Origin of the sequence: Labrenzia sp. R5_0 (assembly GCF_017743835.1) — a bacterium.
Lineage (GTDB): Bacteria > Pseudomonadota > Alphaproteobacteria > Rhizobiales > Stappiaceae > Roseibium > Roseibium algicola.
The window spans coordinates 453,710-511,380 of record NZ_JAGHRK010000001.1; the positions used below are offsets into that span (position 1 = coordinate 453,710).

48 protein-coding genes and 2 pseudogenes (1 of these 50 cut by a window edge) are annotated in these 57,671 nt (G+C 56.0%); 16 read left to right on the top strand and 34 right to left on the bottom strand.

The features are described from left to right. The first annotated feature begins 17 nt into the window (after nucleotides 1–17). Nucleotides 18–1,631 (top strand): alpha/beta hydrolase, encoded by a 1,614-nt coding sequence (locus J7447_RS02090; protein WP_209168588.1) that lies wholly within the window; start codon nucleotides 18–20, stop codon nucleotides 1,629–1,631. 17 nt (nucleotides 1,632–1,648) lie between these two features. Here the strand turns inward: J7447_RS02090 and J7447_RS02095 are convergent, their stop codons facing one another. The 4 genes from J7447_RS02095 to J7447_RS02110 form a co-directional block, all read right to left on the bottom strand. After that, entirely contained in the window at nucleotides 1,649–3,997 is a 2,349-nt protein-coding gene (locus J7447_RS02095) for a GumC family protein (RefSeq protein WP_209168589.1), read from the bottom strand. Between the two features lie 144 nt (nucleotides 3,998–4,141). Next, entirely contained in the window at nucleotides 4,142–5,455 is a 1,314-nt protein-coding gene (locus J7447_RS02100; protein ID WP_209168590.1) for an O-antigen ligase family protein, read from the bottom strand. Between the two features lie 164 nt (nucleotides 5,456–5,619). Beyond that, nucleotides 5,620–6,942 carry a cellulase family glycosylhydrolase gene (locus tag J7447_RS02105; protein WP_209168591.1) on the bottom strand — a complete coding sequence of 441 codons (1,323 nt, stop codon included), beginning with the start codon at nucleotides 6,940–6,942 and terminating at the stop codon, nucleotides 5,620–5,622. After that, nucleotides 6,939–8,159, bottom strand: a complete 1,221-nt coding sequence (locus tag J7447_RS02110; RefSeq protein ID WP_209168592.1) for a glycosyltransferase — start codon at nucleotides 8,157–8,159, stop codon at nucleotides 6,939–6,941. The genes J7447_RS02105 and J7447_RS02110 overlap by 4 nt, the downstream gene beginning before the upstream one ends. Before the next feature lie 353 nt (nucleotides 8,160–8,512). Between J7447_RS02110 and J7447_RS02115 the strand changes: the two genes are divergently transcribed. Both J7447_RS02115 and J7447_RS02120 read left to right on the top strand, forming a co-directional pair. Then, nucleotides 8,513–9,127: a putative colanic acid biosynthesis acetyltransferase gene (locus tag J7447_RS02115; protein ID WP_075281323.1), complete on the top strand. Its 615-nt coding sequence runs from the start codon at nucleotides 8,513–8,515 to the stop codon at nucleotides 9,125–9,127. 163 nt (nucleotides 9,128–9,290) lie between these two features. Further along, nucleotides 9,291–10,079 (top strand): WecB/TagA/CpsF family glycosyltransferase, encoded by a 789-nt coding sequence (locus J7447_RS02120; protein WP_209168593.1) that lies wholly within the window; start codon nucleotides 9,291–9,293, stop codon nucleotides 10,077–10,079. Here the strand turns inward: J7447_RS02120 and J7447_RS02125 are convergent. Together J7447_RS02125 and J7447_RS02130 are read right to left on the bottom strand one after the other, a co-directional pair. After that, nucleotides 10,076–10,837 (bottom strand): cobalt-precorrin-6A reductase, encoded by a 762-nt coding sequence (locus J7447_RS02125; RefSeq protein WP_209168594.1) that lies wholly within the window; start codon nucleotides 10,835–10,837, stop codon nucleotides 10,076–10,078. The genes J7447_RS02120 and J7447_RS02125 overlap by 4 nt on opposite strands. After that, a complete protein-coding gene (locus J7447_RS02130; RefSeq protein WP_209168595.1) occupies nucleotides 10,827–11,921 on the bottom strand; it encodes a cobalt-precorrin-5B (C(1))-methyltransferase in 1,095 nt (364 codons plus the stop codon). Before J7447_RS02130 ends, J7447_RS02125 begins: the two co-directional genes overlap by 11 nt. Before the next feature lie 130 nt (nucleotides 11,922–12,051). On the opposite strand from J7447_RS02130, the gene cobA reads away from it, so the two are divergent. Then, the gene (gene cobA, locus J7447_RS02135; RefSeq protein WP_209168596.1) at nucleotides 12,052–12,942 is read left to right on the top strand and encodes a uroporphyrinogen-III C-methyltransferase; all 891 of its coding nucleotides are present in this window, start codon (nucleotides 12,052–12,054) and stop codon (nucleotides 12,940–12,942) included. Beyond that, nucleotides 12,932–14,251, top strand: a complete 1,320-nt coding sequence (locus J7447_RS02140) for a cobyrinate a,c-diamide synthase (protein WP_209168597.1) — start codon at nucleotides 12,932–12,934, stop codon at nucleotides 14,249–14,251. The genes cobA and J7447_RS02140 overlap by 11 nt, the downstream gene beginning before the upstream one ends. Here J7447_RS02140 and J7447_RS02145 read toward each other — a convergent pair. From J7447_RS02145 to J7447_RS02185, 9 genes are all read right to left on the bottom strand, one after another. Further along, nucleotides 14,248–14,877: a class I SAM-dependent methyltransferase gene (locus tag J7447_RS02145; RefSeq protein WP_209168598.1), complete on the bottom strand. Its 630-nt coding sequence runs from the start codon at nucleotides 14,875–14,877 to the stop codon at nucleotides 14,248–14,250. The two genes, J7447_RS02140 and J7447_RS02145, sit on opposite strands and share 4 nt — an antisense overlap. Before the next feature lie 182 nt (nucleotides 14,878–15,059). Next, nucleotides 15,060–15,833 carry a precorrin-4 C(11)-methyltransferase gene (gene cobM / locus J7447_RS02150; protein ID WP_209168599.1) on the bottom strand — a complete coding sequence of 258 codons (774 nt, stop codon included), beginning with the start codon at nucleotides 15,831–15,833 and terminating at the stop codon, nucleotides 15,060–15,062. After that, entirely contained in the window at nucleotides 15,830–17,752 is a 1,923-nt protein-coding gene (cobJ, locus tag J7447_RS02155) for a precorrin-3B C(17)-methyltransferase (protein WP_209168600.1), read from the bottom strand. The genes cobM and cobJ overlap by 4 nt, the downstream gene beginning before the upstream one ends. Further along, nucleotides 17,722–18,447 carry a precorrin-2 C(20)-methyltransferase gene (cobI, locus tag J7447_RS02160; RefSeq protein ID WP_173013955.1) on the bottom strand — a complete coding sequence of 242 codons (726 nt, stop codon included), beginning with the start codon at nucleotides 18,445–18,447 and terminating at the stop codon, nucleotides 17,722–17,724. The genes cobJ and cobI overlap by 31 nt, the downstream gene beginning before the upstream one ends. Then, complete coding sequence (gene cbiE, locus J7447_RS02165; protein ID WP_209168601.1) at nucleotides 18,444–19,658, bottom strand: precorrin-6y C5,15-methyltransferase (decarboxylating) subunit CbiE; 1,215 nt, start codon at nucleotides 19,656–19,658, stop codon at nucleotides 18,444–18,446. Before cbiE ends, cobI begins: the two co-directional genes overlap by 4 nt. Next, nucleotides 19,655–19,909 carry a hypothetical protein gene (locus tag J7447_RS02170; protein WP_209168602.1) on the bottom strand — a complete coding sequence of 85 codons (255 nt, stop codon included), beginning with the start codon at nucleotides 19,907–19,909 and terminating at the stop codon, nucleotides 19,655–19,657. Before J7447_RS02170 ends, cbiE begins: the two co-directional genes overlap by 4 nt. A 1-nt stretch (nucleotide 19,910) precedes the next feature. Continuing rightward, nucleotides 19,911–20,552, bottom strand: coding sequence for a precorrin-8X methylmutase (locus tag J7447_RS02175; RefSeq protein WP_075281446.1), 642 nt, complete (start codon nucleotides 20,550–20,552; stop codon nucleotides 19,911–19,913). 22 nt (nucleotides 20,553–20,574) lie between these two features. Beyond that, nucleotides 20,575–21,726: a sirohydrochlorin chelatase gene (locus J7447_RS02180; RefSeq protein WP_075281314.1), complete on the bottom strand. Its 1,152-nt coding sequence runs from the start codon at nucleotides 21,724–21,726 to the stop codon at nucleotides 20,575–20,577. Continuing rightward, nucleotides 21,723–21,962 (bottom strand): DUF6732 family protein, encoded by a 240-nt coding sequence (locus J7447_RS02185; RefSeq protein ID WP_031269597.1) that lies wholly within the window; start codon nucleotides 21,960–21,962, stop codon nucleotides 21,723–21,725. The genes J7447_RS02180 and J7447_RS02185 overlap by 4 nt, the downstream gene beginning before the upstream one ends. A 406-nt stretch (nucleotides 21,963–22,368) precedes the next feature. Between J7447_RS02185 and J7447_RS02190 the strand changes: the two genes are divergently transcribed. Together J7447_RS02190 and J7447_RS02195 are read left to right on the top strand one after the other, a co-directional pair. Then, complete coding sequence (locus tag J7447_RS02190) at nucleotides 22,369–22,743, top strand: DUF2946 family protein (protein ID WP_209168603.1); 375 nt, start codon at nucleotides 22,369–22,371, stop codon at nucleotides 22,741–22,743. An 85-nt stretch (nucleotides 22,744–22,828) separates the two neighbouring features. Then, the gene (locus J7447_RS02195) at nucleotides 22,829–24,229 is read left to right on the top strand and encodes a PepSY domain-containing protein (RefSeq protein WP_168685821.1); all 1,401 of its coding nucleotides are present in this window, start codon (nucleotides 22,829–22,831) and stop codon (nucleotides 24,227–24,229) included. A 145-nt stretch (nucleotides 24,230–24,374) separates the two neighbouring features. Here J7447_RS02195 and J7447_RS02200 read toward each other — a convergent pair. Both J7447_RS02200 and J7447_RS31205 read right to left on the bottom strand, forming a co-directional pair. Continuing rightward, a pseudogene (locus tag J7447_RS02200) lies at nucleotides 24,375–25,178 on the bottom strand (PP2C family protein-serine/threonine phosphatase); the annotation flags it as partial. Nucleotides 25,179–25,322: 144 nt separating this feature from the next. Continuing rightward, nucleotides 25,323–25,937: pseudogene (locus J7447_RS31205) on the bottom strand (DUF3365 domain-containing protein); the annotation flags it as partial. Between the two features lie 200 nt (nucleotides 25,938–26,137). Here J7447_RS31205 and J7447_RS02205 point away from each other — a divergent pair. Next, nucleotides 26,138–26,656 (top strand): ACT domain-containing protein, encoded by a 519-nt coding sequence (locus J7447_RS02205; protein WP_173013954.1) that lies wholly within the window; start codon nucleotides 26,138–26,140, stop codon nucleotides 26,654–26,656. Nucleotides 26,657–26,722: 66 nt separating this feature from the next. Further along, a complete protein-coding gene (locus J7447_RS02210; protein ID WP_168685819.1) occupies nucleotides 26,723–27,037 on the top strand; it encodes a DUF1905 domain-containing protein in 315 nt (104 codons plus the stop codon). 69 nt (nucleotides 27,038–27,106) lie between these two features. On the opposite strand, the gene J7447_RS02215 is transcribed toward J7447_RS02210, so the two are convergent. Further along, nucleotides 27,107–28,396 carry an Hsp70 family protein gene (locus tag J7447_RS02215; protein ID WP_209168604.1) on the bottom strand — a complete coding sequence of 430 codons (1,290 nt, stop codon included), beginning with the start codon at nucleotides 28,394–28,396 and terminating at the stop codon, nucleotides 27,107–27,109. 434 nt (nucleotides 28,397–28,830) lie between these two features. Between J7447_RS02215 and J7447_RS02220 the strand changes: the two genes are divergently transcribed. From J7447_RS02220 to J7447_RS02235, 4 genes are read left to right on the top strand one after another with little or no spacing between them, the layout of a single operon-like run. Further along, nucleotides 28,831–29,619 carry an ABC transporter permease gene (locus J7447_RS02220; protein WP_006939261.1) on the top strand — a complete coding sequence of 263 codons (789 nt, stop codon included), beginning with the start codon at nucleotides 28,831–28,833 and terminating at the stop codon, nucleotides 29,617–29,619. After that, nucleotides 29,616–30,275: an ABC transporter ATP-binding protein gene (locus tag J7447_RS02225; protein WP_209168605.1), complete on the top strand. Its 660-nt coding sequence runs from the start codon at nucleotides 29,616–29,618 to the stop codon at nucleotides 30,273–30,275. The genes J7447_RS02220 and J7447_RS02225 overlap by 4 nt, the downstream gene beginning before the upstream one ends. A gap of 30 nt (nucleotides 30,276–30,305) precedes the next feature. Beyond that, complete coding sequence (locus tag J7447_RS02230) at nucleotides 30,306–31,634, top strand: RkpR, polysaccharide export protein (protein ID WP_209168606.1); 1,329 nt, start codon at nucleotides 30,306–30,308, stop codon at nucleotides 31,632–31,634. Nucleotides 31,635–31,687: 53 nt separating this feature from the next. After that, nucleotides 31,688–32,704, top strand: a complete 1,017-nt coding sequence (locus J7447_RS02235; RefSeq protein ID WP_209168607.1) for a hypothetical protein — start codon at nucleotides 31,688–31,690, stop codon at nucleotides 32,702–32,704. Between the two features lie 456 nt (nucleotides 32,705–33,160). On the opposite strand, the gene J7447_RS02240 is transcribed toward J7447_RS02235, so the two are convergent. The 8 genes from J7447_RS02240 to J7447_RS02275 all read right to left on the bottom strand — a co-directional run bounded on the left by J7447_RS02240 (nucleotide 33,161) and on the right by J7447_RS02275 (nucleotide 43,612). Continuing rightward, nucleotides 33,161–34,260, bottom strand: a protein-coding gene (locus J7447_RS02240) for an IS3 family transposase (protein ID WP_209168608.1) whose coding sequence is annotated in 2 segments (ribosomal slippage) — nucleotides 33,161–34,008 and nucleotides 34,008–34,260 — 1,101 coding nt in all. Because the reading frame shifts where the segments join, the coding sequence is not laid out codon by codon here. A 160-nt stretch (nucleotides 34,261–34,420) separates the two neighbouring features. Continuing rightward, nucleotides 34,421–37,216 (bottom strand): 6-hydroxymethylpterin diphosphokinase MptE-like protein, encoded by a 2,796-nt coding sequence (locus J7447_RS02245; protein ID WP_209168609.1) that lies wholly within the window; start codon nucleotides 37,214–37,216, stop codon nucleotides 34,421–34,423. 92 nt (nucleotides 37,217–37,308) lie between these two features. Next, entirely contained in the window at nucleotides 37,309–37,725 is a 417-nt protein-coding gene (locus J7447_RS02250) for a hypothetical protein (protein WP_209168610.1), read from the bottom strand. Nucleotides 37,726–38,050: 325 nt separating this feature from the next. After that, complete coding sequence (locus tag J7447_RS02255) at nucleotides 38,051–40,075, bottom strand: glycosyltransferase family 61 protein (RefSeq protein WP_209168611.1); 2,025 nt, start codon at nucleotides 40,073–40,075, stop codon at nucleotides 38,051–38,053. A 13-nt stretch (nucleotides 40,076–40,088) separates the two neighbouring features. After that, the gene (locus J7447_RS02260) at nucleotides 40,089–40,502 is read right to left on the bottom strand and encodes a hypothetical protein (RefSeq protein WP_209168612.1); all 414 of its coding nucleotides are present in this window, start codon (nucleotides 40,500–40,502) and stop codon (nucleotides 40,089–40,091) included. A gap of 84 nt (nucleotides 40,503–40,586) precedes the next feature. After that, on the bottom strand, nucleotides 40,587–41,549 hold the full coding sequence (locus J7447_RS02265; RefSeq protein WP_353653753.1) for an NAD-dependent epimerase/dehydratase family protein: 963 nt from the start codon (nucleotides 41,547–41,549) through the stop codon (nucleotides 40,587–40,589). Nucleotides 41,550–41,829: 280 nt separating this feature from the next. Further along, nucleotides 41,830–42,783 carry a class I SAM-dependent methyltransferase gene (locus J7447_RS02270; protein ID WP_209168614.1) on the bottom strand — a complete coding sequence of 318 codons (954 nt, stop codon included), beginning with the start codon at nucleotides 42,781–42,783 and terminating at the stop codon, nucleotides 41,830–41,832. A gap of 19 nt (nucleotides 42,784–42,802) precedes the next feature. After that, on the bottom strand, nucleotides 42,803–43,612 hold the full coding sequence (locus J7447_RS02275; RefSeq protein WP_209168615.1) for an NAD(P)-dependent oxidoreductase: 810 nt from the start codon (nucleotides 43,610–43,612) through the stop codon (nucleotides 42,803–42,805). Nucleotides 43,613–43,909: 297 nt separating this feature from the next. On the opposite strand from J7447_RS02275, the gene J7447_RS02280 reads away from it, so the two are divergent. The 3 genes from J7447_RS02280 (at nucleotide 43,910) to J7447_RS02290 (ending at nucleotide 48,814) form a co-directional block, all read left to right on the top strand. Next, on the top strand, nucleotides 43,910–45,118 hold the full coding sequence (locus J7447_RS02280) for a class I SAM-dependent methyltransferase (RefSeq protein WP_209168616.1): 1,209 nt from the start codon (nucleotides 43,910–43,912) through the stop codon (nucleotides 45,116–45,118). 116 nt (nucleotides 45,119–45,234) lie between these two features. Continuing rightward, nucleotides 45,235–46,425, top strand: coding sequence for a nucleotide sugar dehydrogenase (locus J7447_RS02285; protein ID WP_209168617.1), 1,191 nt, complete (start codon nucleotides 45,235–45,237; stop codon nucleotides 46,423–46,425). Between the two features lie 148 nt (nucleotides 46,426–46,573). Then, nucleotides 46,574–48,814: a hypothetical protein gene (locus J7447_RS02290; RefSeq protein ID WP_209168618.1), complete on the top strand. Its 2,241-nt coding sequence runs from the start codon at nucleotides 46,574–46,576 to the stop codon at nucleotides 48,812–48,814. A gap of 22 nt (nucleotides 48,815–48,836) precedes the next feature. Here the strand turns inward: J7447_RS02290 and J7447_RS02295 are convergent, their stop codons facing one another. The 8 genes from J7447_RS02295 to J7447_RS02330 all read right to left on the bottom strand — a co-directional run. Further along, a complete protein-coding gene (locus J7447_RS02295) occupies nucleotides 48,837–49,634 on the bottom strand; it encodes an FkbM family methyltransferase (RefSeq protein ID WP_209168619.1) in 798 nt (265 codons plus the stop codon). A gap of 153 nt (nucleotides 49,635–49,787) precedes the next feature. Continuing rightward, entirely contained in the window at nucleotides 49,788–50,675 is an 888-nt protein-coding gene (locus tag J7447_RS02300) for an SPASM domain-containing protein (RefSeq protein WP_209168620.1), read from the bottom strand. 12 nt (nucleotides 50,676–50,687) lie between these two features. Next, complete coding sequence (locus tag J7447_RS02305) at nucleotides 50,688–51,467, bottom strand: radical SAM protein (protein ID WP_209168621.1); 780 nt, start codon at nucleotides 51,465–51,467, stop codon at nucleotides 50,688–50,690. A 323-nt stretch (nucleotides 51,468–51,790) separates the two neighbouring features. Continuing rightward, nucleotides 51,791–51,955, bottom strand: a complete 165-nt coding sequence (locus J7447_RS31210) for a hypothetical protein (RefSeq protein WP_286188882.1) — start codon at nucleotides 51,953–51,955, stop codon at nucleotides 51,791–51,793. A 771-nt stretch (nucleotides 51,956–52,726) separates the two neighbouring features. Further along, nucleotides 52,727–53,674 (bottom strand): phosphoglycerate dehydrogenase, encoded by a 948-nt coding sequence (locus tag J7447_RS02315; protein WP_209168623.1) that lies wholly within the window; start codon nucleotides 53,672–53,674, stop codon nucleotides 52,727–52,729. Next, nucleotides 53,671–54,333 carry an acylneuraminate cytidylyltransferase family protein gene (locus J7447_RS02320; RefSeq protein WP_062489763.1) on the bottom strand — a complete coding sequence of 221 codons (663 nt, stop codon included), beginning with the start codon at nucleotides 54,331–54,333 and terminating at the stop codon, nucleotides 53,671–53,673. The genes J7447_RS02315 and J7447_RS02320 overlap by 4 nt, the downstream gene beginning before the upstream one ends. Beyond that, nucleotides 54,320–55,270, bottom strand: coding sequence for a glycosyltransferase (locus tag J7447_RS02325; RefSeq protein ID WP_209168624.1), 951 nt, complete (start codon nucleotides 55,268–55,270; stop codon nucleotides 54,320–54,322). Before J7447_RS02325 ends, J7447_RS02320 begins: the two co-directional genes overlap by 14 nt. 601 nt (nucleotides 55,271–55,871) lie before the next feature. After that, on the bottom strand, nucleotides 55,872–57,671 hold the 3' portion of the coding sequence (locus J7447_RS02330) for a glycosyltransferase family A protein (protein ID WP_209168625.1). It continues 732 nt past the right edge of the window; the window shows 1,800 of its 2,532 coding nt (coding positions 733–2,532); its start codon lies beyond the right edge, outside the window; it ends in the stop codon at nucleotides 55,872–55,874.

The window sequence follows — 57,671 nt, forward strand, 5'->3', positions numbered from 1 at the left end:
CCCGGAAAAGCTACAGGATGCTCGGCGAAAAATTCGCTGCATCCGGGTACCCATGTCTGCGGTTCGACTATCCGGCAACCGCGAATTCACACGGGGACAGCGCGGATATTCAGGACAAGTCGGCATGGCAGGCTTCCGTTCGAACAGCCCTTTCCGAACTCAAGAGATTGGCAAACCCGGATCGGGTTGTCGTGGTCGGACAGGGGATAGGTGCAAGTCTCGCAAGCAACCTGGCAGCAGACGGAGAGATTGCAGGACAAGTGCTACTGGCGCCAGTTGCCCAGGGACGAGCTTATCTGCGGGAACTCGCAGCCTGGACTGCGTTGACGCAGCCGACGTTCCTGGTCAGTGCGTCGGATGGTCCCGAGGGCGGGTTGATGGCTGGCGGTTTCGTGCTCTCGGCCGCAACAGCCGACGAAATCAAATCACTCAATCTCTACAAGACGGAATTGCCCTCCGGATTGAAGACATTGCTTGTTCAAAGGGCCGACCATCCGGGCGATCAGAAACTTGCAGATCACTACGCCGAAAACGGTTTGCAGTTCGAGAGCCTGTCGTTTGAGGGGTACGTCGACTATGTGTCCGACCCGACCCTGTCCGTCCCCCCGGTTCAAACGCTGGATCGGATTGTAGCCTGGGTGAAGGCCAATTTCCCGGCAGAGCAATTGGAGACTGCAGTTCTTGCCGAAATCTCTGCCGTGTCGGAGCCATTGCCAGATGTCGAGGAGGAGGCGCTGCGTTTCGGGCCCGACAAAATGTTCTTCGGCGTGCTCGCGAGCCCCCGTGGCAAATGTGCGGAAACGGCGGTGATCATGCTCAATTCCGGATATGACCATTCCATTGGCTGGGCACGCATGTCGGTCGGCTTTGCTAGGTCTCTTGCGGAAAGCGGCTGCGCGGTTCTGCGCACGGATCTGGCTGGTATCGGTGAGAGCTGTTATTGGCCGGATCAGCCGTCCCAGGTTCTTTATTCTGACAGGCAACTGGAGGATGTCAGAGCCGCCGTCGGGTTTATCAAGGAACGGACCGGGGTGAAAAACGTTATCCTGTTCGGCCGTTGCAGCGGTGCCTATCTCGCCCTTCTGGCGGCTGCAGACGATGACCGCGTCAATGCGGCCTTTCTGGTGAACTCACGCAAACTGGTCTGGGATCCGGACGAAAACGTGGATAAGGCTATCCGTGAGCCGATACAGACGCTGTCCAGTTATGGACGCAAGGCGGTCGATGCAGAGACCCTGAAACGGGTTCTGTCAGGGGAAATCAATCTGGTTTCCGCTCTGAAAAAGGTAACCCGGCCCGTGAAGTTGAAGGTGGACCGAACCCTGGCACCTGTTCTAGGCAATCTGTCACGCCATTACCGGCTCTTCAAGGTCCTGACCGGTCGCCTTCAGAAACTCGAGCAGCGTGATGTCCCAGTGTCTCTCGTCTATAGCGACAACGACCGGGGGCTTCTTGAGTTACACAACTGGTTCGGCGTCGACCGGCATGGATTGAAAGCCTATCCGAACATCGAGATGCACGGCCTGCAGGATGCGGATCATAACCTGACACCTATCGCCGCCCGTCAACAGATGTTCGCCCTGTTGACCGAATTTGTTGCGAAAGTCTCCGCTTCAAGATCTTGTAAGTGATGCCTCAGCTGATCCGTTCACGCGTATTTACGGCGTGATGGCGGGGGAGTGCCGGTCATCGTTCGCACGAGACCGGAAGGCCGACCTTCTGCGATCGTAAGCAGGTCACGCGACAGGATCGGCATCGAGATCTGATCTTCTTCACGCTCGGCAACCGTGACCAGGAATTGCGTCGAAAGGCCTGCGAGCGGATCATCTTCGACAAGTTGCGGCAGGGCAACGCCATCGATGATTACAAGATCGTAGTCACGCGCAATGTCTGCGAAATCGAAAGCTTCGCGGATGTTCATCCGGTGGTGCTTGTACTTCGGCAATCCGGAGACCAGCGACAGAAAGGAAATATCCAGCTCGTCGTAGTCGACAACCCTTTCGCGAAGCGTTCCGCCAATGTCTTCCATATCGTCGATGCTCAGGTCATGGCTGAGCATTCGCTGTTTCGGTTCACCATCGGCGAGGAGCACGTGCAATCCGCGCTGGGCCGCCCCGAGAGCGAGGGCAAGGGCAGCAATTGTCTGGCCATGGCCAAGGGCGGGAGAGGTCAGAAAGACGATCCGCGTGCCGTTTTGGGCAGGCGCGCTCTGGATCGATGCAATGATCTGGTCAACGCCTTGTCCAAAAGTCCATCCAGGTCCGGCTTCGTCCGAATAAAACTGCTCGATCGCATCTTGTACGGCAGAGATGGCGTCGGAGCTGAGCGGACGGACACTGCCGTTTTCGTCGGTTTCCGTCAGCCAGGGCAGCTGGCTGATAACTTTCAGCCCGGGTTCTGATTGGGGCACCTGCCTGGAGGGAGTGCGTTTGCTTCTCGTCCGCGTTCCCGGCAGCCCCACTGATGAGCGTGCATTGTGGGAGGTGTCGACAACCGTGGTTACGGGAGCAAGCGACTGTGCAGGGCCGGCGACGGCCATTGCAGGTTCGGGGTTCTGCAGGAACTCCGGCAACAGGTGTTTTTTGGCAATGCGAATGGCTTCGCCGCCAACGGCGATTATGGTGCCGAACAGCAGACCCAGGATTCCGGCCAGCACCACCATGATCTTCCGTTTCGGGTAGACCGGGCTTTCCGGCGGAATGGCAGGCGAAATGATGCGGGCATTAGGGAGAACAACCTGGTCGAGCTGCGAAATTTCCTTGGCCCGGCTCAGTGCTATCTCATAAAGCTGCCGTGTTGCCTGTGCTTCCGTTTCCAATTCACGCAACCTGATGGAAGCCGCCTGGTCGACGTCGGAAAGATTTCGCGTGGAATCGAGCTGCTGCTCGAGCCTGGAAACCCGTTCCTGATTGACCTGGACATCGATGCGTGTGGATTCCGCAATCCGCCTGATTTCGTCCCGGATGAGATTGCGCAACCGTTCCAGCTGGGATCTTGCCTGCACGACAGACGGATGTGAGGGCAGAAGATCGGCCATCAGTTGAGCTTCCGTGCGTGCAGCCGTGGCATATTGCTGGCGAAGTGAGGAGATCGTGGGGGAATTGACCACATCTCCAATGGATTCCGCGTCGACACCGCTTTGCAGAACCCGCTGGATCTCATCGTATTTGGCGGTTGCTTCCGCCAGTGCCGCACGGGCATCGATGAGCCTGGAATTCAGTCCGGTCAGTTCCTGTCCCGTCAGCAGCGACCCCTCGTCGGAGTTCTGCAGCTTGTTGGCCGCGCGGAATTTCTGGATTTCTTCTTCGGCTTGCCTCAGGCGTTCCCGCAAATCCACCAGCCGATCATCGATCTGGGCGGCGGCTTCGTCCGAGGCCAGGTCAACTTGCCGTTTCTGGTCGGACAGATAGCTTTCGGCGATCGAATTCGCCAGAACGGCAGCCTGGACCGGTGAAGGGGATTCCGCGGCAATATTGATGACGAAGGTCTGACCAACGCGCTTGACGCTGGTTGCATCTGCAAGAGCTTCGACCGCGGCGGTCTCCTGCGCTTCAAGCGTTGCCGCGTCCTTCTTGGTTGCCCCGAAGATCAGGCTCTTGAACTGGCTCATCAACCCCGGCTTGCCTTCGCCGAAATGAGGGTCTTCAGCCAGATTGTTTTCCCGGGCGACGGGTCGCAGCACTGTGTCGGAATGGATGACCGACATCTGACTGTCGATCACTTCCGAGCCTTGTCCCGTGCGGCTCGGGCGGTTCGGGTCATCGAAAGGCTGGCGGACAGTTGGGTCGAACAGGACTTGCGAGGACGCTCTGAATATCGGTGTGATGGTCAGGGAGTAGGCGGCAGTCAACGCTGCAAAAACAAATGCAATTGCCGCGATCAGGAAGATGCGGCGGCGCAAGACCTGAAAAATGGACAGGATGTCCAGAGCAATGGCGTCGCTGCCTTGAAGGGCCGCCTTATCGTAAGCCGGGTTTTCTACCTGTCTGGGGTCCACAAAAAGTCACCTTATGTCCTCGCGGGCATGCGTCTTATTGCTTGTAAGCACTTATGGTTAGTGAACTGCTAATTTGCGGCAAGACTACGGTGCTCCGACACGACGAAGCCCGCTGTCATTTGCCTGCGGTCTGAGAGGACGGCACTAGTTCTGCGAACGATTGTCCCAGGTGCGAACCACTGCATGCGGCAGCAGCGCGGCAAGCAGGAAAATCAGCCAGTTCAGGGAGAAGGAACGAAACCAGGCGCTCTCCAGCATGTTGTGACAGGTGACGAAGAGGATCAACGAATAGCAGAGAAAGGCAATCCGGTAGTCGAGCGAAACGACCCGGGCTGCGGAAAACAGAGCGGTCAGGATAACCAGGAACAATAGCGAAATTCCGACAATGCCGAGTTCGAGCATGACATCGAGATAGCCGTTATGAGCCTGGATCAGCAAAATGACGAAACCCGGCGCCTCACGGAAGGCAATTGAATCGGACCCCGTGGCCCAGAAAGACGCATAGCCCTGGCCAAGTACCGGGGCTCTGCAAATCACATCCACGACAAACGCCCAGATGAACGTCCGGCCGGTGTAGGTCTCGTCATTGAACAGGAACAGAGACAGGTCCGAGAACCCGAACCGCGTAAGGAGCGAGAGGAAGGACAGAAGAACGGCGCCGGTAACCGCTCCGAAAATCAGCAGCAATGCCGCATTGATACGGAAGAGGAACGCCATGCCGACTGCAATATAGGCGATGACCGGCATGAGGACGGCAAGCCCGAGGGAAGTTTTCGACTGGCTGAGAACAAGCAGGCCAAAAGCCAGTGCCGAAATGATCAGCATGCCGAAACGTTTCAGAAAACCGCGCGAAACCAGAAACCCGTAGATATTGAACATCATGGCCAAAGCCATGACCGCGCCCAGATTGTTTTTCTGGGTGTAGATGCCTGCGTGACCGATAGGTGTCGGCGGTAGCAGGACGACTGCAACCGCATTCATCAGAACAACGGTATTCATCAGCAGCATCAGTCGGCTTAGCAGTGAGCGGGCGTCGTCCGTAAAAGAAACCGAAATCACAAGGCTCATCACAATGATGATCTGCAAGACCACGCGGCGAAACGCAATTCCGGGTGCATGAGACCAGAGCACGCTCGTGACAGCGAGCAGCAGATAAAGCATCAGGATCCAGATAAGCGGACTTTTCAGAACCGTAAACGCGTTGAGCAAGCGCCGCCCCGCCGATACCAGCAGAACCATGAACAGGCAGATCCAGAACAACTGGTTCAATGCGTTGGACTTTGACGCGCTGATGTTGGCCGCGGTGTCTTCACCTCCGGACGACACCAGAAAGAATGGGCTGATCAACATCGGATAGGCAAGCAGCAGCACCGGAATCCAGTTGAAGATCCTGTCCAGCAACGTTTGCCCGTGCATGGCGGCCTGTGGCCCGGACTGTTCAACGGGGTGAACTGTCAAATCCCAGTCTCCAGATCAATTGCAGCTGCAGAAGCTTTCTGCCGGCCCGCACCGCTAGGTCAGTTACTAGGCATGATTCGCAGCTGTCAGCTCAATCTATCAGTCACGATTTCGCACAGTCGACTGCAAATTCCGCATCAACTGTCGTGCCTGGATGGCGCGGTTCATAGCGCGTCTGCGTTGAGCCCCAAGGTATCGACCATAGCCGGCTCGACGGTTCTTTTGACGTTGTCGGTCATCAGACCGAAGCCTTCGTAGTAGTCCCACAAGGCCCAGCCAAAGCCGCGTTCCTCCACCACTGTGCGGACGTCCCTGATCCAGGCAAGCCTGCTTCCATCGTCCGGAAGTCCTTTCGGGGGACGGATAGCACTGAATTCGCCAAGCACGATCTGGTCCGGGGAAATGTCATGTTTTTCCGCCCACTGCGAGATCGTGTCAAAGCGGCTTTCAATGAAATTCCGGTCGGGCCTTTCACGTTTATAGTAGTCCCTGACACCGTCCATCGCCTTGTCGAAGGCATAGTCGGGAACGTCGACATCGGCTGCCTTGAGGGCGGCGATATGCTGACGTGTCCTCTCTTCGGCAGTCTCCACGTCACCCGCCGTCCAGGGATAGCTGAGGCCCGCGATATAGCGGAGAGGGTCCAGTACCCAGGGGAGGGATTGATGGGTGAAATAGAAGGGCTCGTAGAAATGGAAGTCGACGATGATCTTGTCGTCATAGCCGTCGAGACTCATGTACTCGAGGCCTTCCATGGACCGCCAGCAGCCCGGGGTAAGGACAATCGGCAGGTCTGGCGCAACACTGCGCGCCCTGTCATACAGCTGCTTTTGAGAGACAGACCAGTCTTGGCTGTCTTCTTCGAAACAGACGCCTTGCGGCTCGTTCATCAGTTCCAGCGCGACCTTGTCCGTCGGCAGATCGCGGATCCGCTTGGCGACTTCTTCCACAAGATCGGAGTAGGCCTGAAAGCGCGGGCCATCGGGTGCATCGCGCAAAATGTCGACAGGTGCCCATTCCGTGAGATATGCAGCCGGATGCAGATCGACCATCACGGTAAAGCCGCTGTCCAGTAAGCGCACCGTTATGGATTTCGTATCATCCAGCAAGATACGGCGTTCGCTGTCCGTCGCGGCCAGAAAGACGCCGGCGTCGATCGGAAAGCGAATGAAGTCGAACCCGAGCGCGCGCAGGCGTTCAAGTTCGGCGTCGGAGACCTTGGACAATTCGCCCCGGAACGGTGGCCAGAGATATTTTCCCGGCCGCTCGGGATCCCGATAGGCAAAATTTTGCAGTCTGGAAACATTGATACCCCGTTTGAATATGGGGATCGAAATTGTCTCCTCCTTCGCTGCCTGAGTTCCGGCAGCGATAGCGTTCTGACGTTCGTCCAGATACAGGAAACCACCAACGAAAACGAGGAAAGCCAGACCAAAAGCAAGCGCGGTCAGCCAGGACCATAGGCGCTTCGACTTTTTTGCGGTCACGTGCGGCTCCGTTGTTGATCTGGGGTCAAGACAGCTTCCAGGTCCTGACGGTAACTTTCAAGGATCATTGCAGGGTTGAACCGGTCGTGCAAGATTTGCTCGCTTGCCACAATCTGGCTGCGATAGTGAGTTGATTTTTCCGCCAATTCCTTGAAAGCGGCCGCAATTCCAGCGACATCACCGGGTTTCACGCCGATACCGACATCGATGTCATCAAGATAACCGTCGATACCCGTATCCTTGCCGTAGATAATCGGCAAACCGGCAAACAGCGCTTCCAGGTAGACCATCCCGAAGGTCTCGTTGTAGCTGACCAATGCCATCGCAAGATAGTGCGGCAGAACCTCGAACAGGTCCTTGCTGTTCATCGGTCCAAGAATCCGTACGCTGTCGCCGAGCCCCAGTTCGGCAATTTCCTTTTTCGCCGCTTCCATGGCCTCCGCACTGCCTGGGCCGATCAGGTCCAGTCCGATGTCCGGGTGTGTTTTTTGGAAACCGGCAAATCCCTGCAGCAGGTCGGACATGCCTTTTCGGCGGCGCATGTCCAGATCGAACACGCTGACGAACCGGGGGATCGGATCCTTTACCGGCACTTTGCTGGTGGAGTTCCCAACAATGTTTGGAAGCAGTCTTTCCTTCTCAGGCTGCGCTGGAACATACCTGTGGTAGGTGTCCCGGAACCAGGCGGAGATATGATATATCTTGTCTGCACGTGCCGCGATCCGGCGCATCAGGCTCCGGTACGTCGGCTTGAACAGCAGGATCTTGCGTTCCGATTCACCGCGAACGGAAATGAACAGCCGGGTATCCGGTCCAAACCGTTCCGCCAGCCACAATCCCGCGATGCCTTCAAACGAGAGTTTATGAGCGTGAACGAGGGCAGGCGTCTCGTGCTCGGTCCTCAGCGTCTTAAACACATGTCTTGCGATACGTCGCATCGCCGAGGCGAGACCTATACCCATCGGCAGGCCGAAATAGCGGTAGGAGAATAGCCGCACGCCTTTTATCTCACCGCAATCCTTGAAGCTGGCCTGCCAGGGCAAGCTGGTCCGGTCCATCGTCACGACGATGTGTCTGCCAAAGTCCACGCCGGTGACGAGACGCTCGATTGCGGTGGTTCTGCGATGGAATTGCTGCGGGTTCGGGTAGTCGGCGCTCAGATGCAGGATGAGGGGTGCTGCTGCACCCGGTTCACCGAATTCTGCTCTTGTGTCCATTGTTTCCCTCGGCAGCGAATATTTGCGGCAGAACGGTTGCGCCGCGCTCATCGGTCTTTGATTGCAACAAGGCCGCAGGTCGTTCCATCAGCCTGTTTGATCGTCATTTTCGGGGCAAACTTCTCTCATCACGTTTCAATAAAGAGTGAATGCCGCGACCTTGCGTCACCAACGGGCTCATTCTTAAGAGCCACGGGACAGCGAAAATGTACAATCGACAAAAATAACTAACTTTAAACGACAGTTCGTCACATTGCCGGCAGGCAGCCCCCAAGGTTGAGCGGCGTCCCATGTTGGCGGGGAACACGTTTCACGAACAACCTGCTGGAGGAAACTGCGCAGGAGGACGATGAATGCCGAACCGGATCGATGAAGACAGGGACGCCAGGGCGCTCGGCGCGCAAAGCTTCGGCCTGAAGAACAGGCTGTTCCGTATCCTCTGGGGTATTGTCTGGTTCCTTCTGGCCTCCTGGACGCAGCCGTTGCATGGTTGGCGCCGTTGGCTCTTGCGACAGTTCGGAGCGACAGTGGGGGAGGGTGTCTATGTGGCTCCATCCGCCAGGATATGGCATCCGGGCAACCTGATCCTGGAGGATTTCGCCGCGATCGCAGACGGCGCGGATATCTACAACATGGGTCCTGTCACGATCGGCCGGTACGGTGTCGTCTCCAAACGTGCGCACATCTGCGCGGGAACGCATGACATCAACGACGACAAGTTCCTGCTGATCGCAAAACCCATCGTTTTGGAGGCCTATAGCTGGGTTGCCGCTGAAGCTTTTGTTGGTCCCGGGGTTCGTGTCGGTGAGGGAGCTGTTCTGGGAGCGCGTGCGGTAACGGTGAAAGACCTGGCTCCATGGACTGTTTATGCAGGTAATCCTGCCAAGGCGCTCAAGGAGCGGGCGCGGTTTGAGCGTAGTGACGTGCCGAAGCGGGGATGGCGTGAACCGTTGGAAACCGCCGACTGATTTTCCCCCCGATTCAACGTGCCCGTCAGGCCCATTAAATATCGGTAACTACGAACTTTCTAACGGCTATGTTTACAACTGCTTAGAGACCGATCGGATATTGCTCTAATGCGTTCGCCGCCGTCGTAACCGGGACGAACGTAAAGGGGAGACTGGGAACGGAATGCTGGCAAGAGATTTCGAGAGTGAACTGCTGGGGTGCCGGATCGAAGCAACCGCTATCGGTCCGTTTGCCATCGGGCGTCTTCGCTCCCGGGATGCCATTCAGCTTGTCGAGGCCGCCGTTCAAAAGCGGCAGAACCTCGATATTGCCATCTGCAACGCCCATACGCTCCTGTCAGCGATGGATGATCCCCGCTACGCTGCAACACTCCAGAAAATGACGCTTCTGAACGACGGCATCGGTATGAGCCTTGCCAGCAAGCTGCTCAGGGAAGAACCGTTTCCGGAAAATCTGAACGGGACTGACCTCATTCCCCGGATCCTGGCGAACATCGGCATTCCGCTGCGGATCTATCTGCTCGGCGCCAAGGAAGAACAGGTTCGCCTTGCCAAGGAGCATATCGAGACTGCCTATCCGAAGCACCAGGTGGTTGGCTACCGGGACGGCTATTTCGCAAGCGATGAACTGGACAGCTTGTGCCAGGGGATCAACGAGGCAAAGCCAGACCTTTTGCTTGTTGCCATGGGGAACCCCAGGCAAGAGAATTTCATCGTTGAAAACCGGTCGGCGCTGGCTGTACCTGTCGCGATCGGGGTCGGGGCGCTGTTTGACTTCATGTCGGGGGCCGTTGTCCGCGCACCGAAGATATTCCAGGCAGCCGGCCTTGAGTGGCTGTTCCGCCTGTTGCAGGAACCTCGCCGCCTGTTCCGCCGCTATGTCATCGGCATACCGCGTTTTCTGTTTGCCCTGATGAAAATCAGATTTTCCAGGTCCGGCGTTTCGCGCTAGCTCCCACGTGCAAGGATCTGCCGTAACCGGTCAACGAGCGCTGAATTCGTTGGAGCAGTTTCGGCTTCCGGCAGTTCTGGCCGGGCGATCATGATGACGGGAAGTTTCAAGGTCCGCGCAGCCTCGATCTTGGCGTAGGAACGACTGCCACCACTGTTTTTCGTCACCACATGAGTGATGCTCTTTTCCAGAAACAGCGAGACTTCCTCATCGGCAGATGCCGGGGGGCGGGAGAGGATCAACTCCCAGGCGGGAGGTAATCGTGTTTTGGGCGGCTCGATCATCCGGACAAGACCGAAAATATCGTTTCGAGGAGTGAAGCGCTCGATCTCCTTGCGGCCAATGGCCAGGAAGGCGCGCGCGCCATCAGGCAGGGCCTCGGCCGCGTCGTCCATCGTCAGGACATTTGTCCAGGCGTCGGCTTCACCGGGGTGCCAGCATGGCCGTTCCAGGCGCACAAGCGGTACCTTGAGCATCTTGGCAGCCTCGGCCGCATTACGGCTCATCTGGGCAGCGAAGGGATGGGTCGCATCGACAATGACGGTGATCCCTTCGTGCCGCATGAAGGCTAGCAGACCGTCGGTGCCGCCAAACCCGCCGACGCGTGTCGGGACGCCAAGATCAGGCAGGTCACGAACCGCTCCGGCAAAAGAGGCAGTCAGGCGACTTTTCGGAAATGTTTCCGCCAACGTTCTGGCCAATTGCCGGGCTTCGCTTGTTCCGGCGAGCAGCAGGACATGATCTGCCTTAGCGGTCAAAGCCTGTTTCTCCCAGCACCTTGCCCTGGCGATCGGTGATCAGAACTTCCACATCCACCGGCGCATCGCGCAGGATCTGGCGGACGGCGTCCTTCGTTCGCCGCGCAAGTGGGCCACTGAGATCGATACCGGCAACCAGGGAGGCATCCAGCACCTCCTTGGCCGTGTTGGCCGAGGCGGCCTGTTCGATCAGATCCGCGGCAGCGTTCTCCTGACGCAGAAGATCCTGCAGGAATTCGAAGTCGACGGAGCTGCGGGCCGAATGCAGATCGAGCGCCCCTTGAGCCAGCTTGGTGAACTTCGCAAATCCGCCTGCGAGAGTCAGCCGGTTGACCGGATGACTGCGCAGGTACTTCAGCAAACCGCCGGCGAAATCCCCCATGTCGAGAAAGGCGGTTTCATCCAGATCGTATCGGGCCTTGACCGCGTCTTCGGAACTGGCGCCGGTTGCGCCAACCACATGTGACAGCCCGACTGCGCGTGCAACATCGATGCCCCGATGAATGGACGCAATCCACGCAGCGCAGGAAAACGGCCGGACGATGCCGGTCGTGCCAAGTACGGACAAGCCGCCCAGGATGCCAAGCCTGGGATTCATCGTCTTGAGGGCGAGCTCTGCACCACCTTCGATCGAGACCGTTATCTCGACATCGCCGGCCCCGCCATTCAGTTGGGAAACCTCATCGATTGCCGTCCGCATCATCTGGCGCGGCACCGGATTGATGGCAGGTTCGCCCGGCGGGATCGGAAGGCCAGGCCTTGTGACGGTGCCGACACCTTCTCCGGCCCTGAAGATTACTCCAGAACCAGGAGGCAACAGGTTGACGGTTGCACTGACCAAGGCGCCATGGGTCACGTCGGGGTCGTCCCCCGCATCCTTGATGATGGCGGCGGACGCCGATTTTCCTGAAAGCGTATGCCAGGTCAGCGCAAAGGAGGCCGTGCCACCCTTGGGCAGGGTGATTTCGACCGGATCCGGGAAATCGCCGGTCAAAAGGGCCTGATACGCCGCCTTGGTGGCTGCTGTCGCACAGGCTCCCGTCGTCCAGCCCCGCCGCAGCTCTTTTGGCTCTTCCTTCGACATGCTCTTTCTATAGACGATGAAATTCCGCTTTGTGCATATTAGTTTATGTGCGCGATGAAATGTCGTTTTCGCATCGTTTTTGATCGCCGAAGCGCTTGGCGTTACCGGGCCACGCGGGTAAACAGGAACCATGACTGGAGAAGACGACAACAACAGACCGCATGAAGGCTTGCCGGGAGACCTGCCAGGTGGGTTACCCGTGTTCGAACCCGGCTGGGTTTGGCTTGCCGGTGCAGGTCCGGGCGACCCCGGCCTATTGACGCTGCATGCGCTCAATGGCCTGCGCCAGGCCGATGTTGTCGTGTTTGATGCCCTTGTCGATCAGAGCATTCTTGCCTGGGTCAAACCGGGAGCCGTGACTGACTACGCGGGCAAGCGCGGCGGCAAACCGAGCCCGAAACAGCGCGACATAACCTTGAAGCTGATCGATTACGCCCGCGAAGGCAAAAGGGTGCTTCGCCTGAAGGGCGGCGATCCTTTCGTCTTCGGCCGCGGCGGCGAGGAAGCGCTCGGCCTTGTCGAGGCCGGTGTGCCGTTCCGTATCATTCCCGGCATCACCGCCGGTATCGGCGGTCTGGCCTATGCGGGGATTCCCGCAACCCACCGGGACTGCAATCAGGCTGTCACCTTCCTGACAGGCCATGACCAGACGGGCCTCACCCCGGACGCGATCAACTGGGATGGTATCGCCAAGGGGTCGCCTGTCATTGTCATGTATATGGCGATGAAGCATCTGGATGTCATAGCCGGCAAACTGATTGCCGGTGGACGATCTGTGGATGAACCTGTGGGTATCGTGTGCAATGCGTCCCTTGCAGGCCAGGACGTTCTGGAAACCACGCTGGGCCGCTGCGCTGAAGACGCGAAGGTTGCCGGGATCGAACCACCGGCAGTTGTTTGTGTCGGTGAGGTTGTCCGTCTGCGCAAGGGGCTCGACTGGCTCGGCGCCCTGTCGGGCAAGGTGCTGGACAGTGACCCGCTAGGCCTGCGCATATCCTCCCGTTCTGCCGATGCCGGCTGACACTACCAAGGCAGGCGCCAAGGGTGTTCTGATCGCGGCGCCATCGTCGGGTGCTGGCAAGACCACACTGACACTTGCGTTGCTGCGCGCACTGAAATCCGCCGGGCGTTCGGTCGTTTCGGCCAAGTCCGGCCCGGATTACATCGACCCGAAATTCCACGAAGCTGCCAGCGGGATGCCCTGCATCAACCTGGACGCCTGGGCTATGGATCCGGCGACACTGCAGATGCTTGCCCACCGTCAGGCCGACAGTCATGACGTTCTCGTGGTCGAAGGCGCCATGGGGCTTTTCGACGGAGCTGCCAGCGGCAAGGGCTCGGCTGCCGATCTGGCGGCAACGCTGCATCTACCCGTGATTCTCGTCGTCGATTGCGGCAAACAGGCCCAGTCGGTCGCAGCGCTTGTTCATGGGTTTCAAAGCTTCCGGCCGGATATCAATCTCGCAGGCGTTATTCTCAACAAGGTTGGCAGCCCGCGCCACGAAGCCATGTTGCGCGCAGCGCTGGCACCGCTCGCCTTGGATGTTCTGGGTGTCTTGCCGCGGGCTCAGGAACTAGGCCTTCCCGAACGCCACCTGGGGCTTGTCCAGGCGGGGGAGCATCCGGATCTGGAAGCCTTCCTGGAAAAGGCGAGCGACCTGTGTGCCCGGAATGTAGACCTGAACCGCCTGGAAACATTGGCGGCGCCACTGAGCCCTGTCGGTGATAACAGGGAACACCTGCCCGCGCCGCTTGGCCAGTGCATTGCCATTGCCCGGGACGTTGCCTTTGCCTTTTCCTATCCGCATCTGCTGGATTTCTGGCGAAGGCAGGGCGCGAGGCTCGAGTTCTTCTCGCCACTCGCGGATGAAGCACCGTCACCTGATGCCAATGCAATTTTTCTACCCGGCGGTTATCCGGAGCTACATGCCGGAAAGCTGGCTGCGGCAGACAGGTTCAAGGCTGGGGTCTTGCGGGCCGCAGCTACCGGAAAGCTGATCTATGGCGAGTGTGGTGGCTACATGACACTCGGCAAGGGCATGATCGATGCCGATGGCACACGCCACGAAATGCTGGGGCTTTTGCCGCTGGAAACCTCGTTTCAGACCCGCAAGCGTCACCTCGGCTACCGAAAAGTCATGCCACTCCGTGACCTACCCTGGCAAATGCCGCTATCCGCACACGAATTCCACTATGCCTCCATAATGTCGGAAAGCGGGGCGGAGCGGCTGTTTTCAGCGGAAGATGCCGAAGGCAACGAACTGGCACAGCTGGGGCTGCGCGCCGGATCGGTCATGGGCTCCTTTGCCCATGTCATTGCTGTTGCCTAAACCACCTCAAGCACGACAAGCTCGCAATAGACGTCTTCCTTGGTGTGATAGGGACAGTGGCTGATCTCCAGCGTCCTTGTTTTGCCGTCCTGTTCCAGCTGTTCGACCTTGGCCTTGAAGCCGTCGGCCTCCCAGGCGCTATCGCGTACTGTCAGGACGATGGGAGCACCCGGTTTGGCGATGCGCAGCAGTTCGTCGATCCCTTCCGGACCCACATGGCCATTCGTGAAAACGCCAGCGCTGACGATGCCGTCATAAATGTTGTCGTCAATGCCAGAGAGCGAGCCCATCATGTCGGCTTGGGAAAGATTGCGGTAGGTCCCCCGACTGCGCGAATGCTCCAGCATCGCCGGTGTCAGGTCTATGCCGTCAATGGTCAGCGCTGCATTGCGACTGATCAGCTCGCTCCCGACGAGGCCGGTCCCACAGCCTGCGTCCAGAACCAACGCCGTTTTGGGCAGGTGTTTGACCAGTGCTTCCGCTGCAATCCTGGGGCCGACATACCCTATGGTCTGAAGCAGATCGGCATCGTAGGTCTCCGCCCAGTCCGCGTAGAACTTGCGAATGGCATCGGGATCACCGCTGAGAGAAATCGCCTGTTTCAGAAGTGGGTTTTCATCTGTCATGGGATTGCTCCTGTCCGGTCTTAATCCTGTTGAGATTAGGCGAGGGCAGGAGCGATATGCAAATGAGCGCTCTCGGACAGGCAAATCATTGCTCGATGAACCTGCGAAGCGTTCGCGACCTCCCGCATGTCGATGATGACAGACAGTGGAAGGCCGCGAAGTGGTCTAGTTCCGCCGGTTCCTCAGGCTTTCGCCTTCTTCTTCGGGCGCAGCACATGCACGTGGTCGGCGTCGTAGAGGGCGCTGTCGCGGAAGTCGACTGCAGGCTTCAAGGCATGGCCGACGAAGATCAGCGCCGTGCGGGTGATCTTGGAGGCACGCACTTCTGCGGCAATGGTCGACAATGTGCCGTGAATGAAGGCCTCATCCGGCCAACCGACGCGGTAGGCGACAATCACCGGGCAATCGGCACCGTAATGCGGCGTCAACTGGCGTTCGACTTCCCGCAGGTTCCTGATCGACAGGTGAATTGCCAGGGTCGCCCCGCTCTTGCCGAGCGTGTCCAGGTCCTCGTTATTCGGCATCGCCGAGGATTTCATTGCCGTGCGGGTGACAATGATGGTCTGGGCAACTTCCGGGATGGTCAGCTCGGTCTTGAGTGCAGCGGCCGCGGCCGCGAAGGCCGGCACGCCCGGTGTTACATCGTAATCGATGCCGAGTGCGTCCAGACGGCGCATCTGCTCCGCCGTTGCACCGTAAATGGAAGGGTCGCCGGAATGAACCCGGGCAACGTTCTGGCCCTTTTCATGGGCAGCCTTGATCTCGTCGATGATCTCGTCAAGCGTCATCGGGGCCGTGTCTATGACGCGTGCACCTTCCGGTGCGGCGGCAACGATCTGTTCAGGCACCAGCGAGCCCGCGAAAAGGCAGACCGGGCAGGATTGGATGAGTTTCAGGCCGCGAACGGTGATGAGATCGGGATCGCCAGGTCCGGCGCCAATGAAATGAACGGTCATGATTTGTCATCCGTTTCGAGAATGTCGGAAATGTCGGTCGTCACGTCTGCCATCTGGGACGAAGGCGCGGCTTCAGTGGCAACTGGTGCTGCTTCCACCGGCTTTGGTGCGTCGATCCGCTTGGCATAACCGCGCGGCGTATAGACGAAAGGTTTCCCGTCACCGCGCATGACGGTGCGGGTGTTGGTCGAACCGACCAGCACGGTGGTCAGCATGTCGACATCGTCGACGCTGAGCGCATGCAGACTGGTGACGCGGATGGTTTCCTCCGGCCGGCCAAGATTGACGCCGAGAATGACCGGTGTCGCTGCCGAGCGGTGCTCCAGCAGGATTTCCTTTGCGGCTGCAAGCTGCGTGCGGCGGCGTTTGGACACCGGGTTGTAGAAGGCAATCACGAAGTCGCCCTCGGCTGCTGCCCTCAGACGCCTTTCGATCACCTCCCAAGGGGTGAGGAGATCGGACAGCGAGATCGCGCAGAAATCATGGCCAAGCGGTGCGCCGATACGAGCCGAGCAGGCCTGAAGGGCGGAAATGCCCGGCGCGTTTGTGACGCTGACCCGCTTGGCGGCATCCGATACACCGCCATACTCCTCATTCCTATGCAACAGTTCATAGACCAGCGAACCCATGGCGTAGATGCCGGCATCACCGGAGGAAATCAGCGCGACATTCTTGCCCTTGCCAGCTTCTTCCAGCGCAAAGCGGACGCGGTCCTCTTCCGCGCCAAGCGGGAAGTTGTGGTGGGTTTTGCCGGTAATGTGCTGGTCGACAATGTCGAGATAAAGCGAGTAGCCGACAACGTCGGTTGCTTCCGCCAGAAGCTTGGTGGCCTCCGGTGTGCGCCAGTCGTCCTTGCCCGGACCGATACCGATAACGGACAGATGTCCGCGAGCCCGACCGACCGTGTCGGTGTCAATCCACTTCGGTGACCGTGCAATGGCGCAAGTTGCGTTTTCGGTTTTCTGCTTTTCGACCTTCAGCGTTCCAAAGGCGCCGGACGCGGCCAGGGCAGCCCCTTCAGACACTCCGTAACAGCCGACTTCCTTGAAGACGACGGGCGACGGGTTTTTCAGGCGCGGGGTCTCGCGTTGCAGGTCTTCTGCGGAAAAGACCCGAAGCGGCACATCCAAGTGCGCGGCGAGAGCATTGACAGCGGCCTCATCTGCCTTGAGGTCGATGGTCGCGATGCAGGCAACAGCGCCCTTGGCAATGTTGGCGCCCACCAGTTCGGTCTCGACCAGTTCGATCAGTTCGGCCGCATCGCACCCGCGCGCGCAGCCGACGCCAACAGCATAGCGCTGCGGGTGGTAGACCAGACGCGTCGGGCCTGCTTCTTCCGGATGTTCGGTTGCCGAAAGCGTGATGGCGGCGTCGTCTGCCTGCTGCAGCTTGGCCTCTTTCAGCCAGTCCGCGCGGCCTTCCAGGCGGACGGGAGCGCCGGAGAGCAGCTCGGCCATGACCGGTTTTGCATCTTCCGGATTGGCGAGACGCCAGCCGCGGGGCGGGGCGTCGAGCGCAACACCAAGCTTGGTGTCCCCAGCCGTCGTGATCGCCGCATGCCCACCGAGAGCGCTGGCCAGAAGCTTGGCCAGTTCGTTGGCGCCGCGATGACCACCGAGCAGCGGAACGACACTCTTGCCGTCTTCCGACACGGCGATCACCGGCGGTTCGCTTGTCTTGTCGGACAGGACCGGTGCAAGCGCACGGATCAGAATGCCGCTGGCGCAGAAGCCGACGATCGGATGACCGGCCTGAAACAACAGGCGGATATGGTCGATCGTTTCGTTGAACTGGGTGTCCGCTGTCGGCACACGGCCGGCAAGCCCGTGGATGCGGGCGGTTGAAAACCGTCTGGCGATCACTTCGGCAGCGGCAAGGCCGGCCTGGTTCAGGACGAGTAGGATGGGGGAAGCGTCCACGCTTCTTCTCCCTTGTAGATGAGGATCATGGAAAAATAGGGGGCGGTGTCGGTCTCAAGGTCGATGAGCCGATGAACCTTCTGCTCCGGCAGGCTGGCACGTTCCACGTAGCCGGCCTTTTCCAGCAGCCCCATGTCGGAAAGCAAGGTCTTCAGCCGTGTCAGGTGACGGCCGACCTTCATGATGGCAACCGCCTGGGCTTCTTCGATCTTGCGGCGGATGTCCGCGTCCGGAAGCGGGCCTGGAATGACGGTTAGTACATCGTTTCGTGCCGTCAGCGGTCGTCTCAACTGGGCGGCGCAGGCTGTCAGCGAGGTGACCCCGGGCACGATTTCTATCGTGAAACGGTCGGACAGGCGCTCAAACAGATACATGAACGAACCGAAGAAGAAGGGATCTCCTTCACACAAGGTCACGACATCCTCACCGTTTGCCAAAACGGCGGCTATCTCTTCGGCGGCCTTGTCGTAGATCTCCTGTGCCGGGAACCTGTCGACCCGCATCGGTACGACAATCGGGATTTCCCGCACCCCATCCGGGATCACATCGGCAGCGATTGACCGGGCGAAGCTTTCGCCGGAATCGGGAGCGGGGTAGGCAATTACCCGTGCGCTTGCGATCAGCCTGTGCGCCTTCAGGGTCATCAGCTCCGGATCGCCCGGGCCAAGACCTATGCCATAGAGTGTGCCCGTCATGATTTCGTCAGGCTCCACTGCGTCACGGGCATCAAGGGACGCCATCCGGTCAAGCCGCCGACGGCGCTTGCCCGGTGAACGGAAACTTTCTTCAAAGTGCCTCCATGAGACTGATAGGCGGAGAGAAGTATGGCCTCGCTCTCCAGGGTCACTGCATTGGCGACAAGCCGCCCCCCTGGGCCTAGCGCTGCAAGACAGGCCTCGATTACACCGGAGGCTGTCAGGCCGCCGCCAATAAAAACCGCGTCCGGTTGCGGCAGATCATGGAGGCCTTCCGGAGCGGTCGCGTCCGACAGTTCCAGATGTGGGACGCCAAGCGCGATAGCGTTTTCAGCCGCCATTTGCCGCCGTTCCACATGCGGTTCCAGGCCGATGGCCCGGGTTCGGTCCGCTGCACGCAACCATTCGATGGCAATCGAACCGCAGCCTGCACCCACATCCCACAAGAGTGCGCCTGGGTGAGGCTTCAACTCCGCCAGGGTGATGGCCCGGATGTCCTGCTTGGTCATCTTGCCGTCGTGGCGAAAGGCATCATCGGCAAGGCCGGGTATCCGCGCACGGAACCGCACACCGGGGTCGGCAATCACTTCCAGAGCAAGTGTGTGAAAATCGGCAACCTCGGTCGACCAGTCTTCCGCGGTACCTGCGACGCACCTTTCCCTGGTGCCGCCGAGATGCTCCAGAACCGTCATCCGGCTGCGCCCATAACCTTCGTCGGCCAGGAGGTCAGCCACCTGGCGGGGAGTTTCCGCATTGCTGGTTAGACACAGGATCCGGGCGCCCGGGTAAAGCGATGCCCGCAACAGATCGACTGGTCGACCATGAACCGACAGGCAGTCGGTTTCCTGCAAGGCCCACCCCATTCGTGCGGCAGCCAGCTGGAACGCGGACGGCGAGGGCAGCACCATCAGCTCGTGTGCAGGGAAATGCTTCAGCAAGGACGAACCAATGCCGAACCACATGGGATCTCCTGTCGCCAACACAGCGACGCGCTTCTGCCTGAGCGCTGCCAGATCTTCGAAGACGGTTGCAAAGGGGCTGGGCCATGTCCGCTTCTCGGCAGTGATCCCGCCTGTCAGCTTCAGGTGTCGGGTGCCGCCATAAACGATGTCTGCACCTGCCAGGGCTTCTGCGCCACCTGGAGCCAGAACACCGTCCTCGCCCAGGCCGACCAGCGTCAACCAGGGGAGCTTGTCTGTGGAGGAAGTCATTTGTCCTCCAGACGATAAGGTTTGATCACCGGTTTTACCGACAGGTCCTGAGGCGTGCCGCTACTGTTTGGCGATACCTGCCGGGCACCCCGTGACCGATGATGGACCGACTGGTCACCACTGCCGTCCGCAGGCGTCTTGACCGAACCACCCGGCTGGGACAGGAAACCGCGTGAACGCAAAGGCTTTTTGCTGCCGACGGATTTCAATCCGGTTGGTTTTTCGTCGTCTTTCGGCGGACCTCCGGCCATTTTACGTTTCCTCCGGCAGGCCGGCGGCAAGAGCGTTGACTGCGGCGGCAGCCATGGCCGATCCACCCCTGCGGCCGCGAACAGCCAGGAAGGGTACCTTGAACGGATTGGAGATCAGAGCCTCCTTGGATTCCGCGGCGCCCACAAACCCGACCGGGAACCCCAGAACCAGCGCCGGTTTCGGTCCGCCGGCGGCAATCATTTCAAGCAGATGGAAGAGGGCCGTCGGTGCATTGCCAACCGCAACGATGGCTCCCTCCAGCCTGTCGCGCCAGAGCTCGACCGCAGCAGCCGAGCGGGTCGTGCCGAGCTCTTTGGCAAGGGTCGGAACCGCGGGATCGTTCAAGGTGCAAACCACGTCGCAGTCCGCCGGAAGTCGTGAGCGAATGACGCCATGCACCACCATCTCCACATCGCAAAAGACGGGTGCGGCCCGCGCGAAGGCATCCTGCGCGGCAGACAGGATATCCTCCGACCAGGCAAGATCCTGCGGAAGGTCTGTCATGCCGCAGGCGTGGATCAGACGCACCGCGACCGGTTTCAGCCCGTCGGGTAGATGAGACAATTCTGCTTCCGACCGCACGATTGAAAAGGACTGGCGGTAAATCGCCGCCGGGTCCTTTTCATAGTCGTAGGACGGCATGGTTTCGGTGCTCACGGCAGCCTCAGTCTCCGCGGTTCAACGACCGGGGGCCGTGCGGATGGTCTGCGTGCGGGTAGGGGTGGTGGTGATGATCGTGATCATGCCCGTGCCCGTGGCTATGCCCATGCTCGTGCGAATGATCATGAGAGTGGCCATGATGATGCGCGTGATTATGCCCATGGTCATGGGAATGATCGTGATGATGATGACCATGGTCGTGGTGATGATGACCACCCGCCTGCACCTGCTTTTCGCAGGCTCCGGTGCAGATCTCGTCACACAGCTTGCATTCTGCTTCCGCGCCGAGGCCTTCCACGTGATGGTGGTGGCTTTCCTGGGCCAGACCCACTTCGGCTTCGAAGCCAAGGACCTGTTCGCGGTACTTGCACATCTGGCAGTTCATCAGATTTGCGCCCTGCAGGATCTCCTGCACCCGATCGGCCATCGTGTCGATCACCTGCGGGTGGTCGTTCAGATAACCGGCTTTCAGGAATTCGATTTCCGGATGTTTGGCGGCAACTTCGTCCGTGGTCGAATAGATCCGCTGGACCAGTACGCCGGTGAACAGGAAATAGGGGAACACGATGACGCGCTTGTAGCCGAGCTTTGCCGCATGTTCGAGACCGGGTCCGACCAGGGGGAAGGTGACGCCGGAGTAGCAGGTTTCCGCCCAGCCGAAACCGAAGCCTTCCCAAAGCATGCGCGTAATCTTGGAGACGTTGGAGTTCGCGTCCGGATCGGAAGCACCGCGCCCGACCACCATCAGCAGGGTCTCGTGCAGCGGCACGTCGCTGTCGGCAGCGTCGATCGCTTCCTGAACACGGGCAGCGGCGGCTTTCACCATGCGTGTGTCGACGGCCAGTTCGCGGCCATAGGAGATCGTCATCTCCGGATGCATGGCCTGATAGGTGTTCAGGACCGAGGGAATGTCGTTCTTGGCGTGACCAGCGGCAAACAGCATGCCCGGCACGGCCAGAACGCGGGTGCAGCCGGCCTCGCGCAGCTTGTTCAGTCCGTCATGAATGACCGGGTTGGCGAATTCCAGATATCCGTATTCCACCGGCCAATCGGGGAAGCGAGCCGTCAGGCCTTCCGCCAGCTGTGCAAATTGCTTTACGGCACCCTTGTTGCGGCTGCCATGGCCGCAGATCATCAGTCCGAGTTTTTCGCTCATTGAGCAGCTTCTCCGGCAGTCTCGTCGTCTTCCGGACGGGCTTCAGGCGCGTCTTCGGCTTTTTTCTGCTTCTTGTCTTTGAGGGCGATGATGCCGGCGACGAGCGCGGCACCGGCAAGGGCTGCGACCCCGACCCAGTGGGAATGACCGGCGAGTTCGCCAAGATGGCCCCCATGGGCGAAGGCGGAGGTAGGCAGCGCGGCTGCAAGGCCTGCAAGGATGGTCCGTCTGATCATGTCTCTCCCCAGTGGCTGATGCCGGATCGGCAGCGTGGCAACAGGCGTCGGGAAGAATGAAAGCAAACACGCGCAAAAGCCGGCGGAGCCGGTTGATCTGCAGATGCCTTGGACAGCTCCGGCCTTGGTCCCCTGCTTGGGTCAACCTCATCCGGAATGGCTTTCAGTCCCTCCACGGGACGCCGTCAGGTGGGCGCACCTTAGGGGAGTGGCCATAGCGGATCAAGCATGAAAGCGACATCCATTGGCACGAGGCAGCCATGGCCTGAAACCGGCAATCGTTGCGTCTTGCGGCTCCCCGAAAAGAACCGGTTTGTCTTTGTCATCCCTTTGGATTAGTGATCAACCTGTCTCGATTCGGGGTAAGTGGGGCGTGGAAAACTTCCGGCGAAAACATCCGGACCTCATGGCGGCAGTCAGGCTACTGCTTCTGCTGCCGTTTCTGGTCACGGCGCTTGTGCCCAAGGGGTACATGCCGGACGTGCGCGCGGATGGCGGTTTTACCGTCACGCTGTGTACCACCGAGGGCCTTCGCACTGTTACGCTGGATGCGAACGGTGCAGAAATTCCGCCGGGTTCCGACGAGGATAGCCCTGCGGAAAAGGCCTCCCGCCATTGCGTCTTTGCCGGTGTCGGTGCGTTTGCTGCGCCTTACAGGGTGCCTTTCCTCTTCGTGCAGGAAGAGATCTCCCGCCAACCGGTTTCTCTCCCTGCAAAGGTCTGGGCTTCCAGCACACCGCGCGGTCGGAACTTTGCCCGGGCACCGCCGCTCAACGCGTGATCTTTCCGAACCTTATCTGAACTCGATTTGAACTCGAGGTCTGTCCGGCTTTTGCCGAACGGACGCACTCGGGTGTGGAGATCCCATGAGCAACATCCCTTCGGACGCTGTATATGCGTCCACCCCCAGCCGATTTTACCTGGCTGCCTGGCGTTGGCACTTTTACGCCGGTCTTTATGTTGTGCCGTTTCTGATCATGCTTGCCGTCACCGGCCTTTCGATGATGTTTATTTCCGTTCTTGATGGCCGCGACGGGGAATACATCAAGGTTGCAATTGCCGGCGAACCAGTGGCGCTGTCGCAGCAGGCCGGCGCTGTGCTGGCAACGCGCGGGCAGGGCGCTAGCCTGGTGGAATGGATCGGCGCCAAGACCGCCGACGGAGCCAATGTCTTCCGCGTCAACGACGCTGGCACCAATTACATGGTTGCAGTTGATCCTTATTCGGGCTCGGTCGTTGAGAGCTGGATCCGGCGTGACGGCTGGTATGACTTGCTGAACGACATTCACGGTACGCTGCTGATCGGCGATCTTGGTGATCGTCTGATCGAAATCGCAGCCGGCCTGGCCATCGTGCTGATCGTGACCGGCCTTTACCTGTGGTGGCCACGGGCAGGCGGTGGAAGTGCTCTTGTGCCGGATCTTCGCGCAAATGGTCGTGCGCTCTGGAAGAGCCTGCACAAGGTGATCGGCGCCTATGTTTCTCTCATTCTGCTGGTCTTCCTGGTCAGTGGTCTCTCCTGGGCCGGTGTCTGGGGCGAGAAATTCGTTCAGGCCTGGAGCACCTTTCCAGCCGAAAAATGGTCGAACGTGCCTCTGTCCGACGACACCCACGCCTCGATGAACCATGGCTCGATAAAGGATGTTCCCTGGGGGCTGGAACAGACCAGAATGCCGATGTCCGGCTCTGATGCCGGCACCGACGCGATTGCTGCCGGAACGCCTGTTGATCTGGACAGTATTGCAGCGTTCGGCCGGAAAATCGGCTTTGAAGGGCGGTTCCGGGTGAACCTTCCCGGCAATGAAACCGGTGTCTGGACCATCAACCAGGATTCCATGAGCAACGACTCAGAGAACCCGATGGTCGACCGCACGGTGCATATAGATCAATACACCGGACGGATCCTGGCTGATGTCGGTTTTGCGGATTATTCCCTGCCGGCCAAGGGCATGGCCATCGGCATTGCCTTTCATGAAGGCGACATGGGGCTCTGGAACGTGGTGCTCAACACACTATTCTGCCTGTCGGTGATTTTCCTTTGCGTCAGCGGGCTTGTCATGTGGTGGCTGCGACGGCCGAAAGGCTCAGCCCTTCGGGTTTTTGCACCTAAAATGCCGGACGACCTGCCGCATTGGCGCGGCGCGATGATCCTGATGCTGGCCGTCTCCCTGGCCTTTCCGCTGGTCGGCATCACGCTATTGAGCGTGCTGGCGCTGGACTATCTTGTTGTCAAACGCGTGCCGGTTCTGAGAAAGGCCATCGGATGAAGACGTAAGGGGCGTCTGAAGAGGCCGCTGATCGGGTCCTCTACATTGCTGTTACCCCGGATAGGCGCTGCGCTTATTCGGGGTGACACGCCTCCAAAATTTTGATCGCAGTGTGCGGCAGCAAGCTGCGGCCAATGCTGCCTGCTTACTTGTGCCTGATCACCATCAGCGTAATGTCGTCATGCACCGTTTGTGTGTCGATATGGGCCTTGAGGTCCGCCAGGATGCCTTCCAGCACCCGTCCGGCCTTTGGTGCCGCGTGGCGCTGGGCACTTGCGACCAAGCGGTCCAGACCATACAGCACACCGTCAGGATTTTCCGCTTCGGTCACGCCATCCGTATAAAGAATGATGAGATCTCCGGGACCGAACGCCAGTTCCCTGGTTTCGATAAACGGTTCAATGTCTTCATCGAGGCCGATGGGGAAGCCGAGATCGACCGTATCGACGATGTCGCATTGGCCGTTGTCGCGCAGAATGATCAGTTCCTCGTGCTGGCCCGACAAGGTTACCTTGTTCGGTTCGAAATCGAGGAAGGACAGCGTCAGGTGCTTGTCGGTCCGGGTGCGCTTCAGGTTGCGGCAGATGGCGCTGTTGAGTGCAACCAGGAACTGGCGCGGATCTGACGGTCCGCGTTCCTGCAGGGCGACGGCGATGGACTGAACCATCAGCATCAGAACGCCGCTTTCCAGGCCATGGCCGGTCACATCGCCAATGCCGATTTTCACCTTGTCGTCCAGCTGCAGCACGTCGTAATAGTCGCCGCCAACTTCGTCCGCCGGTTCCATGAAGGCCGCGATTTCGAGTTCATGAATGCCGCCAAGCTCATCCTTGGTCGGCAGCACCATCATCTGGATCTGCCTTGCGACTTCAATTTCCGCTCCCAGCCGAAGGTTTTCGGACGTCAGCTGCTTGTTGAGATGCGCGATTTCCGTATTCGCGTGCTCCAGATTGACGTTCATCCGGTGAAACCGCGTTGCCTGGTGCCATTGCAGGGCGGTGACCGCAGCACCGATCGCCCCTGCACAGCCGAAGTAGAGCAGCAGATACTTGAACGACCAGAGGTTTGCGGCAATGGGTTGGCTGATGGTGATCGCCTGAATGCCACGCACGTCGCCCGTCTTCCAGTCGGTTTTGGGGCTTTCCGGGTGGCTGTTGTGACAGGAAACGCAGGCCTCGCCCATCAAGACGGGGGAGGCGATCTGGATCTTTCGGTCGAAGATCGATCCTTCGTAGGCAATCTCCAGGTCTGCAGGATCACGGCTTTGTCGGAAATCGTTCAGTGCCTTGATCTCGAAAGGTGTCAGGTTGTGTGACCCGCGCTCCATGAACGGCAGATCCGACACGAACCGGTATTGCAGATTATGGTCGTTGCCGCCGATCACTTCCCCAAGCTCGATGGAGAGTGTGGCGGGGATCGGAATGCCGCCTGGCGTTTCGTGATATTCGTGTGTCGGGGTGATGTCGCCCGGCGCCTGTTGAACCCGGGCGATCACGTTTTGCGCGTAATAGGTCCGGATCTTGCCGATGGCCTGGTCCAGGTCAACCGCCTGCGAGCGCAGGGAGGCATCTGAAATGGCGCGCAGGTCCATCCACACGGCAACAGGCAACATGCCAAGCCCGATCAGCACCAGAACCAGAAAAACCGCCGGTCGTTCGATGAGCGTGAGCCAGAATTTGTCGACGCGGCGGGGTTCTGTCTGCTTCATGGGGAAACCTGATTTTCAGTATGAATTGAAACGGAATGCGGATCGGCAAGAAAGCCTGAAGGGAAACCCGATCAATTTCGCCATTATGACGGTTGTCTGCCGCAACGGCCACAGCTGGAGATGAGATTTTGCAGTCTTGTTTTCAGCACGTTGAGGCTGTCTAGTAGAATGGTCGAGTTCCAATGCGCAAGCGGGGCATCATGCAAACTCATCTTGTTTTCACGGTCATTGCAAAGGACCGGCCAGGCCTGGTCGAGCGGATGGCGGAAATCATCGCCGGCACTGGTGGCAACTGGATCGAAAGCTCCATGGCCCGCCTCGGCGGCGAATTTGCAGGCATCGTGCGCATCGCGATCGAGGGGCTGCATGCGGACGAACTGGTGGAAAAGCTGCAAGCTCTTTCCGCCGATGGCATCGATATCACGCTTCGCTCCGACCAGACCGGTGCAGAGCTGCCGGAAGGCGCATCCGCTCATCTGGATCTCGTCTCCCAGGATCACCCGGGCATCTTGCGGGATATAACCCGCGTTCTTTCCGAAAAGGGTGTCAGCATCGAGCATCTGGAAACGGAAGTCGTCTCCGGCTCGATGCAGGGAGAGGCCCTGTTCAAGGCATCTGCCGACCTGCGCCTGCCAAGCGGACTGGACCCTGCGAGCCTGAGCGATGCACTTCAGGAAACGGCAGGAGACCTGATGGCGGATATCAATCTGATTGACTGACGTCGCTCAATCCTGCCAGAGGGAAGCGAGACGACACAGGCCTGGCAGGACAGAGGCTTCAACTTCATGCTCGACCGGCTGGATTTTACCGGCAAATTATGGCTGTCCGCCGGTCCAGGCGGCTGGACCTTCGTGACGTTACCGCCGGCCTGCGCCGATCAGATCCGGTTTTTCACAGGAAGCCGTAAAGGCGGCGCCTGGGGCATGATCAAGGTAAAGGCGCGGATCGGCGAGGCTGAATGGAGCACCACCATCTGGCCGGACAAGGCGTCCGGCTCCTTCCTGTTGCCGGTCAAGTCGGCCGTGCGCAAGAAAGAGAAGATCGCAGCCGGAGACACCGTCGACGTATCACTGTGGCTTCAGGTGCCGCCGGGGTGCTGACAGGGAGGACTGTTTGAGCTTTTGACTTCCGTCGGTCAGGCTCGTTCCGCCGGATCCGGGCAGGCGAACTCAGGCGGCAAGCGCCCAATCGGCCGCGTCCGTGCGCGCCCCGATCAGGGCAAGGCCGTTGGCAACCGACGTCAGCTCGTTGCCTCCGGAAATTCGCTCCTGGCCGAAGCGCTCCGCAAACTGGCGGCGCACGGCAGGCACGAAGGAGGTGCCGCCGGTCATGAATACCCGGTCGATGTCGGCTTCGCTCAAACCGGCCTTTTCCAGCGTGACATCCAGCGCCAGGTCCATCTTCTTCAGATCAGGCGCAATCCAGCCGTCGAAGTCCGCACGTTTCACAGTTGCCCGGAAGTCCGAACCGAGCGGGGCAAAGGTCAGCTCCGCCTCGTCTGCAGACGACAGCAGGGCTTTGGTTTCCGAGACGGATTTATAAAGCGGGTAGCCCTGGTCCTCTTCCACCAGATCGATGAAAAGCTCAATCTTCTCCGGTTCCACGCAGTAGCGCAGCAGTTTTTTCATTTCCTTGAAATCGTCTGAGGTCTTGAAAATCGACAGCATGTGCCAGCGGGCGAAGTTGGAAAAGAGGTTGGGCGGGATCTCCAGGATCTTGCCCATGCTCTGGTAGGCGGTGCCCTTGCCGAGCTTCGGCAGCACCACATTGTCGATGATGCGGTAGTCGAACGTGTCACCGGCAATGCCGACCCCGCCTCGGCCAAGCGGCATCGCTTTCAGGTGCCCGGCTTCGGTTTCGAATCGCATGATCGAATAGTCGGTCGTGCCGCCACCAAGGTCGGCAACCAGGATGGTCGTGTCCTGTTCCAGCGATTGCGCGTAGGAAAAGGCTGCCCCGACAGGCTCCATAACAAAGAGGATGTCTTCAAAACCAACCTTCTGAAACGCCTTGCGATACCGTTCCATCGCCAGCTCTTCATCCGGATTGTGCCCGGCAAACTCCACCGGCCGGCCAACAACGAGCCGGGTTGCCGCGGGATCAAACGCAGCCCCGGCCCGCTCGAAAGCCCGCTGCAGAAACGTTGCCATCAGATCTTCAAACTCGAACCGGACCCCAAAAACTCCGGTCCCCTTGAAAACGCGGCTCGCCGCAAAGGTCTTCAGCGATTGAATGAACCGCACGTCCCCAAAGCTCTCCAGAAACTGCCGGATTGCCCAGGGCCCGACCTCCGCATTCAGCGCCTTGGCCGGCCCTCGGTCTAGAAAACTGAGAACAGTTGGAAGCGATGTGAAGCTGCTTGAGCCGTCCTCAAACGTGACCGGCATCGTCGCAGGCCCATCGGCGAGCACTGCGACTGTGTTGGAGGTGCCGAAATCGAGGCCGATGATATTAGGCATGAGCTGGGATCCTGATTAGTTCCAGGCCAAGGCGCTTGTCGCTGGTGCAGCCGACACCATTCGGCAGGACAAGGGTTTGGATGCTGGAGTACTCGGGTTCGATACGAACGAAACACTGATATGGCAATAGGCAAGAGGGAGTCTGGATCGCTCTCATGCTCATCGACCAATCGGTGTCCGCCTGACAGCGTTGTGCCCGAACGTTTCTGGAAGGTCTCCTATAAAACTCTTTCCACAATACACGGGCCCGCCTGCGGCGGCATCGCACCATGCGATCGGAAGTGTGTTGTTTCCAACGTCGTCTCCGTGGAAGTTGACCCAAGGGCGCGGGGCCGTTAGATGAGCGGGTCCATAATTTCGCCCGTTCGGACTGGAAACTAACACAGCGGCGTTTTACGGTCTGCAGCGCAAGAAACTGATCTGGTGTGACGCAATTGTATTCTGAACCTCTTCACAAGGGACTCCAACGGCAGTTTGCCATAGTCTTCGCGCTCGTTGTACGTGAAATGACAACGCGCTACGGAAACAAGTTTGGCGGATACATGTGGGCCGTTCTCGATCCAGTGTTGACCATTGCGATCCTTACCTTGGTGTTTTCGGGGATCGCTCATGTTCCGCCGCTAGGGCGGAGTTTTACGTTATTTTTCGCGACGGGCTACGCAGCGTTTTACATGTACCGTTCGACGTCTGATCAGGTTGCTTCGGCCATTGACGCGAACAGGGCTTTATTGAACTACCCGGTCGTACGCCCTTACGATGCAGTTATTGGTAGGATAGTCCTGCAGGTCGCTACGCTTTTCGTCGTGAATTTACTTCTGTTCGGAGGGCTATGGTTTGTGGTGCCGTTCGAGCAAATCGATCTCGGTCCTATCTTGCTGGCGTCCTTGATCGCCATCGTGCTTGGTGCTGGTGTTGGGGCCTCCAATATAGTCTGGTTTCACCTGAGCAGCACCTATCAGCAGGTCTGGGGCATTATAAACCGGCCGGCTTTCATCATCTCTGGCGTGTTCTTTTTACCTGACACTGTTCCGCATCCCTTTCGGGAGTATCTGCTCTGGAACCCACTTGTGCATGTCGTCGGATTGTTCCGCACCGGATTTTATCCGACCTACCGTGCCAATTACGTGGACATGCCCTATATCGTCGGCCTTGCCGTTTTTTCGATCGTTTTTGGGCTTTTTCTCATTTGGTTGTTTGACGCAAAACTGCGAGAATCGAAATGATTAGGCTGGACCGGCTAACAAAGGCGTTCAAGCTGAAAGGTGAGACGCGCTACATTGCTAAGGATGTAACCTTCACTGTCCCACGCGGCAGAAGTGTCGGTCTACTCGGACGGAATGGAGCGGGAAAGTCGACGCTTCTGAGACTAATTGCGGGCACCATCAAACCGACGTCCGGCCGGATCATTCGTTTGGCAAACGTATCTTTTCCACTAGGGTTCCAGGGCAGTTTCAACGGATCTCTAACCGGGGAACAGAACGTACGATTCGTCGCTCGTATCTACGGTCACGACACCGATGAACTTGTTGACTATGTGCAGGATTTCGCCGAACTGGGAAAATCCTACTATATGCCTGTCAACAGCTACTCGTCCGGGATGAAAGCCAGGCTCGCATTCGGGGTCAGCATGGGTATCGATTTCGACTACTACCTGGTGGATGAAATCACGGCAGTAGGCGACTCGAACTTCCAGAAAAAATGCAGGCGCGTTTTTGAGGAAAAACTACAGAATTCAGACATAATCATGGTATCGCATTCCAACGCAGCATTGAAGGACTATTGCACGACTGGAATTGTGCTAGAAGATGGGTTGTTAACGTATTTTGCTAACATTGATGATGCCATCGCGTTACATGATGAAAATATGGCTCGCCGCTAGGTTTGCCCGCTTCGGTTCAAGGTTTGAAAAATGTCTTCTGCAGAAAAATTAGCTGAGAGTGAGGCGTCACCCGGGTCTAAAGGCGCCGTTTTCAAGCTTCCGTCCAAGAAGGATGGCCCGGTAGCAAAAAAACGTGAGAAAGACGGTAAACTCGTATCTCGTCTGAAGAAATCCGGTCTTGATCCGCAGAAGCTCCTAGATCTCGCCCTTCCGGGCACGACCGCAAAGTCGGTTGCGAAGACCCGGCACAGACTGATCATACTCGGCTTCTTTCTATTTGTTGCGCTGCCCTCCGCCGCCTTTTCTGCCTACATGTTTTTTTGGGCGAGTGACCAGTATCACAGCACCGCAGCTTTCGCGGTGCGTAGCTCTAATACTGTCGCACCCATGGAAATTCTCGGCATGGTGATGGGCGGCGGCGGCGGATCTGAGTCGACGACCTCAAATAGCTATATCGTCACGGACTACATCCAGAGCCAAGCGATTCTGGAGGACCTGCCCAAGGAACTCGATCTGCAGACGATCTTCAATCGCGAAGCGTCGGATTTCCTTTTTTCGATGGGAACAGACCTGCCGATCGAAGACCAACTCAGTTACTGGAACGGCATGGTCGACGTGAGTTTCGATGCAACTTCCAGTGTAATATACGTCGATGTCCGTTCATTCCGGCCGACAGATTCCGTAATGATTGCGGAAGCGATCCTGGAACGCAGCGAGATCCTGGTCAACAAACTATCTGAATCCAACCGGCGTCAGTCAGTCCGATATGCCGAGGAAGCGCTTGCGCGAGCCGAGGCGCGGCTCAAGGCAATTCGCAAGCAGATGCTAGCCTACCGTCAGGAAACGCAGGAAGTCGATCCCGAAGCGAATGCGGAAATCGCGGCGGAAATGATCGCTGGCCTCGACCGGGAGCGGGCTAGCCACGAGGCTGAGAAGGCCACCCTGATGAGTTATCTTGACGAGGATTCTCCACGCATCCGAATGCTGGACCAGCAGATTGCCGCTCTTCAGGGCGAGATCGCCTCTGTTCGTAAGCGACTCGGCACCGGCGGAACAAGCTCCGGCGAAGCTGGGGATCGCCGCAATAACCTCTCCCTTAGGCTAGCCGACTATTCGGAATTGGCGGTGGAAGAGGAATTTGCGCAGCAGCTTTATGTGACCTCGCTGGCGAGTCTTGAAAAGGCCAGGCAAGAAGCCGACAACAAAAGCCTCTATCTGGCGACATTCATTCGGCCGACGCTCTCGGAGGAAGCCCAGTATCCGAGCAGGTTCCTCTATTCTCTTGCGGTTTTCCTGATGCTGGCCGGTCTGTGGTCAGTGGTCGTGTTGCTTTATTACAATGTTCGGGACAGGACCTGATCGTCGGGGTGTGACTTCGAAAAACTTTTTCCGGGACCGGATTGAACACAAACATGCTGATCGGCATTGCGACATCCGGCCTTTGGCGTCTGCGGTATGCGGTTGAACTTATGACCGGCTGCACAGCTTGCCGGCTTCCTCCTTTGGGGTTGGGCGTTGACGCGATAGCTGGCTGGGGTCATAAGCCGACCGCTGACCGGGCGCGTGAAATCGCAAGATTGCAGGGCATTCCCTATATCGCCTTCGAGGATGGGTTTCTGCGCTCGATCAGTCCCGGAACCAGCGAAAAGCCGCTGTCCATGGTGATGGACCGGACGGGGATTTATTACGACGCCAGGCAGCCGAGCGACCTTGAAGCAATGGTAAGGAAGCGCGCGTCTTCGCCGCAGCCGCTTGCTCAAATACGGCTCTCAATGGAAAATCTCAGAAAATCGCGTCTCTCAAAATACAATAACTCCAAAATTCTAGATGCGTCGGCCCTGCAGTTGAAAGCCTCAAGGCCGGAGGATCGCGTACTTGTGGTTGATCAGACGGCCGGTGATGCTTCGATAGCTGGGGCCATGGCCAGCGAGGACACCTTTGCAGAGATGCTGGATGCCGCTGCGACGGAAAACCCGGGTGCAGAAATAATAGTCCGCGTCCATCCTGAAGCCAGGCTCGGCAGAAAATCCGGACATTTTGGATACGAGAGGCTGCAAGAGATTGCGAAAGCCAGACCCGAGGTGGGGAAAGCGCTCAAGACCGACTTGTTGAGACTGACCGCGGAGCCAATCAATCCATGGTCCTTGCTGGAAGCGTGTTCGACCTTGTATTGCGTTTCCAGCCAACTCGGCTTCGAAGGTGTGATGGCTGGTTGCGCGGTACATTGTTTTGGAGCGTCATTTTATAATGGATGGGGTCTCACAAGTGACAGGTCGAAAAAAAAAATTAATGGCCGTGAAAAGGTAAGTATCGAAGTTTTGTTCGCAGCAGTCTATCTGGATTACGTAAAATATATAGATCATGAGGAAAGGAAAATTTCTACCTACGAAGATACTGTTAGGAAGTTATTGTCTAATTTATTAGAATAAGCGAAGTAATTTGCAATATATATATCTTGAAAGAGGTTACTTCTCTCCGGATCACGCGAGGGAGCGTAGAGACAAGCGTACTGATGTAATCCCAACACAAATCGAGATCTTACATCGAGCAAGGTCTCGCAAGAAATACAACAGACACTGCGTTCCAAATCAGAGCTGACTTAACATGATACACTAGAGCATGTCCGCTCAATCTAGGATCATTTGATGTGGAAAACAGTTCACTCAGCTAAGTGCGATGCGGTGCAGCGGTCAAGCGGCGTAACGCTGCCGATGGACTGCTTTGCGTCACCCGAAAGGCGGGGCTTTTGCGTCCGCTGACCGCATTGATTTGCGCTTGTGGTGGAACCGCACCACCGCGCGCAACCCGCCTGTTCAGCAAAGGCAATTGATCTGAGGCCCAATCTTCTTCCACTTCAGCGCGGAATCCTTGGTTGATTTTTGACCTCATGCGGCCCGTGTTTGCAAAGTCATTTTCGATGCGAATTCGTAGGGCGTGAGATTGCCCAGGGATGAATGGGGTCTGTTGCGGTTGTAGTCTTCCTTCCATGCGGTGATTTGGGATCTGGCTTCGGCGAGCGACGAGAACAGCGTCTCGTTGAGGCACTCATCCCTGAAGTTGCCGTTGAAGCTCTCGACGAAACCGTTCTGCATTGGTTTGCCGGGCAGGATGTAATGCCAATCGACACTTGTCCCCTGACACCATTTGAGAACGGCCATACTGGTCAGCTCGGTTCCGTTGTCAGAGACCACGGTGACCGGTTTGCCTCGCAGTCGGATGAGCGTATAGAGTTCACGGGTGACCCGCAAACCGTACAATGAAGTGTCGGCCACCAGCGCCAGGCACTCGCGGCTGTAATCGTCGACCACCGCCAGAACCCGAAAGCGGCAGCCGTCAGTAAAGGCGTCCGACACGAAGTCCAGTCTCCACCGCTCGTTTGTTCTGCCTGGCAACACCATCGGCAGTCTGGTGCACAGAGCTCGCTTCCAGCCACCACGTTTGCGGACCTGAAGCTTTTCCTCGCGATAGAGACGCCTCAACTTCTTCTGGTTCATTCGGATACCCTGGCGTTCCAGCATCAGGTGAATACGTCTGTAGCCGAAGCGCCGGCGCTCTCCGTCAACCTTCTTCATGGCTTCACGCAGAGCGGCATCATCCGGTCGTAGGCTTCGATACCGAACACTCGACCGGTCAATTGCCAAGACAGCACACGCCCGACGCTGGATCACGCCGTGCCTGGAGCACAGATGAGCCGCAGCTTCCCGTCTTGCACCGGGCGTTACCATTTTTTTGAAGCAACGTCCTGCCGCATGGCGTTGTCGAGCATGGCCTTGGCCAACAGTTTCTTGAGCTTTGCGTTCTCGTCTTCAAGCGCCTTCAGCTTGCGCGCATCGGATACATCCATACCGCCAAACTTCGCCTTGTATTTGTAAAAGGTGGCTTTCGAGATCCCGTGCCGCCTACAAACATCGGCCGTCTTCTGGCTGCTCTCCTGATTCCGCAAGATGCCGATGATCTGTTCTTCTGTGAACCGTGAACGCTTCATTCCGTCCGTCTCCTGACTGCGACGGATTCTATACCAAACTGGAGGAGTTATGGGGTCTCAGGTCACAATCGCTCCAGTCGAATGAACCTACATAGAGTGGATATACTCTAGACACCAATGAGCTAATCGGAGAAATGACGCTTGTAGCCAGCTGGGATGATCAGCAGGGGAAAAAAATGTAGTCGCGTCTAAAGAAGAATGCCCGCTCGTATTTAACCAGATGCTTGACTAAATCCCCGGACGGTACACCGCCCTCATTGCTCTCCAGTGGGTTCGCTACAGTGCCCGCCGCCGAGGGAAAAGTCAGGCAGGCGACCAACATGTTCAGGCTGCGCGGCTTTGCTGCGAACAGCCAGGCTGAAGGTCCGTTGAGTGTCATTAGGTCAGACGCGCAGATTTTATCCGGATCGGTAGGCAAGCCTGACAAGCCACCAAATGGCCAATAGCCACGCTTGCTAAACACCGCAATTCCCGGATAGACAACAAGGTCAGCTTCTTGCGGATCCTGCAGGCTGCGTAAATGTTCGACCGACTGGCTCGCCACGTCGGGATCCTTGCTGAGCGGAACGCAAACAGCATCGGCACCGCGGAGTCCGATGTCTGCCAAGTCAGCAACGAAACGCACGACCCGCTGCCTCGAATCCATGCCACCAACTTTATAACCCTCTCCCGACTCCAGTTTGCATTCGTCCAACTCTTGGAACGAATTCACGGAGTATTCGATGTCTTCCACGTAATCCGGAACCAGATCGGCACAATACAGATGAAGCCCGACCTTTTCCTGAAGAGCTTGCCCGATGATGTGGCGCGTGAGTACCTTTACCGCAGCGTTTGGTCTTTCTGAACTGCAATCTCGCTCGAACAGTTCTTTGTACTGAACCTTTGGAAAGGCATCGAGTTTCCCCCCGATGGTGGCATCCCGAATCACAAAACCGTTTTCTTTTGCGACCTTGTTGGCGTGTTGGTAGGCTTTGTAGCAATTTTCGAGTTTCGGTAAATGCCACTTCTTTCCTCTTCCAAAGTAATTTGGATGAAAGTGATTTGGATCATCTTCATTGGAAAGAATGGAATTGGCTTTTATTTTGGAGTCCTTAGGAACCTTGTAATCAAAATCGACGCCAATTAGAATAATGTCCTTGAAACCAAGAAACTTGGCAATCTGGAAGTTCAGATATGTGACAGTCTGACCGACATAGGCTGTCTTGGAGATATCAAAACTGAATCTGGGTTCGCAGAAGTACTTGCTGCTCTTGTAGTAGAACTCCCAATTCACCGGCAGGAAAAAGTGATTTTCGCGCTCTCCAACTGCTTCTCTATACTTGTTTGGAAAAAATTTGTACTTGCAATCTAGTGCGCGAATCTCCGGCAGGTTATCATCAACGACGTGATTGTCCTCCACTGCATAGAACGTTGGCCTGAAATTTGCGATCTGTTCAAGAAGGTAGACACCATTAACGCCGAAAGTATACTCGTTGCGCAGCTTCCACAGGTCTGTTTTGTTGAGCGACGGTCCGTTTCCGATGATGAAACACCGGTGTGAACTGAAACGGTCCCGCAAGGATTCAAGACGATGCCGGTCTTTTTCGGAGATCTTTTCCTGTTGGGAGGCTGCATATTTTCCCGTCTTGAAACCTCCCGTATTTTGATCCTGGTCTAGAAGAACGCTTTTTTCTTCATAGATTTCAAGATTGACACGCGCCGGGTATTTTCTGCCGGAGGCTTCGCTGTTTTCGGTAAAGACTTCTCTCGCCAATCGTTCGATGTCTTCATTCGCCTTAAGACCGGGAAGCGCGTGAACCATAGCCGCCATGAAACGCTGCTCATGTAGTGGCAAGCCACTGATCCTCGCGACGTATTTTTCCCGATCCTGCAGGTAAATACGCTGGCAAGCTTGTTTTATCGCGGTAAGTTTCTCAACCGTACCTGTCGGTTTGTCTGTGAGCGAAAACCTGAGGTCCTCGTAAAGAACCCGTTTCAAGTACAAATTCGGGAATTGCTCCCAATGGTGTTTTGCATAAAGGTGTGCAAATGCACGGTATTTAAGCACACTGAAGGCGTGCCGCTGGTCAGATGCAACCCTTTTTGAGTGGCGCTGGTCCGTGCGGTGCAACAAAACATTTTCCGTATCGACGTAGTTACTGTAACCCGCTTTTTGCGCCCGGATTGCAAAGTCGCTGTCCTCGAACCCATAAGGATCGAACAATTCGTCCAACTCGCCGATTTCCTCAAGCAGGCCTATTCCAAAGAACTGACAACATCCTGGAATGTTTGAGACGACGATTTCGGTGTGGGCAGCATCAAAAAAGAGCTGGTGAAAATTAGCCTGCAGCTTAACGGAGCTTATCTTCTGATTGTTGAAGGAAGGAAATACCGTTTCAGTTATCGCAGCAGAGATGAATTCCATATTGAAGTAAGCGAAATCGTAGTCAGCGACCATACCGGCATGATCAACAAACTCGTGCCTGAATTTGCTCTGGATGGCCTTTTTGATTTCCGTTGAGGCAGGTAACTTCCGATCGGCTTCCAGATCTTGCAAGAGTGCTGGCTGCTTGAATCGCTCCAGGCGTTTACAGACTTCCGGGTAGTCAAGCACAACCGGACCGACAATGCCCGGCTTCTCCATTCTTGCGTAGAAGTCTTTTATTCGTCCAAGGTAATCCGAAGGAAGGATCGTATCGCTATCGAGCAGAGCAATTGCGTCGAACGCGTTGCGGCCTATTTTCGAGAACAAAAAATTCCTCGAACTCGCAACTCCGTATTTTTTGTCCGACTGAAAATACTTAATACGGTCGTATTTCGAACAAAAATTCTCAAGGCCGCTATCACTTCCGGAATGCAGGAAAACATAAACCCCGTCATCACTCTCCAACTGAGGAAGCAACGACTGAATACAGAGTTTCGCCACTTCCACTTCGTTGGGCATAGCCACAATCAAGACGGCAGTTCTAAGCGGCATCTAAGTCACCATTTGAGGATAGAAGTGTTGAGAAACTGAATAGGAGAGCATTGTCGGGGACGGTATCGCTCTCGATTGCCTGCAGCTAAAATTCATTGTGATTTTTTTTGAGATCCCGTGACCAGCTTCAGCACATGCAATTTCTTTAAGGCTTCAACCACGTCCGAAACGCTGGGGACATTCAGTCTCTTTGCCTTTGCCAGTTTCTGACGCAGTTTGGCGTTCTGCGCTTGCAAGTCCCGTGCAATTAAATGTTTGCGCTCGTTCTCGCGCTCTGCGGTCGCGAGCTGTTTCAAGGCAGCTTCTTCGCGCTCTCTCGCCAACAGAAGTTGCTTTGCAACTTCATCGAATGAATCATCAAATCCGATGGAGCTGTAGATGCCGATCATTCTTGAATAATTGTTCCGAATATCCTCCTCAATTTGATCTTCAAATTTATCAATTAACTCTTTACGTTTCTCTTCTTGCGTACTTCTTACTTCGGAAAGAAAACTATAGTAGCGGCTCATTTCTTACACCGGAATATTGGGAATGGGCAGGCTCTCAAGGATAGGCATTTGAATTCTCTTACCACTATTCAAAGAAGTCAGGCAAGTGTCGCGTCCCTACCCGCGGGACGCTATCTGGGCAGCTCTCCTGTAGTTTTCCTCGCTTTGAACTGCGGTTGTTCCGACCGCAACTGAAGGAAACAGACCAAATGCAAAAGAACTCGATGTTCCGGTCAGTAGATCAGCCTATACTTGTCCGTGGGAGTAGTAGTAAAAACTTAATCACAGTAACGAGATTGAAGTCAGGTCAACGGAGACTAATCGAAACGGGCCTTCGTCGGTTCGCTCAGCAGGCTTCAAACTGGTCTAGTCCATCAGCGACGATGTCCTCATCGATGAGCCAGGAACTCATGTCTGTGCGCATCGAGAACGACTGTCCTCCAACCGCAAGCAGCTCAAGTTTTCTGTGTGCCGTTATCGTAAAATGATGCCGGATGACACGCATTAACTCAGGGTAAAAAAAACAGCAAACTTTTGCCTGCTCCCGCATAAATACGATCCCTCCCAGCGCGCTGCCATGCGGCGCCGCAATAGACACTGCATTTCGGAAAAGTGAAATCTCATCCGCGACTGACAGATGGGCGAATTCAACCGGGCGATAATCCCGTTTATCCAATTGCTGCAGGATGCGATCTTCGTTTATCCAGCGCCGACGGCCGCTACGCACTTGCCTCGCCGCATATATCCGTTTCGGGAAGGCGGAAGTATCGATCTTCATTGCAGCCAATGCGCGGTCCGCAATGGTGTCATAGAGATCGAAGACCTCGGGAGCGATATAGTCATACATTCGCGCCGGCCGGCTCGGCACAAGCAGCATATCGCTGTCGACCCATTCTTCCGGTCCGAGTTCAATCAGCCGATCCTGGGAAACTCCGGCGTAATGAAGCATCTCCTTCTGTTTGGCTGACAGCGGCCCTGATATGGCAACCGGAATGCCTCCCAATCCCATGTTTTCCAGATGAGGGAGCACCCAGAGCTTGCTCAGAACGTCAATCAGCCAGTGCGAATAGACATGGTGGTAGAGTGCGCCGACCAAAAGGACCGGGCCGTCAATTGTCCTCGACGGCACGGGCCTTTTGCGAGGCCGGAAATACCCGGGCTTCCCCGCGACCAGAAACCTTTGGTCGAGAAATCCAATGTATGCTTGATCCTTGCCTTCGCTCAGCGGAAAGCTGGGCCCCCAGGTGCTATATTCGCCGGGGTCGACTGGCGGAAGGAACGATTCCTCGAAGATCCTGTTGTCTTGCGTGATTGCCACTCCCATTCCATTGAAAATGGCATTGGGCAGGAATGACAGGGACATGTCCTTGATAAGGAATTCCTGCTGGGTAAGTTGCTCCACTGTCTTGCCGGAGGCACGCTCCATAATGACTTTGGGCTTTGTGCTTGCGATGAATTTATGTTCGGGACGTAGAATAAGGCTCGTTGCTTCTTTGACACGATCGAGGCTGCCGGCGTCGATTTGATCAGTTGTCGCGATGTCACGGATGTGCCTTATCGGGTAGAAAATCTGATCCACGTTGTTGGCATTCACGGGCTTCATGGCGGGATTAACCTTGAGATCGACCGCGTTGTCCGAAAAGTTTTTGTAAAAGTTCTCGATTATAACCAGTTGAAATGCGCCGCAATCCAGAGAGTCGGTCACCTGGATATTCTCATTTTTACTTTTTAAAGCGTTATCGAGGTCTTTAATGTCTCTCGACTTTATTTTCAAAATAACAACTGTCCCGGTATTGGCGGTCGAGGACAGGCGCTGAAGTGTTTCTACAATTGCTTTTGCCGGCTTCCTGGTGGACAGAGCTATTACGTGCGCGGTGTATTCGCGTTCAAGGGATTGCGTCAGTTCCGCTGTGAGACCGTCCACCTTCCAGGAAGTCTCGGAGCTTCCACCGGCCCCGCTTGCAGAGAGACCGGCCGTTTTGTTTCTGAATTTACCGCCAGTTCCCAGCTGAACCAAACCCGAATGAAGGTTGGCCAGTTCCGGAGTTAGCGCCTGCCATGTAGAGCAGTCCGAGTCCAGGAGAAGGGTGAGGGGCTTCGGTGCCCCAACACCCGAAGATTCGAAGTCTCGTTGGATGCAGGCAAAATGCAAAATGGCGAAGAATACGGGGTCAATGCGAGAATCTTCCGAAAGCTTGCGCGCGAGCAACTCCCTGTAGAATTTACCCATTGCATCGCTTCCAAGAGCCGGAAGCATGCGATCAGGTTTTCCGGAAAGAGCTGCAGCCAATCGCTCGATGCCGCGAGACAATGCACTTTTTTCCGCAAGATTTCCCTCGCGAAAGCGCTGACTAAATACCTTCAGATCCACGCGAAACCGCCCTTTACAGTATTGTCAGGTCTGGAACACGGATAACATCTTCCTCGTAGTCGTCCTTGTCTCGTGAGTGCTTGGAGACAACGATGAACGTCGTATCTTCAAGAAACTCCATTGCATGCTCGACCATCGGAGGTGAATAAAAAACGCTTCCAGTTTCGAAAATTTCTGTTGTCGGCTTTTCGTCACTGCCGACGGGGCGATGAAAATACTTTATCTTGCCTGAAATTACGTAGCTATAGTGCCAATCGGACTGATGGTAATGGTTCGCCCGGATGGCACCTGCTTTCGAGGTGATCAGAGCACAGCCGCCCATTTGGGAGTCCAGGATCGGTTGAATTGTTCCCCGCGCGTCAACGAAGGGCGGTATCGCCTCACATGCCGCCTTGTCGGGTGATTTCAGACTCGGTGTTGTCGCCATGACACTTGTTTCCTTTTATCGAGATTTAATCAGCAGCGTATCTGTTCGTAGCGCTGCGCGTTACGATAGTGCTTTTGCCTGCATTCACATCTGGTCGAAATGATCGCGTACCGTTTTGAGAGCCATTTCCAGTCCGCGGTCCAACTCCACCTGAGGTTCGTATCCCAAGGACCTCAGTCTACTGATATCAGGACAACGGCGCATGGTTCCGCCAGAGGGAAGTCCGCTAGGCACGAAGTTGGTATCGATTTCCAGCGCTCTGGCAATCCGTTTTGCCAGATCGAGAATCGAAATTTCTTGATCTGTACCTACGTGATAGGTGTGCAGATGCTCGCCTTTATCCATTGCCAGAAGCGTTCCAGTGACGAAATCGTCGATAAACACAAAAGAACGGGACGCGGCACCATTCCCTTCAAGCGGCACGTCAACCGTTTTCGCCTGCGGATTCGCCTTCCTCGCCTTAAGAATTTTCATAGCCAGCTCCGGTACAACATGGTCAAATCCCATATTGGGTCCATACACGTTATGCGGCCTGACGACGATCGCTTTTTCCATGGCGTCACGGCAATAATTCATAGTCATGAGTTCGCCGGCAATTTTCGATCCCCCATAGGAATACCTGGGGTTCACAGCATCCGGCAGGTATAGTCCCACACTCTCATCAGTCGGCACCACTTTAGGTGTCTGATAAACTTCAGAGCTCGACATGAACAGGAATTTTTTAATACCTTGCGATATCGACTCATCCAGGAGGAGGTGTGTCCCGATCACGCCGACCTCCAGGACCTGCCTGGGAATATTGTAAAAATTCTTAGTCCCGTTGATCGCCGCGAGATGATAAATTTCCGAGCAGCCTTCGACCGCCTTCTTGACGACTTCCCGCTCGCGGATATCACCAAGCACGAGCTCGTAATTTTCTTCGGCCGCCTCAAGGTACTTCGCATTCCCTCTCAGCTGATTGTCCAGTATGCGCACGGTTTTTCCACGCATTCTGAGTTCATGAGCGAGGCTCCGGCCGATGAAACCCAACCCCCCGGTGACCAACACAGTACTCAAGACCAATTCCTTTCATTCACCGCTCTGCGCATCCGTTCGAAAGCACCGCACAGCGTAACTTCAAATATCTTCCAATGAAGTCTGGTTAAACCCTCGAGAAGCGCACCACGGCCCCATGCTTCTGGAAACTTTGGACAAAATTCAACTGCCTTCGCTTGACTGGAAATAAAAGGGGGCACCTTCCAATGCGAGCGCTCCAAGCGTCAGTGGCGCGGGGGGTGACAGATAAATCTTGTGGGGCGAAGATAGAAGCATCTTGTTTCTAGACATCTCATTTCGGGCGCCAGACAAGAACCCCATACGGCTCATGCAGCATGGTTCCAAAAGTAAGCCGTCTCTGGTCGAGGATTTCCACTTTGTTGGCATCGGCGAGACGCATAAGCTCGGTCTGGTAGCCTTTCAAGTAGCCTCTCTTGTTGTGGTAAAGTCGGCCGAGGGCATCGAAAATAGGCTCGTCGTCGTAATTCTCGTAGATTGGCTCGATCTGAATGCAAATTTTCGGCTTTGCCTCGAGCAGCATTTTGAGAATGCCTTGCCACTGCGTGCCAAGCTGTTCAAACGAGTGAACCGAAAGCACCACGTTATCCGTCAACGTCCCAAGGCTATCACGCCCTTCAAGCGACAGCATGTCCAACCGCGCACCCGTGGCACGTCCGTCATAGTAGGTTGAAATCTTGTTGGTGATTTCAACCGAGGGCTCTGCCCAGTCCGCCCCGACGACTTGGCTGTTCTTGAACATGTTCAGGAGCAGGTAGACATTGGCCGCGCTGCCCGTTCCAAGATCGACAATGCGATCGCCATCTTGAATGTGGTGAGCGTAAAGCGTTGTCTTGACCGCGTGGCAGAGCGCGAACTCGAACAGCTTGTCCTGACGCAGCGCATAATCCCCGTCGAAGCGAAAGGCGTCGAACTTGAAGTATTGCGGGCAGAGCGTATCGTAGTCGAAAGATGCCTCGGCAATCCTGTCGAGGATTTCGCCCCACCCTTTGCGCCAGGCGTCAATACGGTGCGCACCAGAGCGCTTCAGGGAGTCGTCCTGCAGAAATCCGACGACATCCAACAAAATCTTGTCACGCTCATCAGTCGTCGGCCGACGGTATCGCAGGTGACTTTCTGCATCGAACCAGTCTGTAACGGCAGCCGAAGACATCGGAACGCCGCAACGCTCTGCGATATCCGATAGCTTCAATACCTCTTCCGCCGAACCAATGCCTGTGTCGGTCATGATCGCATTTTCCTTGTTATTAAAGCCTGCTGGAACCGCTTTCCCGCTCGCGGACCGCGATCGCGTTTCTGATACGCTCAACGGAGGTCTTTCGCAAAGCCGGCAAGAGCCCGCAGGCCCTTTCGATGGAGACGGCAGGCGCCTGATAGTTGATCGGTCCGAATTCGATTTCCCGCCCGGCAAGACATGCCACGTCCTTCAGTGTGACGGTATCCGCCGCAGCCAGATTGAAAAAACCTTCCGCGGAGCGGTCCAACGCCACCTCTATGAAATCTCCGATTTCATCATGGCAGATGTAGCTGAAGCGAGAGGAGCCGGACAATGGAACGGACGGGGTGGCACCGGACAAGATACGCTTGGTGACATTGGCGGGAGAATAAGGTCCGAGCGTTGATGACAGCCTTAGAATAAGGAACTGGCCGCCTGTTTGACGAGCCCAATTGACGACATGCCGTTCTGACAGCAACTTCGCTATGCCATAAAATTCATGCACTTGGTCCAGCTTGATCGGCTCATCCTCACGAAGGCTGTGCCCTTCAAGCGGATATACGGAAACGCTGGATATCAAAACAACCTTTTGCTTGCAAAGTCGAAGAACTTTTGACGTGAGGTCGAAGGAATCGGAAGCATAGTCATCCAAGCTGTCTGTATCTACGTCTTTCGCCCTGCTGTGAGCGCAATGAATGACCAAGTCGTATTTCGTATCTTGGGAAAGAATTTCGTCGGCATTTTCGCGCGTCATCGCAGTCGCGCGGAACCGTTCGCAAAGAGCTCGCCCCAGACCGCTGCGGGCTCCCGTTACCAACACTGAAAGTTCGTCAATGAGCATTGCCAGTCAGTTTTTTTCGTTGGCCAAAATTATGCAACATCCGGTCATACATGCTCAAATGCGGCCGTCATGCCAGGGGTGCCCGACGGGGCAACCATAGCAACACACTCTTTCGGTCGTGAATTCCCATCCATGCGAGACCGCGAACATGACCCGCGCGTTCTAAAGTTTCAACTGTTTTGATGTTAGGAGTTGAAAAAAGCGAATGAGTGCTATAGCGAAATGGCCATCAGTCCGGGTGCTACGGGTGAAATCTGTCTCATGAATTTCCGCTATAAAAAGAATGATACCTGTCGGATGTGTGGTTCGTCAAATCTCAGCCTGGTTCTGGATCTGGGCGAGCAACCGCCTTCGAACGCCTTCATCAAAACAGAAGATATACCGACCGAGCAAAGCTTCCCCTTGAGGATGTTTCGCTGCAGGTCCTGCGGCTCCTCCCAGCTCCTGGATGTGGTGAACGCGCAGGACGTTTTTGACGACTATCACTACCTTTCCTCCACCTCCGGAGCCTTGCGGAATCACTTCCAGGGTCTGGTTGACGGACTGCTGAGCGACTACAGCCCGAAGGAAAATTCGGTCATCGTTGATGTTGGCGCGAATGACGGCATCATGCTCGACCGGTACCCGAAGGATCGTTACCGTCTGGTCGGCGTTGAGCCCTCTTCTGCAGGGCAATATGCTGAACAGAAGGGGCATATCATTGTAAAAGACTTCTTCGGTCTGGAAGTCGGGCGGCGGATCAAGGAAGACTACGGGCCTGTTGCGCTGGTGACCGCAACAAATGTTTGCGCCCATGTCGACGACATGGTGGATTTCATGTCGGGTTTTGCTGAAATGCTGGATGACGACGGTCTCGCAGTGTTTGAGTGCTCCTACCTGCCTGACATGATGGAGGGGGTCTATTTCGATACAATCTACCATGAGCATCTGAGCTACCATGGTTTGACCCCGCTCAAGGCCCTGTTGCGAAGGGTCGGCCTTCGGGCCGTGAAAGCCGAGCGCATTTCATTTGGCGCATCGGGTCCGGCTCTGCGTTTGACCGTCGCTCTGGAGAGATCCGGGCAGAAAGAGGATGCATCGGTCCAATCGATGCTCGACGCGGAAGCGGCGTGGGGACTGATGACGGATGCCCCCTATGAGCGCTTTGCCGAAAAGGTCGAAAGCGCGATCAAGGAGCTTCGCGAAACGGTAGCCAGGCAGAAAGAATCCGGTAACCGGATCGGTGTGTTTACCGCGCCTGCAAAGGGAAACACGCTCCTGAATTCGGCCAGGTTTACTTGTGAAGACCTTGAAGCCGTTGCCGAGAACAACGCTTTGAAGTGTGGAAAGCTGACGCCGGGCAGTCATATTCCAGTGATTTCCGATGAGGAATTCCTGGGAAGAAAATTTGACATGGCTCTTCTGCTGTCCTGGAACTACGCGGATTTCTTTGTCTCAAACTCTGATTTTGTGAAGCAGGGCGGGCGCTTCATCGTGCCGCTGCCCAGACCCGTCATTCGCCCGTGAGGCCGTTAGAGAGAGCCTGTGTCTCAATTCTGCGAAGCTACTCGCGCATGCCACGCTTACCGCAGCGCCGTCTGTCCCACCCACTTTCCCGGAACACTAGAAACTTAGGATAAACAATGCCGTCCAAATATGATGTCTTGGTTATTGGCGGTCTTGGTCACATTGGGTTGCCGCTCGGCCTGGTCTTCGCGGATCAGGGCCTGCAAGTGGCCCTTTATGATATCAACTTGGAATTCCGTGAGATCGTTCGCAGTGGGAAGATGCCATTTCATGAGGATGGCGCCGATGAACTGCTCGCCAAATACAACGGCAAGAACCTTCACGTCGTCGACGATATCTCCGCTATTCGAGATGCCGAGACGCTGTTCATCACGATCGGGACCCCGCTTGACGGGTATCTGAATCCGCGAATTGAACCGCTTCTGAAGCTCATTGACGCAATGAAGCCTCATCTGCGCGATGAACACCTGATCATCCTTCGAAGCACCGTGATTCCGGGAACGACCGATCTTCTCAGCGACATCGTCGGCAAGTCGGTTAAAGCGGACGTTTCCTTCTGCCCAGAACGCGTTGTGCAGGGAAAGATGATCCAGGAAATGGAAACGCTGCCGCAGATCATTTCCGGCTGTACCCCCAGCGCGGTGAAACGGGCAAGGGCGCTGTTCGACTTGCTGGGTGTCAAGCAGATCGAAACGCGTCCCAAGGAAGCGGAATTCGCCAAGCTTTACTGCAACGCGTGGCGTTACATTACTTTTGCGGCCGCCAATCAGTTTTACATGCTTGCGGAACAGGAAGGTCTTGATTTCGGCCGTATCCAGCACGCCATGACCCACGAATACGCACGCATGCGGGACTTCCCGTCTCCCGGATTTGCTGCCGGTCCGTGCCTGATGAAGGACACCATGCAGCTTGCCGCGTTTGCGCGCCGGTCCTTCGAAATGGGACAGGCGGCCATGTTTGTCAACGAAGGCCTCGCCGCATTTGCCGTCGACAAATTGGCAGAGAAATGTGGCGGCTCGCTGGTGGGAAAACGGGTCGGAATTCTTGGCATGTCGTTCAAATCGGGTTCTGACGACATTCGGGATTCCCTGTCTTACAAGCTTCGCAAGTTGTTGCGCGGGCACGGCGCGGATCTGAGATGTACCGACGAATACGTTATGGTCGACCCGGAACTTGTCCCGCTTGAAGAGGTCACACAGTGGGCTGAGGGAATTATTGTAGGCACTCCGCATCCGGCCTATCGGGATCTTAAAATTCCGGAAGACACGGCAGTCGTCGATGTATGGGGCATAACCGACAAAGGTTAGCGTGGTGCAATTGTAACGGGCGAACAGGAATTTGCAGCCATCTAGGTTTGACGTTGAAGGAAATCACCAGTTCCGCTTACCGCTGTCCGCACTCGCAGAATATTACTCCGACGCTGAAGAGGCGTCGATTTGCGGAGACTTTTCTTGGGTGACGCGGTTTGCGCGATCCGACATTGAATTGTCGGCGATCGCGCTCTTGATGATGGGCAACAGGGAAGGGGCTTCGCGCCTCTTCTCTTCCCAAAGCGTGCCAAGTCCCCGCGGCATGTTGTTTGGCGCGCTGGGCCGATGGTTGGAAAGCGGCACGCTTGACGATTTTCAAGCGTGCCGGAAACTCCTCTCCGTTGCGAATTCCAGCCTGTCGCACGACTTTGACGAATTGGGTACAAAACAGCCCCTGCAAGTGCTTTTTGTTGGCGGTCCCCTGTCTCGTCTGGAGGGTCTTATTCCCGAATTCCAGGGAATTTGGGCCGCAGTCGGCGAACCTGATCCGGAGACAGGTCGCATTCGGGTTAAGCCGGCAAGCAGTGGCGCACCGCCGCGTGGGTCGATTACCGCTATGGACCTTGTGTTTGTTGATCCAAGCCATTGGTTTTCTCCCGGTCTCGAATCGTTCGATGGCATGAAAGTCGGTTTCATCGGCGATTTTGAGTGGAATTTCGCGCACCACCCGGAGCGGTACCGCGTCTTCGATGCGATGCTTTCTCTTGGTTCACAGGGAAACATTGAATCCAGAGCCAGGTTCGGGCGGCCAACTTTTGTCGGACCGATTTTGACTCATCTGGGTCTTCTTCCTGTGAACCGGCAGTTTCTGGAGCCGAGTTCGGCTGAAGCGGCCTGGCGGCGAATTCGTCGAGATACGGACATCGTTTCGACCGGTCGCCAGAAACATCTTGCTGGATTCTACTACGACAAAGCCGTGTTTAACCGCGCCTTGATGTCGGTCGGCACTCAGCAAGAGGTGGTCATGATGAACAGCATGCTGCCGGAACAAGGATACCAGGAGCTCATGGAGCGCTCGAGGTTCGTGGCAACGAGCCATCGCTACGGCATTGGGCAATCCTGGCGGGTTTTTGAAGCGTTGGGTGCGGGTGCAATGACGCTCGTGGATTCGGCGAGTGGAGCGATTTCTCGATTCTCCCGGGATTATCGATGCATTCACTCGATCCGTTCTCGAGACATGACCGATGACTTTGAAAGGCACATAAAGGAATATCCAAGGTATGCCGAAGAGTTTGCTCCCAGGGCCGGGGACTTTTTCAAGGAACTGAACAGCCTTGTTCCTCCGACCCGCGACGGTGTCTTGAAGCAAATGCGTACCCTGCAGTTGGGTGTGCTCCTCGCACGGCACGGGTTCCCGGATGCGGCTTTGTCTGAGTGGCGGACGGACCCGATTCTGCGCCGGTCTGAAAACAGGATCGCAGCTACAGGGGCGGGCGCCAAACTCGATGAACCGATAATACAGTCGCATTTTCTGGCGCGTTCGGCAAAAGCCTACGTTCAGTCGAGAGTGGCGATGGAACCGGCACGGCTAAGCTATGCCGAAGCGCTTGATGAACTGGCTCTTCTGCATGTGCGCCAGGCCATGGGGGAAAACCTGGAGAGTTCCATCTGCGACTACACACAGAAGATCATTACCCGTCACGCACAATACGGAATGCCGAAACTCTTGATGGCGGCCGCGCAGCGCAAGGAGAACAGACTTGCCGAAGCGGACACGCTATTGACGGAACTCGTGTCAAACCTGGATGGCTATCAGTTTGTGCTTGCGGATGCCCGCCCCGAGTGGCAACTCGGCTCCGTCAATGTCGGTGAATTGATCGATGGTGCAATGAAGGACCTTCTTGAGAATGGTGCCTCCGGCAGTTCCTGGAGCGGCCCCTCAGATGCGCCCTTTCCGTTGGAGGCCTTCAGAAAAGTCGTCGGGTCGGCGGCCTATGCGCTGCTCGCCGACAGTGCATTGCGCCGGTCAGACGACACCGCCGCTGTGGAGTTCGCATCAACAGCGTTGAAGTTCTGCAGCTGGCAATCAGCCGCTGGCGGAATTCTGCTTCAGGCGTTGCGCCGATTGAGTTTGGCGCCCAACGGGGAGGCAGCCTGCAAGGACTTCCTGGTCGCATTCGAAAAGGTCAGCCGGCAAAATCAGGAGCTCTTTCACCAATTCGCGCTGACGGCCATGAGGGTTCTGGTCGACCTCGGTCGAACACCCGAGGCGCAAGAGCTGGCGAAAACCTGGGCCGTTGGCTGGAAAAGAATTGGCAAGCCTGTTGGCTGGGGCGCTGTACCCAAGTGGTCTGCTTCCGAGTTCCAAACGGTTTGGAAGCACGACAGCTTGCAAAAAGAAATGGCGGCGTTCGGTCTCGATCTATCTGTGCTGGTTTACAATTAGGGCGTTTCCATCTGACCGGAATCTAGTGCCACTCAGTGTGCTTGATCCAATTCCAAACGATGCTGGGTATGTTCTTTTCGGCGAAGTTTTTCTTGTCTGACCGCTTGTTCACAACTGCGATTTCGTAACAGAAGGGCTGGTCGTTGTTTTCGATGCGTTCGTTCGTAAAGGGGCGACCGTCGATCGAATATGCAAGGAAATCATTGGTCTCAAGGAAGTTGAAAAAATCCTCCTTCGACACGCCGAGCAGGCCAAGTTGGTCCATTTCAAATTCCATAATGAAAAGCGGGTCCTTGGCCTGAATGAGGTTCTTGGCGCCGCGCAGAACATCGAAATCGGCACTTTCTGCATCACACTTTATGAAGTCGAGCCGGCCAATTTTTTCGAAGTCGAAAAAGGCGTCGAGTGTGATCGACTGAATCCTGGAGGTACTGGTCTGGTCAAAGTCAATACCATGGCCTTCGACAATTGTGCTTTGCCCGTTGTTCTTGTCATTTTGATAGAAGGTAACCACGTCGTCGGTATTCGACACGGCAAGGTTGAACACCTTGATCTGGTTCGGTTCCTTATACTTTTCGGCTGCTTTTTTCTGGATGTGCTGAACAAATTGGGGGACGATTTCGAATGAGAAAATTTGGCCGTCGAGACCAATGCGCTCTGCGAAACGGAACGTATGCAGGCCGAACTGGGCGCCGACATCGATGACCGTGCTATCGGACCGGATAAGACCAAAATAAATGCATTTCAAGATAGATTCGAAGTGACTGAATTTACCTTCAGGTTCGATGATTTTTCTAAGTTCCTGGTCAATCTGGTTCACTATTGTTTCCTCTGAAAGCGAACAATCTATCTCTCAGGATAGACGCGAACGTATGCAAGACGGATCTGGTCAAATCCATATTGCCTTTGGGGACCTGGTTTAAACCCGCAGATTAAATTCAAACGTTCATGAAAACTCTCGAAAGGCCTGAACTCAGGAGAGGGCCCTGAAAGTGGTGGGTCCCATCAAGCCAAAACAGTTCGGCTTGTTGCTCGAGACGGTGACTTTTATTGCCGATTGCGGAGATTGGGCGACGAAGAGGTGGTTGCCGCCCTGACATTCGTCGTTGGTTGAAAATTCCATGATTTTTGCACTGGTATGCGAATTTGTTGCGTGAACGCTGATGCTCATGGGGATTTGCCCATGCGGGCTTAGTTTCGAGGTCAGTTCATATTCCTTTCCCGGCATCGTCTCCACGATGGAAACCAAAGCCGGGTAATAGGATTCTTTTGGTGATCGGCATATGCGAATTTGTTCGCCTTCGACGGTTGCGCTGGCGTAGTTAATGGGCCGCCACTTGGATATCAGTGTGCGATTGCTTTCGTTTGCCCAGACGCCCTTCATTTCGACGATGTCGAAATCCGGCATCTCAAGAGGCTTTTCGCCAATTTCGCTAATGGCAGTCGCATATCGATCATATCTGGAGGCATTTTTTCGAAGGTACGCCAGGCTTCTTTCATCACCGGTTCTGCGGGAATGCCAGAGCGCCACATGGAATTGCATGTCGACAGGGTCGATACCGACAGCCCGCTCGCAATAAACGCATGCGGGTGGCATGTTCTCACCGGTGAGCAAGGACCGCCTTATGTCCTCATAGACCTTGTTGTTCCAGACATCGGCCAAGGCCCCGTCTTCAAGCAATAGCGTGATCGGGAATTTCTTCAATGATGAAGAACAACACAGCCCTACGTAAAAGTCGCCGTCGCGCTGCACGATATTCGGCTTCGAAAACGGAAACAAACAAAAGCGGGTTTGACCGAGACCGAGTGGGAGGGCCTCGTGCGCATCGTTATCGAGCGTGTTGATCAGGGTCTTCGCCATTCCATTCCACTCCTAGCCGGCCAGCAGCGGGCGTAGCGGCTGAGGAATATTGAGGGCCACGCCATATTCTTTTGCAAGGTTCGACGCTTCGGTCAGATGTTTCGCTGAGACGTCCAGATCCTCGGTGATCAGGCTGACAGTAAAACTTTCCGGTTCGTACTGAAAGTCAGGCAGTCGCATGTTTGCAAAGGCAACGCCATCCACACCAAGCTCTCTGGCCAGTTCGATCATTTTCGGAGCGTCTGCGATGTTTTCCCTCATCAGCACCATGTTCATCGTGACATGAGGCGTCCGGCTACCGAGCTCGCACCGAATTTCAATCAGGTTCCGGAGGTTTTGAGTAACGGTATCGAATTTCGCGCCGCGCATGACAAATTCGGCGGTCTCCTTGGTCGCACCGTGGATCGACACGTAGATATGATGTATCCCGCTTCGAACAATGTCTTCAGCGAGATCCCTGGTAATGAGCGTGGCATTCGTGATGACAGTGACCTTGGCGCCATGCGCGATCAGTTTCCTGGAGGTCGGAATGATGTCGCGGTTCATGAACGGTTCTGAGTAGCTTCCCACGAAGGTGATCTCCGACACCTGAACGTCAGAAAAGAACTTCATGATGTCGTCAAAACCCAGGCGCGAATACTTGTCGAATCCTTTCTCTTCTACATAAAGGGCGCCGCCGCACATTCTGCATGAAACATTGCATCTATTGACGATATCCATTCCGACATTGACCGGCAGGTTTTCCCCGTAAATGAGATGTTCAACGTCATCAAGTGTCTGGAAATTCGACATTAATTGCACCAGTGCCGGCTAGAAATCACCAATCGCATTTCTTGTATTCTTGCCGAACTCAATAATCTTAACGGAAAGACTGTGTCAAGGCATCGCCGTCCAGCGAAATTCAATGCCAGGGTTAGGAGCGTCTGCCTGCGCGTTGAAAGCTTGAATACAGTCCTTTTCTGAGCGACCTGAACGTACAATTTGGGGTCCGTAATGTAGAGCATTTCCAGTCACTGTAGGATCATCTGACCGGAGCGGTCGCGTCCTCTGACCGCGTTGGCTCGCGCTCGTGGTGAGCGCACTTTCGAGAATTTCCGACGCCTTCATTGTCGGCATCAGCCCGGCGCGTCTCTCGACCACCCCATGAAACGCTCGAAGTAGTACCAGGACAGGCCACCGGTTCGAAGGGGCGGGCCGCTCTCGAAGTCGAGCGTGTCGTAGCCGTTGCTGCCAAGATTGATGGGAGGCGTTCCGTTCTTGGTTATGTCTCCAGCACCCAAGTAGATTTGGCCGTCTCGGGCGCCACCCAGTAGCAGGTCACGACCAAGTCCACCAATCAGCGTGTCATTTCCTGCGCCGCCGCTCAGGACCAAATTTACACCTGCAAGGTTTCTAGAAATATAGTCGTTTCCATCAGCCGCTCTGAACCTTTCATAAACTTCCAGGCAGACGGAGAGTGAACAATTGATCAAGCCATTGTTCAACGAAGTCGCGATCGAGAACCCATACATGCTGCACAGCTCTACTTGCAGGCAGGTCCTGACAACATTGACCAACTGGCAGCAAGGGTAGGTAGCTTGGAGCCAACTCTCCAGTGGCAACAAGCTATATCCATAGTTTACTGTTAATCTGGTTGGGAATGGCGGCCTTTCGAACGGCCTAAACACTTCTCCTAGGTTTTGAAACTAACAACTAACAACAGTGATCATTACCTCGATGGTAAAACTGATTGTGTTTGCTTGCCGACCGCTCTCAAATTTTCAATACGGACAAGCGTCGTGTTTGGAGACCACACCAGCACCATATTGTGACTCTTCGCTCCCCGGAACTAGCCCGTCAGAACACCTCATGTCGCGGCCGAATTGCCTTTGCAGCTTGAGGTGACGTTGATGTCAAATGCTCGGCAAAAACGACCCGTGCATCGACCTACTCCAATCCTAGTTCGATTTTGACGATAGCAGTTATAGGTGCTGCTATTCTTGTCTTTCGCGCAGGTTTCTTTCCGTTCACCGCTCCCTGTGGAACCAGTTGATGCCGAAGAGAAAATGTAGTCAGGGGGCCGCTGACTCCAGTAAAAACCCTTCCAGTCTCGTTATGGCCTCGTGACTTGCCCTGACGACGGCGTCTACCGTATTCGACCCGTTATGGGACCCGAAAATGCAACTTTCGAATTTTCGAAGCGGAGAGTCCTGCGGCAGGGGCTCGACTTCGAACACGTCCAGCGCGGCGGACGCGACGTGGCCGCTTTCCAGGGAAGCAATAAGGGCTGTTTCGTCGATCAGCGGACCGCGGGCGACATTTACGATGCGGACCCCTTCCTTGCAGTCCGCGAGCGTTTTTGCGTTGAGCATATGGTAGCTGCTGTTGGTCAGCGCGCAAGTGAACACAAGGAAATCGTGTTCCCCGATACGGTCCGGCCAGTTGGCGCGTTCTACCCCGTGAAGACCACCGTTACCGCCGATGCCGGGATCGTAGACGCAGACCTTCATGCCGAGCGCTTGAAGTCGCGAGGCTGCCTTATGCCCTATGTCGCCGAAGCCGATTACTCCGGCGCGTTTGCCTGCCAGGCTGATACCTGCGGGTTTTGGCCAGCCACCGGCTCGAACGCCCCGGTCGATCACGAACAGGCTGCGGGCCAGGCTAATGACATAAGCGGTTGCCACATCCGCGACCTCGCTGCCAAACATCGCCGGAGTGTTGATGATCGGGATCCCCAGCTCCTTGCAGGCATCGAAATCGACGTTGTCGGTGCCGATACCCCACTTGACCGCAGCCTGCAGCTTGCCGTTCCGGGCTGCGGTGAAAACGCGCTTCGACGCAGGGTCGTCCCCGATGATCCAGCCGTCGTACTGGGGTATCAGCTCGCAGAGTTCGTCCTCACTGAGCACCTGCGTTGTGTTGGCAGGGTGAAGCGCCAGCCCCTTCTCGGCTGCGAAATCGGTAAATCGGTCAAGCTGCCCAAGCATTGGTGGGCAGGTTACGATTACATCTCTTGTCATGCTGCTTCCTGTTTTTTCCGCATGTTCGCGACCGCTTCGGCCATCATCCAGTCTTCGAGAGTATCGATGTCGACCGCCTCAAGCTTCTGCATTTCGAACAGGATCGGTTTCTTCCCAATTCGGGCATTCGTTTCAACGAAACTTCCGCTGGAAAAGATATAGAGGTTGGAATTTTCCTCGTACCAGGGTTCGAGATCCTGGGTTTGGATGAGATTATCCGGATCGTGGTTCACAGGACTGCCGTCCGCACGGTAAAAGCGCGTCTGGATCTTGTTGACTGTGAAAAGAGAGTCTGACGTCCCTTTGGTGACCCCCTCCTGGTAACTTGCCAGTGCAGTGCGGATGGTTTCGCTGGACAGCATCGGATTGGTGGTGTGCGTCATCAGATAGGTGTCAGCCGGCACGTTCTGTATGTCATCGGCAAGAATCAGGTTCATAGAGACGGTGTCGCCGCAAAGCTCTGCTTTGCGGTCGCGGATAACGACCCTGTCGGACTCAACCAGCCCATTTTCCGCAAGGATGTCTCGGGCGTCGGTATTGATGACAACCTGGTCGATTTCTTCCAGTGAAAGGAGGGAATCGAGAATCCAGCGAAACAAAGGCTTGCCGTTGAGCGGACGGAAGTTCTTGCCCTTCACCCGCTGGCTATTTGCCTTCATTGGGAGAAGGGCGACGCATCGGCTTGAGCCACTCATCTTGTTCTGCCTTTTTACTCACTTGTGGATAGAAAAAACGCTGCTTGGCGGCCTGAGAAAGAATACGGTGTTCATGGTTTCCGGTGTAGGAGCCCCAGTATTGGCACCAGCGATAGCGCAGCATGTCGCCAAGACCGGTCGAGGATATTCTGTTGCGCATCGCGGACCGCCAGTCGGCGTAGACGCTCCTTACGATGCACTGTAGCACGTCGATCTTGGACAGGTGCACTTCGGGCATGATCATGCGCAGAGCAATAGCCTCACGCTCAAATCTGCGACGCACCGATGCCCAGGTTTCCTGGTGGTGATGAAAGACGGGCGCTTCAGCAACATATCCGATCTTGGCCCCTGCAGCGACGAGTCGCTTGGCAAGTTCCATATCCTCGAGACCGGTCAGTTCCTCGTCAAACAGGTGTTCTTCCCACGCTGTACGAAGGACAGCGGAGTTTGCGTTGTTGCAAAAGAAGCCGTCTTGCGGAACCGAAGAGTGAGCAGGGAAATACTTGGCGAAAATTCGCCGTTCACTGTAGTTGCTGTCGTCGTCGCCAATCTGCCGGCCATAGCTATAGACAACCTTGCCGTCCACAATCGGCTGGCAGAGATTTTGAAGCCAATGCTTATCGACAGGGATACAGTGTCCCGAAATGAATACCAGAATGTCGCCGGTGCTGAACTCACACCCCCTGTTGAGCGAACGTCCGAAAGAGAATTCCTGTCTCGTAATGTAGGTGATACGGCAGTCGAAGCTTGATGCGATTTCAACCGTTTTGTCAGTCGAACCGGAATCAATCAGAACAACCTCAACGCTTTCGAAGCACGTTTCCTGGGAACCGATCATTTCCAGGAGGTCTGAAAGGTATTTGGCTTCGTTGAGGGTACGTATTACGATACTTATACGCATCGGAAGCTTTCTGATTTACTTAATAGTCGGAAATGAGTTAAGTGCACCGTCGCGTGGATATCACCTCTTTTCTAGGCTTTGATACCGAACGGATCGTGTTTTGTCCAGTCTTGAATTTGGGGGCAAAGTCAACGTTTTAATCAATAATCTAGCAGTGAAAGTCGTCTTGTTTCGGTTGACTGGGCTGCCGTCTAACGAAGATGCAGTTAGTGTCGTACCCCTGTGAATAACTGGCCCTTGGAAAAGGCGTTGCGAGGAGGGGCGGACATACACCCGGTTTCATCACCAGGTCGTGTCAGAACTTGGGAGAATAAAGTCCTGGCGCCGGATCAGTAGCAGATATGTTCACGTGCGATCGGAAAGGGAGGCCGGCAATATCCGAGGCTATGTACTTGCCTGCGCTGGTGAGCCACACCCGTCAGATCATGCCTTTGGATTAACGGTTCCAAAGCTTGAATGGCCCGGATCATGGGGCAGGGGGATTTGTCGAGGAACACCTCTTTGCCCGGTCTGTAGAAGCGTCATATAGCAGTGAGAGCCAATTTATTGGTCTGCACCAGCCGCCGCCTTGCATCATGCTAGCAGCCATCCCTCAGTCTTGTTATTTCTTGAAGACATGGTCATAGATGCGCGAAGCTTGTCTGATTACGGGGCCGATCAACCGAGTGTCTTTTGTCTTGTGATAAAAAATCTCGAGATGATCATCGATATGAAGAAGGACTTCCCGGAGATTTTTCCTGTGCAGGTTCCTGATGGAGGTCCCTTCGGAACGCTGGCGCTTCTCGGCCTCCGCGATAAGCTTCAACTTGGACCGGGTGACGATTGTGTTCACGGAGCTGCTCATCAGGACGTCGGCGAACCTCCCTTCCCGGCCTTCGACCTTGCCGGTATTCCGGCCGTACGTGGGTCTGATTTTCGCCAAGATCTTCCGGGTGTCGAACATGGACCTAGAGAACATGTCGACCGCGCGCAGATTGGTCCTCCACTCGTTGGCTTGAGACGCCGATGCTGCCTGATCGTACATATCGCCGAGGGTCCGGGCGATCGCGATGGCAGGTTCCATGCCTTCTCTGTTTGCGCAATGCGTGTCCAGGAAGTCGGGCCAGGCATGCCTATGCAGCTCTGCCAGGCCGGATGCGTTTTCAAGAAGGCGGGTCAATTCCTGCGTGTTCTCGGCGATCGGATAGGCCCCCATTGGGTCCTTGAACTTGTCGACCTGTTCCGCGTGGGGATTGAAATAGATGACCTGCCGTCCGTAAGCCAGGCCTTCTAGTATCCCGGACGCAAACCGTTGCACGATCACCGTGCTGTTGCGCGTCGCCGCGTCGAAGGTCTCGGGGGTCACCTTGTCCTGGTGTAGCCTGCCAAGATCGGCAGGGTGCCGGGAAATAGCCCAGTCGAGTCCTGCCTGTTCGCAGGCTTCTACCGCCTGCGTCAGCCAGGCATCTCTATGTTCAACCAGCACGCCATAGCTAAAGTTCGAATTGATGAGCACTCGCGGGATGGACGGCAGTGGGAGTGGAGGAGAAGACCTCATCTTCGCAATGCGTGGCAAGCCACAAACATGGATCTCCTGATTGCTGTCGGAAAAATACCGCTTGTCATAACTGCCGGGAAGAAGGACCGCATCTGCCATGCGGTAAGCGCCTCGGTCTCGGTTGATGTCTGCGTCCCAGTAGTCCTGTATCCCCTCTACGATCGCAGCTGTCTTGATCCCTGCGGCTTGTGCGGCACCGAAAATTGCTCGTACAGATGGATCCCAGTCGTTGAGGGCAACAATTACCTTCGGTGCATAGAGTCCTAGCATGAAAGGGCTTAATCCAATGAGTGGGATACCCAACTCCACCGCTTTGGATCTGAGAAAACGATCACCGCAGTGGCTCGACAGGTCTACGACGTGACAGTCGATGTTTCGGGCGGCGAGGTGCTTGAGCACAGGTGCCAAAGTCTCTAGGTGGTAATCTTTCTGCAAAAGGAAGACGATACTGGGTTGTCGGGTCTTGCCTAGGTTCCAGCCGCTGAATTCGACGGAATCCGTGAAAGGAAATGTGGAATCGGTTGAGTCGACTTTGGAGGGTAGGGGCTCCTGCAGAGCCGTTTTCAGGAGGCGGTCGAGCAAAGCCTTTGTCTGCGGAAATTTGATTTCCAGACTCTTTTGCGGCTCAGTGTGAAAACGGGCTACACCGGTCTTCAGATGAAGCCTGATGTCGTTCCGGCTCAGAACTTGATGCAGGTCAGGCAATTCCGTGCGCAGCATCACGCCGAGGTCGTTCAGGTCTGCGTTGTGGTCCGCCTGGTTCCTTCTTGCAGCTTCCATGCCCACAAAGGACAGTATACGTCCCGCAAGATCGGCTTGTTGCCGGTAGACTGGCCACTTTTTTGTATAGGTGGTTATATCAGC

What these genes read in the sequence shown, in the direction of transcription:
- J7447_RS02090 (WP_209168588.1), top strand. Translation starts at nt 18, where the DNA reads ATGCTCGGCGAAAAATTCGCTGCATCCGGGTACCCATGTCTGCGGTTC.
- J7447_RS02110 (WP_209168592.1), bottom strand. Translation starts at nt 8,159, where the DNA reads ATGGACACAAGAGCAGAATTCGGTGAACCGGGTGCAGCAGCACCCCTC.
- J7447_RS02115 (WP_075281323.1), top strand. Translation starts at nt 8,513, where the DNA reads ATGCCGAACCGGATCGATGAAGACAGGGACGCCAGGGCGCTCGGCGCG.
- J7447_RS02120 (WP_209168593.1), top strand. Translation starts at nt 9,291, where the DNA reads ATGCTGGCAAGAGATTTCGAGAGTGAACTGCTGGGGTGCCGGATCGAA.
- J7447_RS02130 (WP_209168595.1), bottom strand. Translation starts at nt 11,921, where the DNA reads ATGTCGAAGGAAGAGCCAAAAGAGCTGCGGCGGGGCTGGACGACGGGA.
- cobA (WP_209168596.1), top strand. Translation starts at nt 12,052, where the DNA reads ATGACTGGAGAAGACGACAACAACAGACCGCATGAAGGCTTGCCGGGA.
- J7447_RS02140 (WP_209168597.1), top strand. Translation starts at nt 12,932, where the DNA reads ATGCCGGCTGACACTACCAAGGCAGGCGCCAAGGGTGTTCTGATCGCG.
- J7447_RS02145 (WP_209168598.1), bottom strand. Translation starts at nt 14,877, where the DNA reads ATGACAGATGAAAACCCACTTCTGAAACAGGCGATTTCTCTCAGCGGT.
- cobM (WP_209168599.1), bottom strand. Translation starts at nt 15,833, where the DNA reads ATGACCGTTCATTTCATTGGCGCCGGACCTGGCGATCCCGATCTCATC.
- cobI (WP_173013955.1), bottom strand. Translation starts at nt 18,447, where the DNA reads ATGACGGGCACACTCTATGGCATAGGTCTTGGCCCGGGCGATCCGGAG.
- cbiE (WP_209168601.1), bottom strand. Translation starts at nt 19,658, where the DNA reads ATGACTTCCTCCACAGACAAGCTCCCCTGGTTGACGCTGGTCGGCCTG.
- J7447_RS02170 (WP_209168602.1), bottom strand. Translation starts at nt 19,909, where the DNA reads ATGGCCGGAGGTCCGCCGAAAGACGACGAAAAACCAACCGGATTGAAA.
- J7447_RS02175 (WP_075281446.1), bottom strand. Translation starts at nt 20,552, where the DNA reads ATGCCGTCCTACGACTATGAAAAGGACCCGGCGGCGATTTACCGCCAG.
- J7447_RS02180 (WP_075281314.1), bottom strand. Translation starts at nt 21,726, where the DNA reads ATGAGCGAAAAACTCGGACTGATGATCTGCGGCCATGGCAGCCGCAAC.
- J7447_RS02185 (WP_031269597.1), bottom strand. Translation starts at nt 21,962, where the DNA reads ATGATCAGACGGACCATCCTTGCAGGCCTTGCAGCCGCGCTGCCTACC.
- J7447_RS02190 (WP_209168603.1), top strand. Translation starts at nt 22,369, where the DNA reads ATGGCGGCAGTCAGGCTACTGCTTCTGCTGCCGTTTCTGGTCACGGCG.
- J7447_RS02195 (WP_168685821.1), top strand. Translation starts at nt 22,829, where the DNA reads ATGAGCAACATCCCTTCGGACGCTGTATATGCGTCCACCCCCAGCCGA.
- J7447_RS02205 (WP_173013954.1), top strand. Translation starts at nt 26,138, where the DNA reads ATGCAAACTCATCTTGTTTTCACGGTCATTGCAAAGGACCGGCCAGGC.
- J7447_RS02210 (WP_168685819.1), top strand. Translation starts at nt 26,723, where the DNA reads ATGCTCGACCGGCTGGATTTTACCGGCAAATTATGGCTGTCCGCCGGT.
- J7447_RS02215 (WP_209168604.1), bottom strand. Translation starts at nt 28,396, where the DNA reads ATGCCTAATATCATCGGCCTCGATTTCGGCACCTCCAACACAGTCGCA.
- J7447_RS02225 (WP_209168605.1), top strand. Translation starts at nt 29,616, where the DNA reads ATGATTAGGCTGGACCGGCTAACAAAGGCGTTCAAGCTGAAAGGTGAG.
- J7447_RS02230 (WP_209168606.1), top strand. Translation starts at nt 30,306, where the DNA reads ATGTCTTCTGCAGAAAAATTAGCTGAGAGTGAGGCGTCACCCGGGTCT.
- J7447_RS02235 (WP_209168607.1), top strand. Translation starts at nt 31,688, where the DNA reads ATGCTGATCGGCATTGCGACATCCGGCCTTTGGCGTCTGCGGTATGCG.
- J7447_RS02245 (WP_209168609.1), bottom strand. Translation starts at nt 37,216, where the DNA reads ATGCCGCTTAGAACTGCCGTCTTGATTGTGGCTATGCCCAACGAAGTG.
- J7447_RS02250 (WP_209168610.1), bottom strand. Translation starts at nt 37,725, where the DNA reads ATGAGCCGCTACTATAGTTTTCTTTCCGAAGTAAGAAGTACGCAAGAA.
- J7447_RS02260 (WP_209168612.1), bottom strand. Translation starts at nt 40,502, where the DNA reads ATGGCGACAACACCGAGTCTGAAATCACCCGACAAGGCGGCATGTGAG.
- J7447_RS02270 (WP_209168614.1), bottom strand. Translation starts at nt 42,783, where the DNA reads ATGACCGACACAGGCATTGGTTCGGCGGAAGAGGTATTGAAGCTATCG.
- J7447_RS02275 (WP_209168615.1), bottom strand. Translation starts at nt 43,612, where the DNA reads ATGCTCATTGACGAACTTTCAGTGTTGGTAACGGGAGCCCGCAGCGGT.
- J7447_RS02280 (WP_209168616.1), top strand. Translation starts at nt 43,910, where the DNA reads ATGTGTGGTTCGTCAAATCTCAGCCTGGTTCTGGATCTGGGCGAGCAA.
- J7447_RS02285 (WP_209168617.1), top strand. Translation starts at nt 45,235, where the DNA reads ATGCCGTCCAAATATGATGTCTTGGTTATTGGCGGTCTTGGTCACATT.
- J7447_RS02300 (WP_209168620.1), bottom strand. Translation starts at nt 50,675, where the DNA reads ATGGCGAAGACCCTGATCAACACGCTCGATAACGATGCGCACGAGGCC.
- J7447_RS02305 (WP_209168621.1), bottom strand. Translation starts at nt 51,467, where the DNA reads ATGTCGAATTTCCAGACACTTGATGACGTTGAACATCTCATTTACGGG.
- J7447_RS02315 (WP_209168623.1), bottom strand. Translation starts at nt 53,674, where the DNA reads ATGACAAGAGATGTAATCGTAACCTGCCCACCAATGCTTGGGCAGCTT.
- J7447_RS02320 (WP_062489763.1), bottom strand. Translation starts at nt 54,333, where the DNA reads ATGAAGGCAAATAGCCAGCGGGTGAAGGGCAAGAACTTCCGTCCGCTC.
- J7447_RS02325 (WP_209168624.1), bottom strand. Translation starts at nt 55,270, where the DNA reads ATGCGTATAAGTATCGTAATACGTACCCTCAACGAAGCCAAATACCTT.